General features: G+C 65.5%; 55 protein-coding genes (1 of these 55 only partly in view). 20 read left to right on the top strand and 35 right to left on the bottom strand.

Annotated elements, in window-relative coordinates; genetic code table 11:
- On the top strand, nt 1–34 hold the final stretch of the coding sequence (gene epsC, locus ACT53M_RS15225; RefSeq protein WP_476234404.1) for a serine O-acetyltransferase EpsC. The gene continues 656 nt to the left of window position 1, outside the view; only the last 34 of its 690 coding nucleotides appear in the window; its start codon lies beyond the left edge, outside the window; it ends in the stop codon at nt 32–34.
- Nucleotides 34–372: a DUF2794 domain-containing protein gene (locus ACT53M_RS15220; RefSeq protein WP_476229895.1), complete on the top strand. Its 339-nt coding sequence runs from the start codon at nt 34–36 to the stop codon at nt 370–372. Before epsC ends, ACT53M_RS15220 begins: the two co-directional genes overlap by 1 nt.
- A 144-nt stretch (nt 373–516) precedes the next feature.
- Here the strand turns inward: ACT53M_RS15220 and ACT53M_RS15215 are convergent, their stop codons facing one another.
- The 11 genes from ACT53M_RS15215 to ACT53M_RS15165 all read right to left on the bottom strand — a co-directional run bounded on the left by ACT53M_RS15215 (nt 517) and on the right by ACT53M_RS15165 (nt 10,866).
- Entirely contained in the window at nt 517–1,629 is a 1,113-nt protein-coding gene (locus ACT53M_RS15215; RefSeq protein ID WP_476234401.1) for a hypothetical protein, read from the bottom strand.
- A gap of 73 nt (nt 1,630–1,702) precedes the next feature.
- Entirely contained in the window at nt 1,703–2,593 is an 891-nt protein-coding gene (locus ACT53M_RS15210; RefSeq protein ID WP_476234399.1) for an SDR family NAD(P)-dependent oxidoreductase, read from the bottom strand.
- Between the two features lie 101 nt (nt 2,594–2,694).
- A complete protein-coding gene (locus tag ACT53M_RS15205) occupies nt 2,695–3,051 on the bottom strand; it encodes a hypothetical protein (RefSeq protein ID WP_476234397.1) in 357 nt (118 codons plus the stop codon).
- A gap of 166 nt (nt 3,052–3,217) precedes the next feature.
- Nucleotides 3,218–3,511 carry a hypothetical protein gene (locus tag ACT53M_RS15200; RefSeq protein ID WP_476234395.1) on the bottom strand — a complete coding sequence of 98 codons (294 nt, stop codon included), beginning with the start codon at nt 3,509–3,511 and terminating at the stop codon, nt 3,218–3,220.
- Between the two features lie 128 nt (nt 3,512–3,639).
- A complete protein-coding gene (phoB, locus tag ACT53M_RS15195; RefSeq protein WP_084581980.1) occupies nt 3,640–4,332 on the bottom strand; it encodes a phosphate regulon transcriptional regulator PhoB in 693 nt (230 codons plus the stop codon).
- A 9-nt stretch (nt 4,333–4,341) separates the two neighbouring features.
- On the bottom strand, nt 4,342–5,043 hold the full coding sequence (gene phoU, locus ACT53M_RS15190; RefSeq protein ID WP_476234393.1) for a phosphate signaling complex protein PhoU: 702 nt from the start codon (nt 5,041–5,043) through the stop codon (nt 4,342–4,344).
- Nucleotides 5,043–5,822, bottom strand: coding sequence for a phosphate ABC transporter ATP-binding protein PstB (pstB, locus tag ACT53M_RS15185; protein ID WP_476234391.1), 780 nt, complete (start codon nt 5,820–5,822; stop codon nt 5,043–5,045). Before pstB ends, phoU begins: the two co-directional genes overlap by 1 nt.
- Nucleotides 5,822–7,120 (bottom strand): phosphate ABC transporter permease PstA, encoded by a 1,299-nt coding sequence (pstA, locus tag ACT53M_RS15180; RefSeq protein ID WP_476234389.1) that lies wholly within the window; start codon nt 7,118–7,120, stop codon nt 5,822–5,824. The genes pstB and pstA overlap by 1 nt, the downstream gene beginning before the upstream one ends.
- Complete coding sequence (gene pstC / locus ACT53M_RS15175; protein ID WP_476234387.1) at nt 7,113–8,489, bottom strand: phosphate ABC transporter permease subunit PstC; 1,377 nt, start codon at nt 8,487–8,489, stop codon at nt 7,113–7,115. The genes pstA and pstC overlap by 8 nt, the downstream gene beginning before the upstream one ends.
- A gap of 51 nt (nt 8,490–8,540) precedes the next feature.
- Entirely contained in the window at nt 8,541–9,572 is a 1,032-nt protein-coding gene (locus tag ACT53M_RS15170; RefSeq protein ID WP_476234385.1) for a substrate-binding domain-containing protein, read from the bottom strand.
- 91 nt (nt 9,573–9,663) lie between these two features.
- On the bottom strand, nt 9,664–10,866 hold the full coding sequence (locus tag ACT53M_RS15165; protein WP_476234384.1) for an ATP-binding protein: 1,203 nt from the start codon (nt 10,864–10,866) through the stop codon (nt 9,664–9,666).
- Nucleotides 10,867–10,949: 83 nt separating this feature from the next.
- On the opposite strand from ACT53M_RS15165, the gene ACT53M_RS15160 reads away from it, so the two are divergent.
- The 4 genes from ACT53M_RS15160 to ACT53M_RS15145 are packed head-to-tail and all read left to right on the top strand — an operon-like array spanning nt 10,950 to nt 13,477.
- Nucleotides 10,950–11,336: a hypothetical protein gene (locus tag ACT53M_RS15160; protein ID WP_476234383.1), complete on the top strand. Its 387-nt coding sequence runs from the start codon at nt 10,950–10,952 to the stop codon at nt 11,334–11,336.
- Nucleotides 11,337–11,355: 19 nt separating this feature from the next.
- Nucleotides 11,356–11,634 (top strand): HPr-rel-A system PqqD family peptide chaperone, encoded by a 279-nt coding sequence (locus ACT53M_RS15155; protein ID WP_476234382.1) that lies wholly within the window; start codon nt 11,356–11,358, stop codon nt 11,632–11,634.
- Nucleotides 11,622–12,473: an HprK-related kinase A gene (locus ACT53M_RS15150; protein WP_476234381.1), complete on the top strand. Its 852-nt coding sequence runs from the start codon at nt 11,622–11,624 to the stop codon at nt 12,471–12,473. Before ACT53M_RS15155 ends, ACT53M_RS15150 begins: the two co-directional genes overlap by 13 nt.
- Complete coding sequence (locus ACT53M_RS15145; protein WP_476234379.1) at nt 12,470–13,477, top strand: nucleotidyltransferase domain-containing protein; 1,008 nt, start codon at nt 12,470–12,472, stop codon at nt 13,475–13,477. The genes ACT53M_RS15150 and ACT53M_RS15145 overlap by 4 nt, the downstream gene beginning before the upstream one ends.
- On the opposite strand, the gene ACT53M_RS15140 is transcribed toward ACT53M_RS15145, so the two are convergent.
- Complete coding sequence (locus tag ACT53M_RS15140; RefSeq protein ID WP_476234378.1) at nt 13,474–14,148, bottom strand: HAD-IA family hydrolase; 675 nt, start codon at nt 14,146–14,148, stop codon at nt 13,474–13,476. The genes ACT53M_RS15145 and ACT53M_RS15140 overlap by 4 nt on opposite strands.
- Nucleotides 14,149–14,227: 79 nt before the next feature.
- Between ACT53M_RS15140 and glmU the strand changes: the two genes are divergently transcribed.
- The 5 genes from glmU to ACT53M_RS15115 all read left to right on the top strand — a co-directional run bounded on the left by glmU (nt 14,228) and on the right by ACT53M_RS15115 (nt 20,111).
- Nucleotides 14,228–15,580 carry a bifunctional UDP-N-acetylglucosamine diphosphorylase/glucosamine-1-phosphate N-acetyltransferase GlmU gene (glmU, locus tag ACT53M_RS15135; RefSeq protein WP_476234376.1) on the top strand — a complete coding sequence of 451 codons (1,353 nt, stop codon included), beginning with the start codon at nt 14,228–14,230 and terminating at the stop codon, nt 15,578–15,580.
- A complete protein-coding gene (locus ACT53M_RS15130) occupies nt 15,577–15,888 on the top strand; it encodes a hypothetical protein (protein WP_476234375.1) in 312 nt (103 codons plus the stop codon). Before glmU ends, ACT53M_RS15130 begins: the two co-directional genes overlap by 4 nt.
- Nucleotides 15,889–16,106: 218 nt before the next feature.
- On the top strand, nt 16,107–17,930 hold the full coding sequence (glmS, locus tag ACT53M_RS15125; RefSeq protein WP_476234373.1) for a glutamine--fructose-6-phosphate transaminase (isomerizing): 1,824 nt from the start codon (nt 16,107–16,109) through the stop codon (nt 17,928–17,930).
- Nucleotides 17,931–18,165: 235 nt separating this feature from the next.
- Nucleotides 18,166–18,942 (top strand): DUF2334 domain-containing protein, encoded by a 777-nt coding sequence (locus ACT53M_RS15120; protein ID WP_476234371.1) that lies wholly within the window; start codon nt 18,166–18,168, stop codon nt 18,940–18,942.
- Nucleotides 18,942–20,111, top strand: a complete 1,170-nt coding sequence (locus ACT53M_RS15115) for a glycosyltransferase (protein WP_476234369.1) — start codon at nt 18,942–18,944, stop codon at nt 20,109–20,111. Before ACT53M_RS15120 ends, ACT53M_RS15115 begins: the two co-directional genes overlap by 1 nt.
- A gap of 6 nt (nt 20,112–20,117) precedes the next feature.
- On the opposite strand, the gene ACT53M_RS15110 is transcribed toward ACT53M_RS15115, so the two are convergent.
- Nucleotides 20,118–21,356, bottom strand: a complete 1,239-nt coding sequence (locus ACT53M_RS15110; RefSeq protein ID WP_476234367.1) for a histidine-type phosphatase — start codon at nt 21,354–21,356, stop codon at nt 20,118–20,120.
- 232 nt (nt 21,357–21,588) lie between these two features.
- Between ACT53M_RS15110 and ACT53M_RS15105 the strand changes: the two genes are divergently transcribed.
- Nucleotides 21,589–24,375 carry a TonB-dependent receptor gene (locus tag ACT53M_RS15105; protein ID WP_476234365.1) on the top strand — a complete coding sequence of 929 codons (2,787 nt, stop codon included), beginning with the start codon at nt 21,589–21,591 and terminating at the stop codon, nt 24,373–24,375.
- Between the two features lie 46 nt (nt 24,376–24,421).
- Here the strand turns inward: ACT53M_RS15105 and ACT53M_RS15100 are convergent, their stop codons facing one another.
- The 6 genes from ACT53M_RS15100 to ACT53M_RS15075 all read right to left on the bottom strand — a co-directional run bounded on the left by ACT53M_RS15100 (nt 24,422) and on the right by ACT53M_RS15075 (nt 31,845).
- On the bottom strand, nt 24,422–24,778 hold the full coding sequence (locus ACT53M_RS15100) for a response regulator (protein WP_476234364.1): 357 nt from the start codon (nt 24,776–24,778) through the stop codon (nt 24,422–24,424).
- Nucleotides 24,775–26,538 (bottom strand): PAS domain S-box protein, encoded by a 1,764-nt coding sequence (locus ACT53M_RS15095; RefSeq protein WP_476234363.1) that lies wholly within the window; start codon nt 26,536–26,538, stop codon nt 24,775–24,777. The genes ACT53M_RS15100 and ACT53M_RS15095 overlap by 4 nt, the downstream gene beginning before the upstream one ends.
- A gap of 324 nt (nt 26,539–26,862) precedes the next feature.
- Nucleotides 26,863–27,582: a 3'(2'),5'-bisphosphate nucleotidase CysQ gene (locus ACT53M_RS15090; RefSeq protein WP_476234362.1), complete on the bottom strand. Its 720-nt coding sequence runs from the start codon at nt 27,580–27,582 to the stop codon at nt 26,863–26,865.
- Entirely contained in the window at nt 27,579–29,492 is a 1,914-nt protein-coding gene (gene cysN / locus ACT53M_RS15085) for a sulfate adenylyltransferase subunit CysN (RefSeq protein ID WP_476234361.1), read from the bottom strand. Before cysN ends, ACT53M_RS15090 begins: the two co-directional genes overlap by 4 nt.
- Complete coding sequence (cysD, locus tag ACT53M_RS15080) at nt 29,492–30,427, bottom strand: sulfate adenylyltransferase subunit CysD (RefSeq protein WP_476234359.1); 936 nt, start codon at nt 30,425–30,427, stop codon at nt 29,492–29,494. Before cysD ends, cysN begins: the two co-directional genes overlap by 1 nt.
- Nucleotides 30,428–30,528: 101 nt before the next feature.
- Nucleotides 30,529–31,845 carry a UDP-glucose dehydrogenase family protein gene (locus ACT53M_RS15075; RefSeq protein ID WP_476234358.1) on the bottom strand — a complete coding sequence of 439 codons (1,317 nt, stop codon included), beginning with the start codon at nt 31,843–31,845 and terminating at the stop codon, nt 30,529–30,531.
- Between the two features lie 77 nt (nt 31,846–31,922).
- Between ACT53M_RS15075 and ACT53M_RS15070 the strand changes: the two genes are divergently transcribed.
- From ACT53M_RS15070 to ACT53M_RS15055, 4 genes are all read left to right on the top strand, one after another.
- On the top strand, nt 31,923–32,171 hold the full coding sequence (locus ACT53M_RS15070; protein WP_476234357.1) for a hypothetical protein: 249 nt from the start codon (nt 31,923–31,925) through the stop codon (nt 32,169–32,171).
- A gap of 276 nt (nt 32,172–32,447) precedes the next feature.
- Complete coding sequence (locus ACT53M_RS15065; protein WP_476234355.1) at nt 32,448–33,701, top strand: EAL domain-containing protein; 1,254 nt, start codon at nt 32,448–32,450, stop codon at nt 33,699–33,701.
- A complete protein-coding gene (locus ACT53M_RS15060; protein ID WP_476234354.1) occupies nt 33,701–36,145 on the top strand; it encodes an ATP-binding protein in 2,445 nt (814 codons plus the stop codon). The genes ACT53M_RS15065 and ACT53M_RS15060 overlap by 1 nt, the downstream gene beginning before the upstream one ends.
- A gap of 67 nt (nt 36,146–36,212) precedes the next feature.
- Nucleotides 36,213–36,599, top strand: coding sequence for a response regulator (locus ACT53M_RS15055; RefSeq protein WP_476229926.1), 387 nt, complete (start codon nt 36,213–36,215; stop codon nt 36,597–36,599).
- A 104-nt stretch (nt 36,600–36,703) separates the two neighbouring features.
- Here the strand turns inward: ACT53M_RS15055 and ACT53M_RS15050 are convergent, their stop codons facing one another.
- From ACT53M_RS15050 to ACT53M_RS15040, 3 genes are all read right to left on the bottom strand, one after another.
- Entirely contained in the window at nt 36,704–37,993 is a 1,290-nt protein-coding gene (locus tag ACT53M_RS15050; protein ID WP_476234352.1) for an MFS transporter, read from the bottom strand.
- A 226-nt stretch (nt 37,994–38,219) separates the two neighbouring features.
- Complete coding sequence (locus ACT53M_RS15045; protein ID WP_476234350.1) at nt 38,220–39,494, bottom strand: ATP-binding protein; 1,275 nt, start codon at nt 39,492–39,494, stop codon at nt 38,220–38,222.
- A gap of 9 nt (nt 39,495–39,503) precedes the next feature.
- A complete protein-coding gene (locus tag ACT53M_RS15040; RefSeq protein ID WP_476234349.1) occupies nt 39,504–40,238 on the bottom strand; it encodes a response regulator in 735 nt (244 codons plus the stop codon).
- Between the two features lie 216 nt (nt 40,239–40,454).
- Here ACT53M_RS15040 and rpsU point away from each other — a divergent pair, with 216 nt between their 5' ends.
- Together rpsU and ACT53M_RS15030 are read left to right on the top strand one after the other, a co-directional pair.
- Complete coding sequence (gene rpsU / locus ACT53M_RS15035) at nt 40,455–40,661, top strand: 30S ribosomal protein S21 (RefSeq protein WP_010545388.1); 207 nt, start codon at nt 40,455–40,457, stop codon at nt 40,659–40,661.
- A gap of 85 nt (nt 40,662–40,746) precedes the next feature.
- A complete protein-coding gene (locus ACT53M_RS15030; RefSeq protein WP_476234347.1) occupies nt 40,747–41,334 on the top strand; it encodes an FKBP-type peptidyl-prolyl cis-trans isomerase in 588 nt (195 codons plus the stop codon).
- A 68-nt stretch (nt 41,335–41,402) separates the two neighbouring features.
- On the opposite strand, the gene ACT53M_RS15025 is transcribed toward ACT53M_RS15030, so the two are convergent.
- The 3 genes from ACT53M_RS15025 to wecB form a co-directional block, all read right to left on the bottom strand.
- On the bottom strand, nt 41,403–42,176 hold the full coding sequence (locus ACT53M_RS15025) for a metallophosphoesterase family protein (protein ID WP_476234345.1): 774 nt from the start codon (nt 42,174–42,176) through the stop codon (nt 41,403–41,405).
- 49 nt (nt 42,177–42,225) lie between these two features.
- A complete protein-coding gene (gene wecC / locus ACT53M_RS15020) occupies nt 42,226–43,524 on the bottom strand; it encodes a UDP-N-acetyl-D-mannosamine dehydrogenase (RefSeq protein ID WP_476234515.1) in 1,299 nt (432 codons plus the stop codon).
- A 74-nt stretch (nt 43,525–43,598) separates the two neighbouring features.
- Nucleotides 43,599–44,744 (bottom strand): non-hydrolyzing UDP-N-acetylglucosamine 2-epimerase, encoded by a 1,146-nt coding sequence (gene wecB, locus ACT53M_RS15015; RefSeq protein ID WP_476234344.1) that lies wholly within the window; start codon nt 44,742–44,744, stop codon nt 43,599–43,601.
- 113 nt (nt 44,745–44,857) lie between these two features.
- Between wecB and galU the strand changes: the two genes are divergently transcribed.
- Together galU and ACT53M_RS15005 are read left to right on the top strand one after the other, a co-directional pair.
- Entirely contained in the window at nt 44,858–45,727 is an 870-nt protein-coding gene (galU, locus tag ACT53M_RS15010; protein WP_476234342.1) for a UTP--glucose-1-phosphate uridylyltransferase GalU, read from the top strand.
- 57 nt (nt 45,728–45,784) lie between these two features.
- A complete protein-coding gene (locus tag ACT53M_RS15005; RefSeq protein ID WP_476234341.1) occupies nt 45,785–46,639 on the top strand; it encodes an esterase/lipase family protein in 855 nt (284 codons plus the stop codon).
- On the opposite strand, the gene ACT53M_RS15000 is transcribed toward ACT53M_RS15005, so the two are convergent.
- The 10 genes from ACT53M_RS15000 to ACT53M_RS14955 form a co-directional block, all read right to left on the bottom strand.
- Nucleotides 46,543–47,889, bottom strand: a complete 1,347-nt coding sequence (locus ACT53M_RS15000) for a nucleotide sugar dehydrogenase (protein ID WP_476234339.1) — start codon at nt 47,887–47,889, stop codon at nt 46,543–46,545. The genes ACT53M_RS15005 and ACT53M_RS15000 overlap by 97 nt on opposite strands.
- 55 nt (nt 47,890–47,944) lie before the next feature.
- Complete coding sequence (locus ACT53M_RS14995) at nt 47,945–48,949, bottom strand: NAD-dependent epimerase/dehydratase family protein (protein ID WP_476234337.1); 1,005 nt, start codon at nt 48,947–48,949, stop codon at nt 47,945–47,947.
- 10 nt (nt 48,950–48,959) lie between these two features.
- Entirely contained in the window at nt 48,960–49,724 is a 765-nt protein-coding gene (locus ACT53M_RS14990) for a HesA/MoeB/ThiF family protein (protein WP_476234336.1), read from the bottom strand.
- A complete protein-coding gene (locus ACT53M_RS14985; RefSeq protein ID WP_476234335.1) occupies nt 49,721–50,122 on the bottom strand; it encodes a hypothetical protein in 402 nt (133 codons plus the stop codon). Before ACT53M_RS14985 ends, ACT53M_RS14990 begins: the two co-directional genes overlap by 4 nt.
- Nucleotides 50,119–50,565, bottom strand: a complete 447-nt coding sequence (gene dut, locus ACT53M_RS14980) for a dUTP diphosphatase (RefSeq protein ID WP_476234333.1) — start codon at nt 50,563–50,565, stop codon at nt 50,119–50,121. Before dut ends, ACT53M_RS14985 begins: the two co-directional genes overlap by 4 nt.
- Before the next feature lies 1 nt (nt 50,566).
- The gene (locus ACT53M_RS14975) at nt 50,567–51,388 is read right to left on the bottom strand and encodes an alpha/beta hydrolase (RefSeq protein WP_476234331.1); all 822 of its coding nucleotides are present in this window, start codon (nt 51,386–51,388) and stop codon (nt 50,567–50,569) included.
- Nucleotides 51,378–52,550, bottom strand: coding sequence for a bifunctional phosphopantothenoylcysteine decarboxylase/phosphopantothenate--cysteine ligase CoaBC (gene coaBC, locus ACT53M_RS14970; RefSeq protein WP_476234329.1), 1,173 nt, complete (start codon nt 52,548–52,550; stop codon nt 51,378–51,380). Before coaBC ends, ACT53M_RS14975 begins: the two co-directional genes overlap by 11 nt.
- A complete protein-coding gene (locus tag ACT53M_RS14965) occupies nt 52,547–53,713 on the bottom strand; it encodes a hypothetical protein (protein ID WP_476234328.1) in 1,167 nt (388 codons plus the stop codon). Before ACT53M_RS14965 ends, coaBC begins: the two co-directional genes overlap by 4 nt.
- Before the next feature lie 43 nt (nt 53,714–53,756).
- Entirely contained in the window at nt 53,757–55,289 is a 1,533-nt protein-coding gene (ubiB, locus tag ACT53M_RS14960) for a 2-polyprenylphenol 6-hydroxylase (protein WP_476234327.1), read from the bottom strand.
- A gap of 97 nt (nt 55,290–55,386) precedes the next feature.
- Nucleotides 55,387–56,118, bottom strand: coding sequence for a class I SAM-dependent methyltransferase (locus ACT53M_RS14955; protein WP_476234325.1), 732 nt, complete (start codon nt 56,116–56,118; stop codon nt 55,387–55,389).
- Between the last annotated feature and the right edge of the window lie 20 nt (nt 56,119–56,138).

Raw genomic sequence — 56,138 nt, 5'->3', positions numbered from 1 at the left:
TGAGGCCGGGGCGGAGCGGCGCGACCGGGCCTGATGGGAACCGTCACCCCGCTCCCCCTGCAGCAGCCCGGACAGGTCGGTTTCGAACGCCCCGAACTCACGCGGATCCTGGATCTCTATGGCCGGATGGTCGCGGCGGGGCACTGGCGCGACTATGCAATCCAGTTCGACAAGGATTTCGCGGTGTTCGCCGCCTTTCGCCGCGCTGCGGAGCGGCCCGAATATCGCATCGAAAAACGTCCGAGCCTGCGCAACCGGCAGGGCATGTGGGCGCTGGTCAACGAAAGCGGCGCAGTGCTGAAACGCGGGCACGAACTCGGCCCGGTATTGGCGCCGGTCGAGCGCCGGCTGATGAAGCTGGTCGAGGAGTGACCCCCTGAAATCCTCCCCCGCAAGGGGGAGGTGGCACCGAAGGTGACGGAGGGGGCGGGAATCATTGCGGCCCTTCTGGCATCCTCCCCCTCCGACCCGCTACGCGGCCCACCTCCCCCTTGCGGGGGAGGATCAGGAGGGAGGTTACGCCAGCGCGCCTTGCTGCGTCGGCGGGAGCCGGCGGCTGAGGTCGCCGAGCCGCGCGACGACCGCCCGCCGCATCGCGTGCCAGAAGGCGGAGAGCGTCAGCAGCGCCGATCCGATCACGAGCCCGGTCAGCGCGGCGCTCAGTTCGACCGCACCGCTCTGGTGGAACAGCGAGTACATCGCCCACAGCACATAGGCGAGGCTGGATACCAGCAGCGCCCGCCGGTCCACCGCCAGCGCGACCACCGCGAAGAACAGGTAGAGCGCGAACACCACCGCCGCCATCGGCGCGCCGATCTCGCCGTCGAACACGCCCAGCATGTGGAATACCGGGTGCCCGATCAGCGGCGCGGCAGCAAGGTGGAGCCAGAAAGCGACGTCCGAACGCCGGGTGCGACGTTCCAGGTCGCTCATGTCCCAGCGCATTGCGGCGATGAAGATGCCGATCCCGCCCAGCAGCAGGACGGGGTTGATCCAGTCCTTCGCGGTGGGGATCAGTGAGGACATCAGTCCTACGACGACGCCTACCACCGCCAGTGCGCCGGCGGCGACGGTGATCGGCACCATGAAGCGGCGCCAGTGCACCCATGCCGCAACGGCGGTCAGGCTGCCGGCCACCGCTGCTACTGCGCCGGCGAGCCGTTGCTGTTGCGCGTCGGTGGTGATGTGGAGCACTTCGCTCAGCCACGGAATATTGACGACGAACAGCCCGGCGATCGTCGCTCCCGCGCCGGCAACGAAGCCAAGCAGCAAGAGGATGGAGGGAAGGGCAAGCCGGCGTCGCGCGGTGAAATATTCTGCCAGCATCCAGCTGGTCGCAGCTGTCAGTGCACCGCCGCCGATCATGTTGGCACCGGCAACGCGGGCGTCGTTACCGCCGCCGATCAGCCATTCGGCCAGACTGCCGCCCAGCTTGGCTACCGCCACCAGAATCAGCGCTGCGGCGATCGCCACGAAGATGTCGTTGAAGCCGCTCAGAAGCCGAAAATGTTCTTCGTCCACCGCCGGCGTTGCCCGGCTGGCGGCTACATAATTGCGGAACGCCGTCGCTGCTTCCGGGGTAAGAGCCCCCGCCTCAACGGCGCCTGCCAGTTCGCTTTCGCTGTACATCGGCCATCCTCCTTCCAGGCGTGGAGGATGTCACAGGTGTATTGCTGATGCAATACGCTATTGCGGTAGCTGCTCAGCCCTGCAGCTTGCTCAGGATCAGCATCGTCTGTTCGGCCCCCGAGCCGGGCATGATCTCGCCGGTACGGTCGGTAATCTGGCTCCATTGCGCTGCCACTGCCTCGGGGGTCAGTTCGTCCAGCTTCGCGCCCTGGGTGAGCGTGACATAGGCCGCCTGCACCACCCCGCCGCCCGCGCCGACGATCATGTTGCTTGGCGCGTCTTCGGAGACAAGGAACAGCGCGGCGGGGGCGACATTCTCCGGCGCGAAGGCGGCGAATGCGGCTTCGGGGAAAATATCCTTGGTCATTCGGGTGCCGGCCACTGGCGCGATGGTATTGACGCGGATGCCATATTTCGCGCCTTCGAGGTGCAGCGTCTTGGTAAGCCCGGCCAGCCCCAACTTGGCCGCACCATAATTCGCCTGGCCGAAATTGCCGTAGAGGCCGGTCGAAGACGCGGTCATCAGGATGCGACCATAGCCCTGTTCGCGCATCGTTTCCCACACCGCTTTCGTGGCGTTGGCCGATCCGATCAGGTGCACGTCGACGACGAAGCGGAAGTCTGCCGGCTCCATCTTCGCGAAGCTCTTGTCGCGCAGCACGCCGGCGTTGTTGATCAGGATGTCGACCCGGCCCCAGCGCGTCGTGGCCGCTTCGACCATCGCAACCATCGCGTCATAGTCGGTCACACTGCCCGAATCCGCGAATGCCTCGCCGCCCAGCGCCTCGATTTCGGCGACTACTGCCAGCGCCGCATCCGAATGGCCGGTCCCGTCGCGGGCACCACCCAGATCGTTCACGACCACCTTTGCACCGCGCCGCGCCAGTTCGATCGCATAGCAGCGGCCGATGCCACCGCCGGCGCCGGTGACAATGGCGACGCGGTCGTCGAAGCGAATGGTCATGATTCAGGCTCTCCCGTGGTTTTGAGCCTGTTTATGGCCAGCCTCGGCCGGTGCCAACAAAAACGCCCCTCCCCGCGCATGCGGAGAGGGGGCGCGTTGGTTCAGCGACCGCCGCGCTGGCGGCAGTGATCCGTGACCTTGCGCGAGCAGGGCGGGTAGCTGCCCGGATCGGCCGGCGGCGGCGGTGCCGTGTTCGCCATCGGCGCGGCAGACGCGGCTGCAGGCGGCGGAGGAGGGGGAGGGGGAGGGGGAGCGGGCGGCGTCGCTTCCGGCGGTGGTGGCGGTGCGCCCGGTGCCATCGCTGCTGGCGCCGGCGGGGCGGGCGGCGTCTCGGGGCTGGCCTGTGGTGTGGTCTGGCCCGGCGTCGTCTGGGCCGGGGGCGTTTGCGGGGCCGGCATATCCTGCGCAACGGCGGTGCCGCCCAGCGCCAGCGCCGAGGCGAAAAGCATCCATTTCATGCGAGGCTCTCCTTGTTGATTGCCTCGCTCCGAACGCGCCGTTGCGCGGAATGTTGCATTTGCGCGAAAACGCAGATTCGCGGGGGCGGACGGGCAGAAGGGGCGTGGATCGCACCGACAGGGAGCTGGGGCCGGGAACCCGCTGCGCCCTTCTGCCGCGTCTCAGTCAGCCTCGCAGCTTAGAGCGTCCGCCGCGCTGCAGACAGCCATCGGTCTGGCCGCGCTTGCAGACGGGGTAATGGTCGCGCGGGGGCGGGGGCGGGAAGGCTTCGCTCGGCGTCAGCCGGCTCGGCACGAACACGACCTTCTGGCCGGGCTGCGGCGGCCCGTCGGGCCACATGGTGGCGGGGGCAAAGCCACCCTGCGGGGCCGGGGCGGGGGTGGTATTCTGGGTCGATTGGGCCTGGGCAAATGCCGGGCTGCTCAGGGTCAACGCGGCAGCAAGTATCGTCAGCTTCATCAGCCGTCTCCTGCATTGGTACGCGGGTGCGTGAACATGGCACCCGTTTCGCTAACGCATCGACTTCGATTTCGATCCCAAAAAAGTTGCGCCCGTGTGCAGGTTCCGCGTGCGGGCGCGAAAAAGCCTCAGTTGCCCGCGTCCAGCGCGTAGCCTGCCGAGCGAACCGTGCGAATGATGTCCGGGCGGTTGCCCTTGTTGATCGCCTTGCGCAGCCGGCGGATGTGGACGTCGACGGTGCGCGATTCGATGTCGCTGTCATGTCCCCACACGGCATCGAGCAGCCGCTCGCGGGAGAACACCCAGCCGGGATGCTCGAGGAAATGCTTGAGCAGGCGGAACTCGGTCGGCCCCAGCGCGATCACTTCGCCGCCACGGCGCACCTTGTGGCCCACCGTATCCATTTCGATGTCGGCATAGGTCAGCGCTTCTCCCGCCAGTGCCGGGCGTACGCGCCGCAGCACCGCGCCGACGCGCGCGACCAGTTCGCGCGGAGAGAAGGGCTTGGTGACATAATCGTCGGCGCCGGTTTCCAGTCCGCGGACGCGATCTTCCTCTTCGCCGCGCGCGGTGAGCATGATGATCGGCACATTAGCGGTTTCCGGCATGCGGCGCAGGCGGCGGCAAACCTCGATGCCGGAAAGCCCCTCGACCATCCAGTCGAGCAGGACGATGTCCGGCGTCGCTTCCTTGGCGAGCAGCAGCGCTTCCTCGCCGTCGGGGGTGTGTTTCACTTCATAATCTTCACGCTTGAAGTGCCAGGTGACGAGCTCTGCGATCGCGGCATCGTCTTCCACCAGCAGCATTTTGACCCGTGCCATATGTTCCCCCTAGCTCCCGTTGCCCTCGCCGCTTTCTATGTCGGCGATATAGTGCCCGGTCGCAGCAAAATAGACCATCTCGGCGACATTGGTGGCGTGGTCGCCGATCCTCTCCAGGTTTTTGGCCACGAACAGCAGATGTGCCACCTGGCTGATCGTGCGCGGGTTTTCGACCATGAAGGTCACCAGCGTACGGAAAATCGAATCGTAGAAATCGTCGAGCGCATTGTCGCTCGCATGGACTGCGGCAGCAGCCTGGGCGTCACGCGCAGAGAAAGCGTCCAGCGCATCATGCACCATGTCGGCGGCCACCTGGCCCATGGCCGGCAGGATCGAAATCGCCTCGATCCGCTCTTCGCCCTCGGCGTGGATCATCGGCACGCGCTTGGCGATGTTTTTGGCATAATCGCCGATGCGTTCGATGACGGCGGCGATCTTCAGCGCGGCGATCACTTCGCGCAGATCGTCCGCCATCGGCGCACGCAGCGCGATCACGCGGACGACCAGCTTTTCGAGCTCGGCCTCGATCGCGTCGATCTGCTTGTCCTTGTGGCGGACGGTGCGGGCAAGCGCGACATCGCCGCGCGACAGTGCCTTCATCGCATCGTAGATCGCCTGCTCGGCCAGTCCGCCCATCTGCGAGATCAGTGCACGCAGCTGGCCGATGTCCTGATCGAACGCCTTGACCGTATGTTCGTGGCCAGTGGCCATCAGCCGTACCTTCCGGTGATATAGTCCTTCGTGCGCTCCTCGCGGGGTGCCGTAAAGATATTGTCGGTTTCGCCATATTCGACCAGTTGGCCGAGATGAAAGAAGGCAGTGCGCTGCGAGACGCGCGCCGCCTGCTGCATGTTATGGGTAACGATCACGATTGCATATCGGCCGCGCAGTTCGTGGATAAGCTCCTCGATCTTGGCGGTGGCGATCGGGTCGAGCGCGCTGGCTGGCTCGTCCATCAGGATTACCTCGGGGTCGACGGCGATCGCGCGGGCAATGCAGAGCCGCTGCTGCTGGCCGCCGGATAGCGCGGTGCCGCTGTCGGACAGGCGATCCTTAACTTCGTCCCAAAGCCCGGCGCGCTTCAGCGAACGCTCGACGATCGCCGCCAGATCGGCCTTGGAGCTGGCGAGCCCGTGAATACGCGGGCCATAGGCGACATTCTCGAAGATCGACTTGGGGAAGGGGTTGGGCTTCTGAAACACCATGCCGACGCGAGCACGCAGCTGCACCACGTCCATGTCGGCGGAATAGATATCCTCGCCGTCCAGCGTGATCTCGCCCGTCACGCGCGCACTGGGAATGGTGTCGTTCATGCGGTTGAGCGTGCGCAGGAAGGTTGACTTGCCGCAGCCCGAAGGTCCGATGAAGGCCGTGACCTTGTCCATGTCGATATCGATCGACACGTCGCGCACGGCCTGGTTGTCGCCATAGAAGACGCTGACGCCGCGTGCCGACATCTTGTGGGTAGCGGAAGGGGAGGCGACGGTCATTACCAGCGAGTCTCGAACTTGTTGCGAAGATAGATGGCCAGCCCGTTCATGGCGAGCAGGACGACGAGCAGCACCAGAATGGCGGCGCTGGTCTTTTCGACAAAGCCGCGGCTCACTTCGTCCGACCACAGGAAGATCTGCACCGGCAGCACCGTGGCCGGATCGGTGAAGCTGCCCGGTGGCGTGACGATGAAGGCGCGCATGCCGATCAGCAGCAGCGGTGCGGTTTCGCCCAGCGCGCGGGCCATGCCGATGATGGTGCCGGTCAGGATGCCGGGCAGCGCCAGCGGCAGCACATGGTGGAACACCACCTGGATCGGGCTCGCGCCGATGCCCAGTGCTGCATCGCGGATCGAGGGCGGCACGGCCTTGATCGCGTTGCGGCTGGCGATAACGATCACTGGCATGATCATCAGCGCGAGCGTGACACCGCCGACCACGGGCGCCGAACGCGGCAGCATCGGGCCGAACACGCGGCTGCCGATTTCCCAGGTGCCGAGGAATACGGCGAGGCCCAGCAGGCCGAAGATGATCGAGGGAACCGCCGCCAGATTGTTGATCGACACTTCGATCAGGTCGGTCCAGCGGTTCTTCGGCGCATATTCTTCCAGATAAATTGCCGACAGCACGCCCACCGGAAACGCGATCAGGAAGGTGATCGCCATCGTCATCAGCGAGCCCTTCAGCGCGCCCCAGATGCCGACAGCGGCCGGATCGGTCGAATCCGATTCGGTGAGGAAGCCCCAGTTGAAGCCGCGCCCGATAGCGTCCGCCTTTTGCAGCCGCGCGACGCCCGCTTCCATTTCGGGGGTGCCGTCGCGTTCCAGCGCCTGGTCGAAGCCGGCGGAAGCGGGAAGATGGAAAACGGCGCGGTGCTCGAGCAGCGACGGGTCGCGCTTCACTGCGTCGCGCACCACCACCCAGGCGCTGTCGGCAAGGAAGGTGTCGCCGCCCGGGCCGAAAGCGGCGGTGGCGGCAACGCCCACGGCATCCTCCAGCCCCGCCCCCGCCAGGGCGAGATCGGCAGCGGGGCCGTTGAGCCGGCTGCGCTCCACTTTCACGCCGGCTGCATGCAGATCGATCGGCAGCGCCAGTTCGGTGCGGGTGAAGCCGCGCCAGCCGCCACCCACCATCGTGAGCAACAGGAAGCCGAGAAACGCCGCCGACAGCAGCACCGCACCTGCCCCCAGCAGGCGGAACCGGCGCTCGGCAGCATAGCGGCGGCGGATGCGCTTCTGCATCGCCGGCGATTTCCAGTCGGTCGGCTGGCGTTCGGCCGATGCGGCGGGCTTATTCATAGGCTTCGCGATATCGTTTCACGACGCGGAGCGCGACGATGTTGAGGAGCAGCGTGATGACGAACAGCGTGAGGCCCAGCGCGAAGGCGGCCAGCGTCTTCGGGCTGTCGAATTCGGCCTCGCCGGTCAGCAGGTCGACGATCTGCTTGGTAACCGTTGTCGCGCTCTGAAAGGGATTGAGCGTGATCGTCGCAGCGCCCGAAGCGGCCATCACCACGATCATCGTCTCGCCGATCGCGCGGCTGACCGCCAGCAGCACGCCAGCCACCACGCCGGGAAGCGCGGCGGGGATCAGCACGCGCGAGATGGTTTCGCTGGTCGTGGCGCCCATCGCCAGGCTGCCGTCGCGCATCGCGGTGGGAACGGCGGCGATCGAATCATCGGCCATCGAGGAGACGAACGGAATGATCATCACGCCCATGACAAGTCCGGCCGCCAGCGCGCTTTCCGACGATGCAAAGGGATTGCCGAGCATCACCGCGAGCTGGCGCACCGCCGGCGCGACGGTAAGCGCGGCGAAATAGCCATAGACCACGGTCGGTACGCCGGCGAGGATTTCGAGGATCGGCTTCATCCAGCGGCGGGTGTTGGGCGCGGCATATTGCGTCAGATAGACGGCGCTCATCAGCCCGAACGGAATTGCCACCAGCATCGCGATCACGGCGCCGATGAAGAAAGTGCCCCAGAAAAGCGGCACCGCGCCGAGTGAGGCGCCGGGATCCTTGGGGTCGATGACCTGCGGGCTCCAGTGCGTGCCGAACAGGAAATCGAGCGGGGGTACGACCGAGAAGAATCGCATCGATTCCCACATCAGCGACAGGAAGATGCCGATGGTGGTGAGGATAGCGATCAGCGAGGCCACCAGCAGGCCGAGCATCAGCGTGCGTTCGACCTTGGATCGGGCGCGGAACTCGGCACCGATTCGCGACATCGCAAAGGCGCCGCCGGCCAGCGACAGCAGGATAGCGGCGGCGGTGCCGATCCAGCCATAGCGGGAACGCTCGGCGCGGACGACCGGTGCCAGTCGCTGCGCGAGCGGATCGACATCGCCGGCCAAGGGATCGTCCGCCACCTGCCGTGCCTGGGCGATCACAGCGTCGCGTTCGAAGGCGAAGCTGGAAAGCTGGGCGGCGGCGGGGTCGCTCAATACAGCCTGGCGGACCAGGCTGGGGCTGAGCGCCGCCCATACCGCGAGGAATACCAGCGGCGGCACCAGCGTCCACATCATCACATACCAGCCGTGCTGGGCCGGCAGCGAATGCAGCCGCTTGCGTCCGCCGCGTTCGAACCGCACCGCCCGCGCCCGCGCAGTCAGCCAGCCGATCAGTCCCAGGCCGGCGACTAGAAATAAAAGCGCGTAGACGTTCACCAGGAAACCACTTCGACATAATGCCCGGTCAACACCGGCGCGACAGGCAGATCAGTGCAACTCGGTCGGGTCAAGCGCAAGCTCCAGTTCGATCGCTTCGGCCATGCGGGTGCGCAGCTTTTCCGGCGCAGCGATAAGGCCGCGCTTCACCAGCGGACCATCCGGCCCCCACATGGTCGTGTAAAGCTGCAGGAAGTCCTTCATTCCTGGCACAGCCTTCATGTGGCGCTTCTTGACGTACAGATACAGCGGACGCGCGCCCGGATAATGGCCGTTGGCGATCGTCTCATAGGTCGGGGCTACCCCTTCGACCGGCACGCCGTGCAGCCGGTTTTCGTTTTCCTGCAGATAGGAATAGCCGAAAATGCCGAGCGCATTGGGGTTCTGGGCCAGGCCCTGGACGATCAGATTGTCGTTTTCACCCTTGTCGACATAGGGGCCGTCGTCGCGGATGCGGCGGCATGCATTTTCGAACTGGGCGGGATCGGCCGATGCCTTCAGCTTCGCAGCATCGGGGAAGGCATCCATGCAGCCGGGCTGCAGCATCAGTTCGACAAAGGCATCGCGGGTGCCGCTGGTCGCAGGCGGGCCCATCACCAGGATCGGAATCGCCGGCAGCTCGGGGTTCACGTCCTTCCAGGTCTTTGCCGTGTTCTTCTTGCCCATCGGGTTGGCGGCGAGCGCGAGGTAGATGTCCTTCTTGCTCAGCTTCAGCTTCGGCCCGCTGTTCGATTCGGCCAGCGCCACACCGTCCAGACCGATGATGATCTCCAGGATCTCGCCGACCTTGTTCTGCTGGCATCGGTCATATTCGTTGCGCGTCATGCGGCGCGAGGCATCGGCAATGTCGGGAAACTGCGCGCCGACGCCTTCGCAGAACTGGCGGATGCCCGGGCCGCTGCCGATCGATTCGACCACCGGCGCCTTGCGCCCGCTCTTGGCGTTGACGAACGCTTCTGCAACGGCCGTGGAAAAGGGATATACGGTCGACGAACCGACGATGCGGATTTCCCGCGTCGAACTGCCGTCGCACGACGAAAGCGCAAACACACCGAACGCGATGAGAGCAAGACGACCCAGCATCGTCACCTCCTGTGGTATCGGGAAAATCCGCAAAGAAACCGGCGTGCCCCATTGCCGGCAGCTTCGCCCATCCGGCAATCGCGTTACGCCATTATGACACGCGCTGAATTGGCAGTCTCACGGTGACGGTGGTGCCCTTGCCCAGGGCGCTGCGGATGTCGAGGCGGCCGCGGTGGCGTTCGACGACATGCTTTACGATCGCGAGCCCGAGGCCGGTGCCCCCCAGCGAGCGGCTGCGCCCTGAATCGACTCGATAGAAGCGCTCGGTCAGTCGCGGGATGTGTTCGGCGGCGATGCCTTCGCCTTCGTCGGAAACGCTCAGCAACACCATCGTATCGCTGTCGCTGCGCAGCGAAACCGTGACCGGCGTCCCGTGGCGGCCATATTTCATGGCGTTGCCGATCACATTGTGGAGCAGCTGGCTCAGCTGGGTACGGTCGCCGCGCACCGGTTCCACGACTTCGATCTCGGTCACCAGATCGGCGGCACGCGGGCTGCCGGACAATTCCTCGCACACCTGGTGGATCAGATCGGCGAGCGCGACCGATTCGGCCGGTGCACGATATTTCTCCGCTTCGATCCGGCTTAGCGAGATCAGGTCGTTGATCAGACGCTCCATCCGGCGCGCCTCGTCGTGCATGATCTTCAGGAAGCGCTGGCGGATTCCGGGATCGTCGCCTGCCTCGTCGGCCAGCGTTTCGACATAGCCGAGCAGCGAGGCGAGCGGCGTGCGCAGTTCGTGGCTGGCATTGGCGACGAAATCGACCCGCATACGGTCGGCGGCATAGCTGCCGGTGCGATCGACCAGATGGACGACGCGCTCGCCGGTCCCCAGCGTGCGCACGCGCATTTCCCAGCGCTGCTCGCGCGTGCCCAAGCCGACCAGGTGAATCGGCGCGGTCGGCAACTGGTCGCCGGGTTCCAGCAGCCGTTCGGCGGCGGCGGGGTGGCGGATCGCCAGCCGCACATCCTCGCCCAATATGTGCTGGCCCAGCAGCGTGCGCGACGCTGCATTGGCGGCGATCACGCGATTGGACGCCGTCACCAGCACCGGCTCGGCAATCGCTTCGATCACTTCGCCGATCGCCGGCTGGCGCGCATCGGGTGTGGGATCGGCTGGAGGCGGGGGCGGGGCGGGACTGTCGCCCATCGTTGCGATCAGGACGGCCGCGATGCCGCCTACTACTACAACCAGCGCGCTCTGCGCATCGCCATTCAGCAACAACCCCGCCAGCGCGGCGAGTGCCACCACGGCCATGGCAATCAGGGTGCGGAAGCTGAACGCCGACAACATGCGGCCCTAATAGGGACGGGGGCGTCCCAATACGAGCCCAGATTTACGATTGCGAAACAAGGTCTGGCGCAGGAAAAGCGGGCATGGCCGATGAACCGTCCGGATCGAACCCTACCCGCCGGGCCCTGATGCTGGGCGCCGTCGGCGCGACGGCGATCGTTTCGATCCGCCCGGCGCTGGCGCAGACCAGCGCGTCGGTGATGCATTGCGAAATTCCGGTGCCCGATCCCGGCCGTGCCGGCAGCTATATCGCCGATGACGGCAGGCTGGTGCCCGCCGGCACCAAGGGGGCCTATGCTCCGCCGGGCGTTTCGTTCAAGGCGCAGGATGTGAAGACGGCGCTGGCCGGCGGAATACTTCCAGGCACCTCGCCCGAGGCGAGCCGCGCCTACACCAACTATATCCGCCGCCTGCAGGCCGGGACCAGCGGCTTTACCTGCTTCGCCTCGCTGCAGATGCCGCGCGGCTGAGGCGGGCCGCGCTCCTGCCATGATCCGCTATCGCGCCGCCGATCCGGCGACTCTGCGGGTCGTGCCGCTCGACGCGCTGACGCTGCTGTACCACCGCGCCTCAGGCATCACCCATATCGTCGACGCGCCGGTGCCGGAAATATTGCGCGCGCTTGGGGAGACTCCGCTCGACCTGCCGACGCTGCTTGCGCGGCTTTCCGCGCAATATGACCTCGCCGATGCTGATCCTGCGGCACTGGCGGTGCGGCTGGACGAACTGGTGCAGGCGGGATTGGTGGAGCGGCTATGCGCCATGTGACCACGCTCCGCATCGGGACGCTCGGCTTTCGTATCCGTAGCGACTGGCGCGCGCCGGTCGTGGCGCTGGAGTCGCTCTATCGCGACTATCCGCGCCCGGATGCGGGCATTGTCGATTTCAATGTGCATCTGTTCGCTGTGCGTCCCTGGCGGCGGTTGCTGCGCCCGTCGGTTCATATCGGCGGTGATTTCGTGATACCCGATGCGGCACCGCTGCCGCTCGCACAGGGGCTGCTCGCGGCGGAAATGGGGATGAACCTGCAGGTCGCGCTGGGGCTACGACGCTATCTGCTGCTCCATGCCTCTGCCGTCGAGCGGGACGGGCGGGCGGTGCTGATGACCGGCATTTCGGGCGCGGGCAAATCGACGCTGGCGGCGCTGCTGATGGCGCGCGGCTGGCGGCTGATGGGCGACGAATTCGCGATGGTCGATCTGGACAGCGGCGCGGTGCTGGGCTTCCCGCGGCTCGTCAGCCTGAAGAACGAGGCTATCGGCGTGGTGGAGGCGGCGCTGCCGCACGCGCGGTTCGGACCGGTGCTGGCGGGGACGCCCAAGGGGACGATCCGCCATCTCGTCCCCGATGCGCGCGCGATTGCCGCCATGGCCGAACCCGCCGTGCCGGCGCTGATCCTGTTCCCGCGCTTCGGCTTTGCGGCAGCCGAGCGGCCGGTGCTGCCCAGCGAAGCGTTCGTGCGGCTGACCCAGGCCTCGACCAACTATGTCGCGCTGGGTGAACGCGGCTTCGACGCGCTGGCGCGGCTGGTGCAGAGCGTGCCGGCGTGCGCGATCGATTATCCCGACGCGGATAGCGCCATCGCGATGGTGGAGGCGCTGGCATGAACCCCGCGCTGCTGCTCGCTACCGTGCTGCGCGACCCCGGCCGGGCGGAGGGACTGGAGGCGGCGCAGTGGAATGCCCTGTTCGCCGTGGCACGCGCCGAGCAGCTTATGGGTACGCTCGCGCACCGCCTGTCGGGCCTGCCCATGCCGGCGCCCGCCGCACGGCTGGTGGCGGATGCCATCGTATCGGCGGAGCAGGGGCGGACGGCGGCGTTGTGGGAAGCGGAAATGGCACGCCGCGCGCTTGCGGCTACGGGGATGCCCGTCGTGCTGCTCAAGGGTACGGCCTATGCTGCGGCAGGCCTGTCACCCAGCGTGGGGCGGGCGATCGGCGATCTGGACATACTAGTGCCGCGCGATCGGATCGAGGAGGCCGAGGCCGCACTGCTGGCCGCTGGCTGGGAATGGGTGAAGCCCGATCCCTATGACGATGCCTATTATCGGCGGTGGATGCACGAACTGCCGCCGCTCATCCACCGCGAGCGCGACCGGATGATCGACGTGCATCACACCATCCTGCCGCTGACCGCCCGGATCCGCCCGGATGCCAAGGCGCTGCTGGACGATGCGGTGCCGCTGGGGAACGGGCTGGCGATCCTCTCGCCGCACGACATGCTGTGCCACGCCGCCGCGCACATGTTTGCCGATGGCGATCTGGCAGGGGGCATGCGGAACCTGTGGGACATCCACTGCCTGCTGACCGAATTCGGCACCGAGGGGCTGGAGTCGCGGGCGGCACGGCACGGCCTGGGCCCGGCCGTCGCTCGGGCGGCGCGGCAGGCGGCAAGGCTCTATGGCACCGCCATTCCGGAAAGCTGGCAGGTTTGGGACAGCGCAGATCCCTTGTTTCTGCGCTGCTTCGCGGCGCGTGATGCGTGGGGACGGCCGACGCGGCGGCTGACGCGGCTGGGCTTCTACATCCGCTCGCACTGGCTGCGCATGCCGCCCGCGATGCTGGCGTCGCATCTGTGGACCAAATGGCGCAAGGGCCACCGGCCGGGTTAGGAGCTCAGTCTTCGAAGCGCGGGCACCAGCGCCGAATAGTCTCCGATCACGGCGTCGGCTCCCAGCGCCCTCGCCGGTTCGCTGGCAAATCCGAAGTCCACGGCAACGCAGGGCAGCCCCGCCGCCCGCGCGGCCTCCACGTCGAACCGCGTGTCACCGACAAAGGCCGCCGGGCCGCCGCCCAGCCGCTCCACCATCGCCTGCAGCGGCGCCGGTGACGGCTTGGCCTTGCCCGGCCCCAGCGTATCGCCGCCGATCACCAGCGAGAATCGATCCGTCAGCCCCAGTTCGGCGACCAGCTTCACCGCGAGCGACTCGTTCTTGTTGGTGACCACGGCACAGCGCACGCCCAGCCCCGCAAGCGCGCCCAGCGCTGCCATCACTCCCGGATAGACCCGGCTGTCTTCGGCGACATGATCGTCATACCAGGCGATCAGCATCGGATAGAGCCGTTCGACCTCCGCTTCGGTACCGCCGCCTGTCATCGCCAGTCCCTGCGCGAGCAGATGCCGCGTGCCCAGCCCCGTAAGCGGCTTCACCGCCTCCAGCGGCAGGGGGACGCGGCCGATCGACGCCAGCACATGGTTGAGCGCCCGGGCGATGTCGCCCAGCGAATCGACCAGCGTGCCGTCCAGATCGAAGCCGACGATCGCAAAGGGAAAATCCTGCATGTCGCTCGCCAGACAGCATCGGTCTGGAAATGGCAATCGTCCCGTGGCAGGGGGCCGGGCGGATTAAGGGAGGCGCCTTGTGACTGCACCGATTGCCGCGATCATTCTTGCTGCCGGCAAGGGCACGCGGATGAAATCCGATACCCACAAGGTTCTCCACCCCATCGCCGGGCGGCCGATGCTGCTCCACCTGATCGACAGCGTGAAGGCGCTGGGTGCCGCCCGCGAAGTGGTGGTGGTGGGCGCCGGCCGCGAGCAGGTCGAGGCAGCAATCGCCCCGCATGGTGCGCAGACCGCGCATCAGGCCGAGCAGCTTGGCACTGGCCATGCGGTGCTGCAGGCACAGGACGCGCTGGCCGGCTTCGATGGCGATGTCGTCATCCTCTATGGCGATGTGCCGCTGGTGACTGCAGCGACGATGCAGCGGATGCTTGAGCGGCTGCACGGCACCGACAATCCCGCCGTCGTGGTGCTCGGCTTCCGCCCGGCTGACCCCGGCGCCTATGGCCGCGTGATCGCTGATCCTAGCGGGCGAATCGTCAAGATGGTCGAGTTCAAGGACGCGACCGCCGAAGAGCGCGCCGAGACGCTGTGCAATTCCGGGCTGATGGCAGTGCGCGCGCGCGACCTGTTCGCCTTGCTGGGCCGCGTCACCAACGACAATGCGGCGGGCGAATATTATCTGCCCGACATCGTGATGCTGGCGGCCCGCGACGGCCGGCCCTCGGCCGTGATTGAAACCGACGCTACCGAAGTTACCGGCGTCAACAGTCGTGGCGAGCTGGCCGCGCTCGAAGCGGAATGGCAGCAGGTACGCCGCGCCAGGGCGATGGCGGATGGCGCCACGCTGATCGCGCCGGAAACGGTGTGGTTCGCACATGACACGCAGATCGGCCGCGACGTCACGATCGAGCCGAACGTCGTGTTCGGCCCCGGCGTGACGGTGGACGACGGCGTGGTGATCCGCGCGTTCAGCCATATCGAGGGTGCCCGGATCGAGGCGGGCGCCAGTGTCGGTCCGTTCGCGCGGCTGCGCCCCGGCGCGGTGCTGGGCGCGGGATCGCATGTCGGCAATTTCGTCGAGCTGAAGAATGCGGTGCTGGGCGAAGGCGCCAAGGCCAACCACCTGACTTATCTGGGTGACGCCAGCGTGGGCGCGGGTGCCAATATCGGCGCGGGTACTATTACCTGCAATTACAATGGCTTCCTGAAGCAGAAGACCGAGATCGGGGCAGGCGCCTTCATCGGATCGAACAGCGCGCTGGTGGCGCCGGTCACGATCGGCGACGGCGCGATCATCGGCGCCGGCTCGGTAATCACCCGCGATGTCGAGGGCGATGCGCTGGCCGTCACGCGCCCCGAGACATTGACGAAACCGGGCTGGGCCACGACCTTTCGTGCCAAGATGAAGGCACGAAAGGCCGCCAAATGACCGATCGTTACACCGACAAGCCGTTCCTCAAGCTGCTCGATTGCTATGTGCTCGATTCGATCGGCCATCTCGACGCCGCCAGCGATGCGGCGCTTACCGCGATCGAGCCGCAGCTTGCGGTAACGTTCGGCGTCGCTGCGCCGTGGCGCGCGATCGTGGCGGAAAAGATGCAGTTTCCGGATGGCGTTGCCGGCGCCATCCGCGAAGTGTGGGAAAAGGGCGCGGTCCGCTTTCGCGAGGCGCAGGGGCATGAACCGGATCCCGGCGAATTCACGCGCGTATTCGTCGACACCAACTTTCCGCATTGATGCGTGATCGTTGCGCCGCGCGCCAAATTTTTTGCGCTATACCCTAAACTTCATAAACTTTAGTGGCGTGCACATGGGTCGGTTGCGGTGCGGTCCGGGGCTAAAGTTGGTGGCAATGAATGCGCTTCGCCAGTGCGATCGTTCAGCCTGGCGACAGCGGTGGCGCCCTAGCGGCAGCCGCTTGCCTGAGCTAGGGCGCGTGCAGGAGGGCTGATGCCATGTGCGGAATCGTTGGAATCGTCGGTAAGGAAGACGTCGCGGAACGCCTGTTCGAGGGGCTCAAGCGGCTGGAATATCGCGGCTATGACTCCGCAGGCATCGCCACTGATGTTGACGGCCGGATCGAGCGCCGCCGCGCTTCGGGCAAGCTGGTAAATCTCGGCAAGGAACTTGCCACCAACCCGCTGCCCGGCACCACCGGCATCGCTCATACGCGTTGGGCGACGCATGGGGGGCCCACCACCAACAATGCGCACCCGCACGCCACCGGTGAAGTGGCCCTGGTCCACAACGGCATTATCGAGAACTTCAAGGCGCTGCGCGAAGAACTGACGGCGCGCGGCCGCAAGTTTGAAAGCGAAACCGACACCGAAGTCGTCGCCCACCTGGTCAGCGAGAAGGTAGAGGCCGGCATGGCGCCAGCCGATGCCGTGCGCGAGGTGCTACCCCGGCTGCACGGCGCCTTCGCGCTCGCCATCCTGTTTCGCCAGCATCCGGACCTGCTGGTCGGCGCGCGGCTCGGCTCGCCGCTGGTAGTCGGCTATGGCGACGGCGAGACTTATCTGGGCTCCGACGCGCTGGCGCTGGCACCGCTTACGCAGCGCATCGCCTATCTGGAGGAAGGCGACTGGGTCGTCATCACGAAGGACGGCGCACAGATCTTCGACCGGGAAAATAATCCGGTCGAGCGGCCGGTCACGATTTCAGGCGTCACCGGCGAGCTGATCTCCAAGGGCAACCACCGGCATTACATGCTGAAGGAGATTTACGAGCAGCCGATCGTCGTTGCCCAGACGCTGCGGTCCTACCTCCAGCGCATGGAGGAAAAGGTCACGCTGCCGATCCCCGATTTCGACCTGTCCACTATCAAGCGCGTCACCATCGTCGCCTGTGGCACCAGCTTCTATGCTGGCATGGTCGCCAAATACTGGTTCGAGCAGTTCGCGCGCGTGCCGGTCGACCTCGATGTCGCGTCCGAATTCCGGTATCGCGCGCCGGTGATGGAAGAAGGCGGGCTGATGATCGTCATCAGCCAGTCGGGTGAAACTGCCGACACGCTCGCCGCGCTGCGTCATGCGCGCAGCGAGGGGCAGAAGATCGCCGCAGTGGTGAACGTGCCGACCAGCTCGATGGCGCGCGAGGCGGACCTGCTGCTGCCCACCCATGCCGGCCCGGAAATCGGCGTCGCGTCTACCAAGGCCTTTACCTGCCAGTTGGCGGTGCTGGCCGCGCTGGCGGCGAACCTGGCCCGCGCCAAGGGCAAGCTGGACGAGCAGGAGGAGCGCCGCATCGTCCGCCATCTGGCCGAAGCTCCCGCCTCGCTCAACGCCGCGCTGGCCTATGACGAATCGATCCAGGCGATGGCGGGCGTCATCGCCAGCGCGCGTGACGTGCTTTATCTGGGGCGCGGCACCGATTATCCGCTGGCGCTGGAAGGCGCGCTGAAGCTGAAGGAAATCAGCTATATTCACGCCGAAGGCTATGCTGCCGGTGAGATGAAGCATGGGCCGATCGCCCTGATCGACGATGCCGTGCCGGTAATCGTGATCGCGCCGTCTGGGCCGCTTTTCGACAAGACTGTCAGCAACATGCAGGAAGTGCAGGCGCGCGGCGGCAAGGTGGTGCTGATTTCCGACTATGACGGCATCCAGGCTGCGGGCGAGGGATGCATGGCGACCATCACCATGCCCAAGGTCCACCCGCTGATCGCCCCGCTCGTCTATGCGGTGCCGGTGCAGTTGCTGGCCTATCACGTCGCCGTCGCCAAGGGGACGGATGTCGACCAGCCGCGCAACCTGGCGAAGTCGGTTACGGTGGAGTGACGTAAGCGCGGCGCTTGTTGCATGCGACCCCTCCCGCTTGCGGGAGGGGTCGGGGGAGGAAGGGCAGGTAAGTCCAACTGGCCCCCGCTGCCGAAATATGGCCTTCTCCCCTTCAGAGGGTTTTTGCGGCGTTTAATCGTTGTAAAACAAAGTGTTAGAAAAAGTCGAAATTCGGCCTGCTTGCCGCCCCGTTCCGGCGGTCTATATCGCTCGCACCTGCAGCAAAGAACCACCGATGTCCGCACCTGATCGCCTCCACGGCCCCCAAGGCCCCAGCCTGCTCGCATCGATCCACGATGTCGGGCCGCGTTCGGAGGCTGCGGTCGATCGGCTCGCCGACCTGTTCCTGAAGCATATCGGCACCCCGCGCTATGCGATGCTGGTCGTGCCTGACCATTGGGGCGAGGCACCGCTGGTGCCCGGCAGCCCCTTTGCTACCCGGCTGCGCGCCTGGGCGGATTCGGGCATCGAGATGTTCCTGCACGGCTGGTTCCACCGCGACGTGGCCGACCATGCCTCTGCTGCCGCGCGCTTCAAGGCGAAGCATATGACGGCGGGCGAGGGTGAGTTTCTCGGCCTCGATTACGCCACTGCCCGCGACCGGATGGAGCGCGGCAAGGCGCTGGTCGAGGACATTATCGGGCGCCCGGTGACGGGCTTTATCGCCCCGGCCTGGCTCTATGGCGAAGGCGCGCGTGCGGCGGCGCGCGATTGCGGCTTTACGCTCGCCGAAGACCATTTCCGCGTCTGGTCGCCCCAGCGCAATGACGCCATTCTGGCCAAGGGGCCGGTGATCACCTGGGCCAGTCGCAGCAAGAGCCGGATCGCTTCGTCGCTTGCGGTGGCCGCGCTGGCGCGGGCGCTGCTGCCGCGCCGCCCCGCCATGCGTTTGGGGGTACATCCGGGTGACGTGACGGTACCGGCACTGATCACCAGTATTGACAAGACGCTTGCTTCGCTGTCCCGTGGCGGCCGGTTCGGGCAATATCGCGAGCTGCTGGAGACGCATTGATGCGCATCCTTGACGTCTGCGCTTTCTACAGCCCCTATGGCGGCGGCGTAAAAACCTATGTCCGGCGCAAGATGGCGACCGGGCCGGCAATGGGTCATGAGATCATCATCCTTGCGCCGGGCGAGCGCGAAGAGATCCTCGAACAGCGCGATGGTGCCATTCTGGCGACGATTCCGGCGCCGTTGCTCCCGCTCGACCGGCGCTATCGCTATTTCGACGACGAGCCGTTGCTCCACGCCGCGCTCGACAAGTGGAAACCGGATTTCGTCGAAGCGTCTTCGCCTTGGCGCAGTGCCTCGATGGTGGCCCGCTGGCAGGGCGCGGCGCCGCGTTCGCTGGTGATGCATGCCGATCCGCTGGCGGCCTATGCCTATCGCTGGTTCGGCACGATCGCCAACCGCGAGACGATCGACAAGGGCTTCTCGTCCTTCTGGCAGCATTTGCGGCGGCTCGACGAGGGCTTCGATCTGGTGGTTACGGCGGGCCGCGACCTGGCCGATCGGCTGGCCGAGGGTGGGCTGCAAAAGGCCGTGACGATCCCGATGGGTGTCGAGCCCGGCTATTTCTCGCCTTCGCTGCGCGACGAGGCCTTGCGCGCCGAATTGCTGGCAAGCTGCGGGCTGGGGCCGGAAGCGACATTGCTTATCGGGGTCGGCCGGCTGGCGGCGGAGAAGCGCTGGCCGATGGTGATCGAAGCGGCCGAGGCCGCCGGCGTCCAGCATCCGGTCGGGCTGATCCTGATCGGCGCCGGCACGGCCAAATCGCGCGTGCTCTCGGCAATGGGGCGCAACCCGCATGCCCAGCTCTTCGCGCCGACCAGTGACCGGCAGCAACTCGCGCGCGTGCTCGCCAGTGCTGACGCACTGGTGCATGGCTGCGAGGCAGAGACCTTCTGCATGGTCGCTGCCGAGGCGCGCGCCAGCGGCCTGCCGCTGATCGTCCCGGATCGCGGCGGGGCGGCCGACCAGTTCGTATCCGGTCAGGGGGCGCTCTATCGCGCCGCCGATGCAGCCGATTTGCGCGACGCACTGGTGCGCTTCGTCGAAACCACGCCGGTGTTTCATCGCCTGCGCGCGACGGCGGATGCGGAGGGCACCCGCACGATGGACACGCATTTCGAAGAGCTGTTCGCCGCCTATCGCAGCACGCAGCTCGCCTACGCGGCCTGAGCCGGCTTAGCCGGGCTGACGCGCCGGCGCGGTTGCGTTTTCCAGCCGGGCGATAAAGCGCGGCAGCGGGCACAGGTGCATCCGTCCCTCGCTGCACCCCGGAATCGCCAGCGGCATCCACACCGCCGCGCCATTGCCCGCACGAATGCCGGCTGCGCTCTGGCTACGATACCAGAGCCGCACGGCCTTGCCGCCACCTGCCTGCCGCACCAGCGCCAATGCCAGCCCGCCACCGGGCGAGGGATCACCTGCGGCAAAGCCCGGTGCCTGCACCTTCACGCCCAGCACGGCCGCCAGCGCGGCAACATTGGTGTCGTGGCCAACCAGCACGTCCAGCGCCGGGGCGGACGGGGCCGTGAAATCGGCAAGGATGCGGTCGACCGTCGGCGCGGTCTGGAAAGCGGCCATATAGGGCGGACGGCTGTAGATATCGAACAGTGCGGCGTGGACGGTGCCCAGCCGGACGAGCGTGGCGGGATCGGCGCGGCCCCAGCCCACCTGCGCGGCCGGCATGCCCTCCAGATATTGCAGCATCAGTACCTGCGCGGTGCCCGATGCATCGCGGATCGGGCCGCTGACATCGATGCCGCGCCCCTCGCGGCTGACCTGCACAAAGGCGGGGCGCTCCGGGCTGCAAGGCCCGGCAGGGCAGGCGAGTACGCGCTCCAGCAGCGCCAGTGCGGCGCGGTGGCGTGCCACCTGCGCTGTAGCGCTGCCGAGATAATGGTTGATCGATTCCACCGCCCGGGCGGCCTCAAAGCCCTTGGGGACGGCGTTCAGCGGCTCGAACAGCGGGTCGGTCTCGCTGGGCGGGCGATGGCCGATCGCCAGCGTGCAGTTGGGGGCGAGCCCTTCCGCATAGGACTGGCCGGTGGCAACCGTCCGATCAGCGGTGTTCGTCCATATCCGCACCGTCTCGATGCCGTGACATCCTTGTGCCGGCAGGACGCCCATATTCGCGAGCCAGCGGCGGTCGGAGCGGCCCAGTGCAACCACGGCCTTCGCGCCGTGCGGCGTCACTTGCTCGGCGGGAGCACTCCAGCGCGGCCAAGGCTGCGCGGCGCGCGTGCCCGCCGGCACTTCGCTGTCGAGCGGCGCCCGCACGCCATGCCGCATCAGGAGGACCATGCGTTCAATGCGGGCGGCGGCGGCGCGCGCGGCCTCCGCCGGTGCAGGGACGCCCAACAAGGCCAGGAGGGGCGCGAGGAACAGGATCGAACGGGCGGGCAGCGAGCGCTTCGGCATGGAGGACGGGTAGTCCCAAGCCGTGACGGTGTCGTGACGAATGATACCAAAAAAATGCCAATTCTTTATATTTGGTCTATACCATTGAATTGTATTGGAAATTGCTGCGACGCAGCAAAGTTGCCACAACGATGTTACTGAACTGTCACAGGCTGGTCGTCGCGGCGCAGCATCTTGGGACTAACGGCTCCGGCGAACCTTACAAAAGGCAAGCGATTCCAAAGGGGTCATCATGCAGAACAATGTGATCGGGCGCGTTGCGCGCCTGTTGCTCGGCTGTGGTACGGCTGCGCTGGTAACGGGAAATGCTTGGGCGGCTGAAGGCCCGAACACGCGCGATGGCGCGACGGCGACGTCGTCGGTAACGGTACCGGAAGCGGACCAGGACTCGCAGTCGGAAGTCGTGATTCAGGGTCGCCGCGTCGCGATCACCAAGGCGCAGACCGATCAGGTGCAGAACAAATCGCTGGTCACGATTGTTTCGGGTGAAGAACTGCGCGCCCAGCCCCAGCAGAACCTCGCTGATCTGCTCACGCGCCTGCCGGGTTTGAGCGCCTCGGTCGACCAGACCTACAACGCGGCCGCGACCGGCGAATCGCAATATGTGACGATCCGCGGCCTCGACACCACCTACAACGCCTATCAGTTCGATGGCGTCCGGCTGGCCCAGACCGACGAGAATACGCGCGCGATTTCGATGAACGTCCTGTCGCCCTTCTCGCTGTCGCAGGTGCGCGTCGACAAGGCGCCGACCGCTTCGCAAGACGGTGATGCGCTGGCCGGCGTGATCGATTTCCGTCCCGCCACCGCTTTCGATCTGCCCGAACATCATGTCCAGATCCGCTTGCAGGGCCAGGTCGCCGGCCGCGCCGCCGCACGCGATCAGGATCCCTGGGGCGGTGCCGCGCAGATCGAAACTGCGCAGCGCTTCGGCAATCTGGGCGTCTATGCCTCGGCCTACTACGGCAAGAAGAATGTCTACAGCGAATCCGTCGCGCTGCATAAGGACTATCTGCTCTACAACAACAATATCGGCGGCAAGCTGCGCGACAATCTGAACAACCTGATGCCGCGCGGCGTTGAGTGGAACGTCTTCCAGAACAATATCGAGCGGTTCGGCGGCACGCTGAACCTCGACTGGAAGAGCGATAATCTCGATCTCTATTCGCACACCACCTATGGCGAATATCGCCTGAAGAGCTGGATGGACCAGGTGGCGGTCCGTCAGGTCAGCCTCTCATCGGGCCAGGTCAATCCAAACCCCGGCAACGGTAATTACGACGCCAACGGCTATGTTGCCATCTACGGCACCGGCGCCAGCAATTACTTCCGCACCGAGCACAGCAACCAGCAGATGATCGTGTCGAAGCTGGGCGGCGAGGCCCGGCTGGGCGAGCGCATGACGCTCGACTTCTACGGCGCCTATTCGCGCGGCAAGACGACCTATCCGTTCCGCCTGCAGGCCAAGTATCAGACCCCGGCCTATATCGGCCCGAACAGCACCGGCGTCGCCACCTTCCGCCTCGTCACCCAGGCACCGAACCCCATCAATCCGCAGGTCGTGCTCGACAGCGGCGCTGCGGCGGCGTTCAACAATCTGGCGAACTACAGCGAAGTCTATTCGATCGTGCAGTTCGAGCATGCCACCGAATCCAAGGGTGAGGGTGGCTTCGACGCGACCTACAAGCTCGCCGATCGCGGCCTGACCTCGATCCGGGCCGGGGCGAAGTATGAATCGTCGGACCGCGATTCGAACAGCATCGACGAATCGCTCGAATATGACTTCTCGGGCAACGCGATCCCGACGCTGAGCCAGGCGCCGACCACGCGCATCAACGGCTTCATGCGCAATGGGGTGCAGGTGCCGATCGTGATTCCCGATCACAACTTCATCGAAGGTCAGGCGCGGCAATTGTCGCTCAGCCAGCTCGCTACGGTCGATCCCACCGTGCAGCAGCGCAACCTGCTCCAGGGCACCGAACAGCGCGCCAGCGGCTATCTGCTAGCCAATCTGGACTTCGGCAAGCTGACGGTCATCCCGGGGGTGCGCTTCGAGCATAACCGTTTCCGCGCAACCTATTGGGCGCAGGACGGCAACACCGGCGGTTTCGCAAACAGCAGCAAGTCCTATGACGAATGGCTGCCCAGCCTGATCGCCTCCTATCGTCCCGACGAGCTGACCGTCTACCGCTTCTCGGTGCGCAAGAGCTACACCCGGCCGCCCTTCGGTCTGCTGCTCGGGCCGACGCAGAAGACCTATGATACGCAGACGGTCAACGGCGTTCCTGTCCGCACGCTCACGTCGATCACCGTCGCCAATCCCAATCTGCAGGCAACGCAGGCGTGGAACGTCGACACCTCGTTCGAAAAGAAGGGGGCCGGCAGCGACCTGTTCTCGGTGGCGCTCTACTACAAGCGCCTGACCAATGTGATGTTCTCGACGTCGACCGACACGACCATCCTGCCGGCCGATCAGGGGCTGGTCGGGCCTGACGGCGTGACGATCAACATGCTCGACACCAGCGGCAAGGGTGAGGTCTATGGTGCCGAAGCCTTTGCCCGCTACAGCCCCAAGGGCCTGCCGGGCATGCTCGACGGTCTGGGTGTGCAGGGCAGCGTGACCGCGCAGCATGCCGAGGCGACCATCAAGGTCACCAGCACGCAGCGCGCCACCCGCCGGATGCCGAACGCGCCGGAACTGATGTTCAATGCCGGTCTGTTCTACAATCATGGCGGCATCGCCGGGGCACTGGACTATTCGTACACCGGCAAGCGGCTGATCGACGTGCGCGATCCGCAGCCGGATACTTATCTCCAGCCCTCGTCGAACATGAATGCGTCGGTAAACTACACCTTCCACAACGGTCTGACGGCCGGCGTGTCGGTGCAGAATGTACTGAACAGCCACGCCTATTGGGCGACTTATGGCTCGGGCAAGGGTCTGCTCTCGGTCGACCGTTCGGGCGGCTATATCGAAGTGGGCCGCACCTACATGCTCAATCTTTCCTACAGCTTCTGATCGAAGCGCCCCGGCGCGGCGGGTTCGCCCGCCCGCCGGGGTCATTCTATCCCAGCAGCCGGTTGAGCACGCCCGCCACATCATCAGGGCGATAGGGTTTCCGCAACAGCGGTATATCATCGGCAAAGCCTTCGGGCGGCGAACCATAGCCGCTGGCAAAGGCAAAGGGCACGCCGCGTCGGCGAAGTGCCTCGGCAATCGGTGTGCTTCGTTCGCCGGACAAATTTATATCGAGGATCGCCGCGTCCAGCGCCGCTTCGTCGGCCAGCGCCAGCCCCTCCGCCAGCCGCGCGGCGGGCCCTACCGGGCAGAAGCCGAGCATGTCCAGAATGTCTTCGAGGCACATCGCCACGACTGGCTCGTCCTCGACGATCAGCACCCGCATGGCGGCGCTGTCGCTCATTCTGCCGTCTCGGGCAGTGGCGCGTCGATGGTGCAGACAATACCCTCCGACCGGAAATCGATCGACACGGTGCCGGCCAGTTCCGCGGCCAGCCCGCGCTCGATCATGCGTGTGCCGAAACCGCGCCGGCTGGGCGGCTCCACCCCCGGGCCGCCCTTTTCACTCCACACCATCCGGAACCGACGACGACCCTGTTGTTCCTCGGTATTCCAGCGAATGGTGACATGCCCTTGCGGAGTCGAAAGGCTACCATGTTTGACCGCGTTGGTGGTGAGTTCGTGCACGGCCAGCGCCAGCGAGATCGCTGTCTTCGGCTCCAGCGTCAGGTCCGGGCCCTCGAGCACGAACCGCCCCGCGTCGCCACCGTGCGGCGCCACCGCATCGGCTAGGATCTGCCGCATCGACACTGCGCCCCAATGCTGGCGGGTGAGCAAATTATGCGCCTCTGACAGGGCGGCCAGCCGCCCTTCAAACGCTTCGCGGGCACGCGCGGGGTCGCCGTCGCCCTTGAAGCTTTGCTGCGCGATGCCCTGCACGATCGCCAGCGTGTTCTTCACGCGGTGGTTCAACTCGTCGATCAGCAGCCGCAAATGCGCTTCATGGCGCTTCGCCTCGGTCACGTCGCGGCCGATCGCGTGCAAACCCGTCGGAATGCCGACCGCATCGGTGGCCAGGCGCGCGTTGATTTCCCATATCTGGCGGCCACCGCTGCGCGCACGGACGTTCAGCGTGAGCCGCGTCGTGCCGCCGCCGATCAACTTCTGCGCCAGCGCCGATCGGCTGAGGGCAATATCCTGATCGTCCAGAAAATCGGCGATCGCGCGCCCCACCACTTCGTCCTCGTGATAGCCGAGGGCGGCAAGCACCGCCGGATTTACGGCGGTGATCACCTGATCGAGCGTGGTGGTCACAAGAAAATCATTCGCCTCTTCGAATATCGTCCGGAAACGCGCTTCGCTCGCGCGAAGTTCCGCTTCAGCGTTCTTGCGATCGGTAATGTCGAAGGACACGCCGACGAACCGACTGGGCCGCTCGTCGGCATAATCGATCCGGCTGCCATGGCTCTGGAGCCAGCGTTCCCGGCCATCGCTCTGGCGGACGATGCGATATTCGATTGTGTAATGGGTGCCGTCGCGGAAGCAGCGGCGCGCATGCGCCTCGGCCATGGCGCGGTCTTGCGGGTGGATGCGTGTCAGCCAGTCATCGAAACTGCCGGTGCCGTCGGCAGTGCGGGCCATGCCGAGCAGATCGAAGCGATTGGGAGACCACAGACCCCGCATCGTTTGCAGGTTGAGTTCCCACGTCGCCATCCCTGCGGTTTCGGTGGCGAGGCGCAGCGTCTCCTCGCTACGCCGCAGCGCTTCTTCTGAGCGCTTGGCGTCGCTCACGTCATGGGCAACACCGATAAAGCCGATATGCCGCCCTTCGGCGTCCCAACGGGGTGCGGACGTGGAATGCAGCCAGCGCCACTCGCCTGCAGCATTGCGATAGCGTCCTTCAAGCTGGAAGGGTTGCAGGCTGGCTTCGCCCGCTATGGATTGCGCCAGCACCCGCGGAGCATCGGCGGGGTGGATGATGGTGCGCCAGTCGAAGGCCAGCGCGTCGGCATAGGGCAGGCCAAGAAACGCGCAATAGGCGCGGTTCACGAAGCTGCGCTGCCGGTCCAGCCGCGTGACCCACACGGCGACCGGCGCGCTGTCGGCGATCAGGTGGAACTCGTCCGTATGCGCCGGGGGCGGTTCGGTCGCGGGGGGCTGCATGATCATTGCAACGGGCGGGGGCAGGCCGTCATGGCCGCCGGTCTAAATGTAACGTTCGGAGACGCAACCGAAAACCCGCCGAAATGAGGAACTGGGCCATCATCTGGCAATGCATTCCCGGGGATGCAGGCGGAAGCCGTCTGGGGATCTGGCAACAGCGCCGACCTGCTCCCCGGGAGGGTCGCAAGCACCGCCTGACAAGGAAGGTGCATGCTAACGCATATACTCGCCGGCGCGTTTCGGGGGGCGATTGCGCCGACAACACTGTTGCTAAGCGATTCCGGGCGCGCTGTTTATTCCGGGCATGCCCGATACGCATTGATCCTAGGGTGCGCAGACCGCCACCGCCGCCAGCACCGGCTCCGCCCATTCGCGGCGGCAGATCAACAGATCGGGGATGCTGGTTTCGGCCTGGTTGTAGACGATGGGGGTGCCGTCGATGCGCGACACATGGAGCCCGGCGGCGAGCGCAACCGCCGCCGGAGCGCAATTGTCCCATTGGTGCTGGCCACCCGAGTGGAGATAGATTTCCGCCTCGCCGCGCACCACCGCCATCGCCTTCGCGCCCGCGGAGCCCATGCCAAGATGGACCGCGCCCAGTCGCGCACCGACATCGGCGCACAGCCGGCTGGCGCGCGTCCGGCTGACCAGCATCCGCGGCGGTTGCTGTGCGGGCGATAGCGGCGGCGGCGCATCGCTGCTGAGCGTCACGCCCAGCCGAGGCAGGGCGACCGCGCCCACGGCAGGGGCGCCGTTGATGGCGAGAGCGACATGTACGGCCCAGTCCTCCCGGCGCTCGGCAAATTCGCGCGTGCCGTCCAGCGGATCGACGATCCAGACGCGGCGCCGGTGGAGCCGTGCGAGATCATCGGCCGATTCTTCCGAAAGGATTGCGTCCTCCGGTCGCGCGGCGCGCAGTCGATCGAGGATCAGCGCATTCGCCTCGCGGTCGCCGCGCGCGCCGCCGGCGCAATCCGCCTGGATCGCCAGCAGCAGCGCGCCGGCTTCGTCGGCAATGGCATGGGCGAGCTCGGCGTCGTTCACAGAACCGGGCTCCACACGCCCATGATCGCCTCGACGATCTGCTCGGCGGCTTGCTCGGGCGTGGTGCGGGTGGTGTCGATATGGATTTCGGGATTCACGGGCGGCTCATAGGGGCTGGAAATGCCGGTGAAGTTGGCGATCTGCCCGCTGCGTGCCTTTTTGTAGAGCCCCTTCACATCCCGCGCCTCGGCCATTTCCAGCGGCGTGTCGATGAAGATTTCGAAGAATTCGCCTTCGGCCATCAGCGATCGTACCATCGCCCGCTCCGCCCGGAAGGGGGAAATGAAGGCGGTGAGCACGATCAGTCCGGCATCGGTCATCAGCTTCGCGACCTCGCCGATGCGGCGGATATTCTCCACCCGGTCCTGATCGGTAAAGCCCAGATCGCGGTTGAGCCCGTGGCGGACATTGTCGCCGTCGAGCAGGAAGCTGTGCTTGCCCAGCGCGTACAGCCGCTTCTCGACCAGATTGGCGATGGTCGATTTGCCCGATCCGGACAGACCGGTGAACCAGAGCAGGCGCGGCTGCTGGCCCTTTTGCTGGGCGTGCGCCTCGCGGGTGATTTCGATCGCCTGCCAGTGGACATTCTGCGCCCGGCGCAGCGCGAACTGCAGCATTCCGGCGCCCACCGTCGCGTTGGTCAGCTTGTCGATCAGGATGAATCCGCCCAGATCATGACTTTCGGCATAGGGCTCGAAGACGATCGGCCGGTCAGTGGCGACCTCCGCAATGCCAATATCGTTGAGCGCAAGGGTCTTGGCAGAGGCGCGTGCCAGCGTGTTCACGTCGATGGCGCATTCTGGCGCACGCACGACTGCGCTGACCGTCTGGGTGCCCAGCTTCATCCAATAGGCGCGGCCGGGCAGCAACTCGGTCTGGTCCATCCAGACGAGCGTCGCCTTGAACTGGTCGGCGACCTGGGGTGGGGCGTCGGCTGCGGCGATAATGTCGCCGCGCGAGCAATCCACTTCGTCGGTGAGCGTGAGCGTGACTGATTCCCCAGCGCTCACCGCCGCGCGGTCGCCGCCCATCGCGACAATGCGGGCGATCTGGGTAGTGCGACCCGATGGCAGGATACGCACCGCATCGCCGGGGCGCACGGTGCCGCTGGCGATCAGCCCGGCAAAGCCGCGGAAATCGAGGTTCGGCCGGTTGACCCATTGCACCGGCATACGGAACGGCTTGGCGCGGTTTGCCTCTGCATCGACCACGACGGTTTCGAGATGGTCGAGCAGCATCGGCCCGGAGAACCACGGCATGGCTCCGCTGCGGGTGGTCACATTATCGCCCTTGAAGCCCGACATCGGGATCGGGGTAAAAGCCGCGATGCCGATCGAGCGGGCGAATTCGCCATAGTCGGCGACGATGGTGTCGAACACCGCCTGGTCATAGCCGACCAGGTCCATCTTGTTCACCGCGAGCACCAGATGCCGGATGCCGAGCAGATGCGCGAGATAGCTGTGCCGCCTGGTCTGGGTGAGCACGCCTTTGCGCGCATCGATGAGGATTACGGCCAGATCGGCGGTCGAGGCGCCAGTGACCATGTTGCGGGTATATTGTTCGTGGCCGGGCGTGTCCGCGACAATGAACTTGCGCTTCTCGGTCGCGAAGAAGCGGTAGGCGACGTCGATGGTGATGCCCTGTTCGCGCTCCGCGGCAAGGCCGTCGACCAGCAGCGCGAAGTCGATCGCCTCGCCCTGGGTGCCGACGCGCTTCGAATCGGATTCGAGTGCCGAGAGCTGATCCTCGAAAATCTGCTTCGAATCATAGAGCAGCCGGCCGATCAGCGTGGACTTGCCGTCATCGACCGATCCACAGGTCAGAAAACGCAGCAACGACTTGTGTTCGTGCTGGGCGAGATAGGCGGAAATGTCGGAGGCGATCAGCGCATCGGGGCGATAGGCCGTCATCAGAAATACCCCTCCTGCTTCTTCTTCTCCATGCTCGCGGCCTGGTCGTGGTCGATCGCGCGGCCTTGGCGTTCGCTGGTGGTGGTCAGCAGCATTTCCTGGATCACTGCGTCGAGCGTGTCGGCGTGGCTCTCGACCGCGGCGGTGAGCGGGTAACAGCCGAGTGTGCGGAAGCGGATCGAGCGCAATTCGGGCACTTCGCCTGGGTGCAAGCGGAAGCGACCGTCGTCGACCATCAGCAGCATGCCGTCGCGCTGCACTGTCGGGCGGGGCGCGGCGAAGTAGAGCGGGACGATCTCAATCGCCTCGGCGCGGATATATTGCCAGATATCGAGCTCGGTCCAGTTGGAGAGCGGGAAGACGCGGATGCTCTCCCCCTTGGCCTTGCGGGCATTGTAAAGCCGCCACAGCTCGGGCCGCTGGTTCTTCGGATCCCACCGATGCGAGGCCGTGCGGAAGCTGAAGATGCGTTCCTTGGCGCGGCTCTTCTCTTCGTCGCGCCGGGCGCCACCGAACGCCGCGTCGAATCCATGGGCCTCGAGCGCCTGCTTCAGCCCTTCGGTCTTCCAAAGATCAGTGTGAAGCCCGCCATGGTCGAACGGATTGATACCGCGTGCTTTGGCTTCCGGGTTCTGGTGGACGAGCAACTCCATGCCCGCGGCCCGCGCGGCGCGGTCGCGGAGTTCGTACATCGCCCGGAACTTCCAGGTCGTATCGACGTGGAGCAGCGGGAAGGGCGGGGGCGCCGGGTAGAAGGCCTTGCGCGCCAGGTGGAGCATCACCGCCGAATCCTTGCCGACGGAATAGAGCATCACTGGCCGTTCGGCCTCGGCGACGACTTCACGCAGGATGTGAATGCTTTCGCCCTCGAGACGCTGCAGGTGCGTCAGCGGAGAAAGGGACGTTGCGGGTTCCATGGTGCTCATGTGCAGCATGAAGCTGCCTCTAAAAAGCGCAACCCGCTTGCGCGATCTAGTTATTGTTTAGGGCCGAATACCTGCCCCGGCCAGTGATGAACCGGGGCAGGGAAGTGTCATCAGGCGCGGTTCGGCTTGCCGACACCCGTGCCCTGCAGACCAGCGCGTTCGACTTCGGCAGGGGGGTAGATGTTGCGCAGGTCGACCAGCACCGGGGACCTCAGGCTGGCCTTGATCCGGTTCAGATCGAGCGCGCGGAAGGCATCCCATTCCGTCACGATCACCAGCGCATCGGCGCCGTCGGCTGCGGCATAGGGATTGGCGACGAATTCGACATCGGTAAGCAGCTTGCTCGCCTGTTCGACGCCTTCGGGGTCATAGGCCTTCACCGTCGCGCCTGCGTCCTGCAGCGCGGCGATGATCGACAGGCTGGGCGCATCGCGCATGTCGTCGGTATTCGGCTTGAAGGTCAGGCCGAGGATGCCGACGGTCTTGCCGCGCACGTCGCCGCCCATCGCCTTGATGACCTTCCGGCCCATCGCGCGCTTGCGTGCGTCGTTGACCTGCACCGTCGCCTCGACGATGCGCAGCGGCGTTTCGTTATCGGCTGCGGTCTTGAGCAGCGCCAGCGTGTCCTTGGGGAAGCACGAGCCGCCATAGCCGGGGCCGGCATGCAGGAACTTCGAGCCGATGCGATTGTCCAGCCCGATGCCGCGCGACACTTCCTGTACGTCCGCGCCCACCTGTTCGCACAGGTCAGCAATTTCGTTGATGAAGGTTATCTTCACCGCGAGGAACGCATTGGCGGCATATTTGATCAGCTCGGACGTGCGGCGACCGGTAAACAGAATCGGCGCCGACTGATTGAGCGACAGCGGGCGATAGATTTCGCGCATCACCTGGCGCGCGAACTCATCCTCCGTGCCTACGACCACACGGTCGGGGCGCTTGAAGTCCTCGATCGCCGCACCTTCGCGCAGGAATTCGGGGTTGGAGACGACCTTGGCGTCGCTGTCGGGTGCGACTTCGGCGATGATCCGTTCGACTTCGTCGCCGGTGCCGACCGGTACGGTCGACTTGGTGACGATCACGCTAGGCTTGGTCAGGTTTTCGGCAATTTCGCGCGCGGCAGCGAAGACATAGGAGAGGTCCGCATGGCCGTCGCCGCGGCGGCTGGGGGTGCCGACTGCAATGAACACTGCATCGGCATCTTTCACGCCTTCGGAAAGGTTGGTGGTGAAGGAGAGGCGACCTGCCTTAACGTTGCTGGCGACGAGATCGGCAAGGCCTGGCTCGTAGATGGGCATCACATTCTGGTGGAGGAGCTCGATCTTGCGTGCGTCCTTGTCGACGCAGACGACCTCATGGCCGAAGTCGGAGAAGCAAGCGCCCGAAACCAGGCCGACATAGCCCGTGCCAATCATCGCAATACGCACGATTTTTCCCTCTCGCTCAGGAATGCGGATGGTTAGGAAATCGCGCTCTTAACGTAACTTGGCCGCACAGCAAGCCATTGCAGCAGATCGCCTGGCGCGTTTGGGCAACGGCAAAGCGCGAAAGAGGCTGGGTGTCGATGGAAGAAGGTCATCCGGGCCGGTCAGCATGCTGCCATTTCGGCGGCATCTCACTGCCGGCCCGGATTGAAGCGATCGGATTACATCGGGCGGATGTTCTGGCCCGTGGCGCCGTCGCGGAAGAAAAGGTTGAACGCGAACATTGTTGGTCTCCCATCGAGCGCATTGCTGCGCGATCGTTTCGTTAATGTAAATTTAACCATCGGGCAATCCGGATTCCTGCGCAATGGCCATGGGTTGCGAGAGACGGCGAAGAGTTGTTTACCATTTATTCAAGGTCGCCGGGTATCGACGGAGCAATGTCGGCACGGACCTCGCCCTCAGCGCGCTCGCGGAGCGCTGCGCATGGCCCTGTCGCGCACCGGGGGGTGCCTGGGGAAGGTACGTCGCAGGCGCGCGGGGGGAACCTGTCGGCGCATTTCCCGAACCAATCGGCGGTTTTGCCCCAAGATTCTGAAAAGAATGTGGAAAAGCCGGCTTTGTGGCAGGCGCTGTTCCACTGCGAAATCGCCAATTTCGTGCTTCTTCGGCGCTATCTGGGGCGGCCGCGCGCCGATGCGCTGGGGGGCGATATCGGCCGCGCAATCCTTGGTTGCTGTCCGGACGCCCGCATCGTTTTCGCGGGGCGAAATCTTATCGAAATCGCGTTCGACCGACCGACCGCAGAAGCGATTACGGCGGACGCGGAACGGATCGAATCGCTATTTGCCGAGCCGATCGACCTCGACGGTGAGCCACATCGCATTCTGCTCCGAATCGGAGGGGCGGTGGTTCCGGCCGGTGCTTGCGAGGATGTGCGCCTTACCGAGTCGGCCGAGTCGGCGCTCGACCTTGCGCGAGTCGATCATCATATCGTCGTGCTCGATCTCTCGCGCGAGGATCTGGCATTCGACCGCTTGTCGCTGATGCGGGAACTGCCTGGCGCCATCGCCAATGGCGAGATGTTCCTGCAATATCAGCCCAAGGTGCATGTCCGGCGGCAACAGGTTGCAAGCGCCGAGGCGCTGGTCCGTTGGCGCCACCCGGAGCGGGGGCTGATCCTGCCAGGGGACTTCATCTCGATCGCCGAACAGGCGGGCGAGATAGCGGCGCTTACGCTCTGGACGCTGCGGCAGGTGATTGCCGATCAGCGCCGCTTGGCAGATGCCGGCTATGATCTGCTGATTTTCGTCAATATCTCTGGACAGTTGCTGGCGGACAAGGACTTTATGGCCGCCGCCTGTGCGATCCTTGCTGCCCATCCGGAAGCCAGGCTAGGGTTCGAAATCACTGAAACGGCAGTGATCCGCGATCCCGAAAGTGCGATTCGCCATTTGCAGCGCTTCGCCGATAACGGCGTCGCCCTGGCGATCGACGATTATGGCGCCGGGCTATCCTCGCTTGCCTATCTCAAGCAGCTCCCCGCCAAGGAGCTCAAGATCGACAAGATGTTCGTGACCCAGCTTACCTCCAGCAATCGCGATCCCCTGATCGTGCGCTCGACGATCGATCTGGCGCACGCGTTGGAAATGGAAGTGACTGCCGAGGGCGTCGAGACGCCGTCGGCGCTTGCGCTGCTCACCGTGATGGGTTGCGACATGGTGCAGGGCTATCTGATCTCGCGCCCGATCGCGCTGGATGCTTTCATTGCCTATCTCGATCAGCAGGCGCATCTGGCCGCGACCGGCGCAGGCCGCTCTTCCTTTGTGAGGCCCGAGAGCTTTTGGAAGCGCGCGTGATGCGGCGCTTCATCGGCTGCTGCGTCTTGGCGTTGGTGGTGTTCTTGCTGCCAGCCGTTGCCGATGCGCAAAAACTGGCTGCGCCTGCTGCGTCCTTATTTCTCGAAGGGAAATCCCTTCTTGTTGATGAGCCAAGCAAGGCGCTGCCATACGCGCATAAAATACGCGAATTGGCTGGAAAAACGTCTGATCCTGTCCAGAGGGCTCTCGCGCTTGGGGCTTCGGACTGGCTTGTTGCCGAAATTAATCTCAGAACGGGCGAAGATAAGGCTGGTAGGGATTCTCTATTCCGCGCCCTAGATGATATCAAAAACGTCCGAGGTGACGTGAATATCAAAGGGTATATGCTTATTTCTTTGGGTTCCTTGTACTCTGTTGGCAACAAGGCTGCTGAAGCGCTGTCGAGTTTTCAAGAGGCGTATAATATATTTAGGGCCATAGGTGAGGGTAGGGGGCAGGCTTTGTCGTTGAAAAATATTGCAGATCTTTATCTCTCTGCAAACGACAATGAACGTGCTCAAAGATATTATGCTCAAGCGTCAAAGGTGTATACTGAAGATAAAATGTTAACATTGTCCTTGCGTAATAGTAGGGGCAATGTCCTAATGAAGATGGAGAAATATTCCGCGGCAGACTCTGATTATCAATCCGCGTTCGCCATAGCCAGCTCGATGGGGCGTCCAATTCTTATGGCCGTCGTACTGAATAACATGGCGCGTAATCAGGTTGAGGCCCGGTGGTTCTCGCGTGCTGAGCAGACTTTGAAGCGCGGTATCGCGCTGACATCCTCCCAGGATGCGCTGGAACTCCGCCGCATGTTCTATGCCACCGCAGCACGGTTGGCGATGGATCAGGGCGACCTCGGACGTGCATCCGAGTTGATCGACAAGGCCTTTCGCGGCGTGGATATTCGTCAAACATCGGACGAATACCGCACCTTTCACCTATACGCCTACCAAATCTACCGCGCCTTGGGCGATTACCGCCGCGCGCTTGCGCATCTGGAGGCGCTGAAGCGCCTCAGTGACGAGAGCGCCAAGGTTGCCACCACCAACAGCGCAGCGCTGATGGCGGCGCGGTTCGACTATGCCAATCAGGAACTGACGATCCAGAAGCTCACCACCGAGCAGTTGCGCAAGGCAGCCGAGTTCCAGCGCACGCTGTTCCTGGCGATCGGCGGCGCCACGCTGGTGCTGATCGCGGTGCTCAGCTTTGGCCTCGTCACCATCCGGCGCAGCCGCAATCAGGTGCGCGATGCGAACGTGGTGCTCAACCAGACCAATGCCGCGCTCGAAAAGGCATTGCAGGCCAAGACCGAGTTTCTGGCGACAACCAGCCACGAGATTCGTACGCCGCTGAACGGCATATTGGGGATGACACAGGTGATGCTCGCCGATCCGCAGCTGGGTGCCGATTTGCGCGACCGCATCGGCGTCGTCCATGGTGCCGGCGTCACCATGCGCGCGCTGGTCGACGATATTCTCGATGTCGCCAAGATGGAGACCGGCAATATGACGGTCGAGCTGGCGCCGATGGATCTGCCCGCCACGCTGACACAGGTAACGCGCATCTGGCAGGAGCAGGCGCAGGGCAAGGGGCTCGACTTCCAGCTCGATATTGTCGACGCGCCGGGCTGGATCGTCAGCGACGCCGGGCGATTGCGGCAGGTGGTGTTCAATCTGCTTTCGAACGCCATCAAATTTACCTCGGAAGGTCGCGTGGGGCTCGCCGCGCGCCGCGCCGGCACTGCTGAGGCGCCGCGGCTGGAACTGGTCGTCCACGACAGCGGCATCGGCATCCCGCCGGAAAAGTTCGAGGAAATTTTCGAGTCCTTCCGACAGGCCGATTCCAGCACGACCCGTCAGTTTGGCGGCACAGGGTTGGGCCTGACCATTTGCCGCAACCTCGCCCGTGCGCTGGGTGGCGATATTCGTGTCGCCAGCACGCCCGGCAAAGGATCTGCCTTCACCGTCGATCTGCCGTTGGTCGCCGCCGAACCGGTGGTTAACGCAGTGGTAAGCCCGGTTGGCGGTGGCGGCATGCTGGTGCTGGATCGCAACCCGATCACGCGCAGCATGATGCGCACGCTGTTCGAATCGCATGTCAAAGTACTGCAGTTTGCGGCCGATATTGATGAGGCTGTGAAGATACTCGAAACGGGGGGTGTGGACCGCCTGTTGATCGACGAGGCCGCGCTGAAGGCAGGTGGCGGTGACCCCTTGGAAAAATTGCGGAAACTATGCGCTGTCGAACCACGCATGGTGAGCGCCGTACTGTGGCAGTCACCAGATGTTGAGACGCAGTCTCGACTTCTGGACGCAGGGATCGGGCAGGTGATACACAAGCCTGTGTCAGGCGCGGCGCTGGTGGAGGCGATATTGCCACGAAGTTCAGAAAAATCGGGGGCACCCCCGGCGGATTCGCTTGTCTCGCGAGCGGCCTAGGGCGATAGCACACCTCGATGAAAAAGGTCGCACCCCTTTCACCAGTCCGCTGTAAAGGCGGCATTCGATGAATGTTCTCTTCATCGAAGATGATCCAATGAACCGGCGTGTCGTGAAAGACATGCTGGACGTTGCCGGCGCAACCATGGCGGAGGCGAGTTGGGCGGAGGAGGGGCTGGCCCGGCTGGACGCTGAGACATTCGACGTCGTGCTGGTCGACCTGCGCATGCCAGGCACCGACGGGTTTGAGACGATCCGCCGTATTCGGGCACGGGAGGACGACAAGGCCCAGTTGCCGGTTATCGTCGTTACCGCCGATACCGCCGTTGATCTGCGCGAGCGCTGCCTGGAAGTCGGCGCGGACGACGTGCTGTTCAAGCCGGTGGCGATGGACGCGCTGTTCGATTCGATCGGCCGTGTGCTGGCCATTCGTGGCGGCGGGATGATCGTCTAGAGCGTTTTCACCAGGGGCGAAAACGCTCAAGATATTTTGTTGCCGCATTTTCCGAGTCGTTGACCGTACACGGTCAACTTGAAAATGCTCTGGGCCAGGCCCGGTCAGTCTTCGGCGATGCGGCTGTGGCGGGCCGTATCGCGCATCGCCAGATAGGTGACGAGCGACAGGCCGATCATGGCGGTGACATACCAGTAGAAGCCGCGCTCCCAGCCAGCATCCTTGAACCACAGCGCGACATATTCGGCCGTGCCGCCGAACAGCGCATTGGCGATGGCATAGGGAAGGGCGACGCCCAGCGTCCGGATATGCGCGGGGAACAGCTCTGCCTTCACCACCGCGTTTATGGCGGTGTAGCCCGTGACGATCGCCAGCGCGCCGAACATCATCCAGAAGGCGAGCAGCGGATCGCGCACCGTCTCCAGTGTGCGGAAGATCGGATAGGTGAGCGTAACGCCGGCGATGCCGAACGCGACCATCAGCGGCTTGCGGCCGATGCGATCGGAGAGCGCGCCGGCCACCGGCTGCAACAACATGAAGCCGAACAGCGCCGCAGCGTTGATCTGGGAGGCTATCGGGCGGCTGAAGCCGGCGGTGTTGACCAGGAACTTCTGCAGGTAGATCGAATAGGCGTAGAAAGCGAGCGTGCCGCCCGCCGTGAGCAGCATCACCACGGCTGCCTCGCGCGGATGGTCGAGCAGCAGCGCGCGGAAGCTGCTTTTGCGTCCGCTGGCCCGGGCGGCGGCGAAGCTGTCGGTCTCTGCCAGCCCCCGGCGCAGCCAGAACAGCAGCACGGCCAGACCGCCGCCGATCGCGAACGGGATTCGCCATCCCCAGCTGTCGAGCGCGGCCTCGCTCAACCCGGCTTGCAGCACCAGCAGCACCAGCAGCGCGACGAGCTGGCCGGCGATCAGCGTCACATATTGGAAGCTGGAGTAGAAGCCGCGATGCCGCCGCCCGGCCATTTCGGAGAGGTACGTCGCGCTGGCGCCATATTCGCCGCCGACCGACAGGCCCTGCATCAGCCGTGCAAGGACGAGCAATATCGGTGCCGCCACCCCGATCGTCTCATAGCCTGGCGTGAGGGCGATCAGCAGCGATCCTGCGCACATCAGCGTCACCGACAGCGTCAGTCCTGCCTTGCGGCCGTGGCGATCGCCGTAGACGCCCATCAGCCATCCCCCGATCGGGCGCATCAGGAAACCGACGGCGAAGACGGCGGCGCTGTTCAGCAACTGCGTCGTGCGGTCACCGGCGGGGAAGAAGTGCGGCGCGAAATACAGAGTGAAGGCCGAATAGGCGTACCAATCGTACCATTCGACCAGATTGCCTGCAGATCCGCCGATAATCGAGCGCAGCCGGGCTGGGGGAGCGTGGTGGGCGGATCGATCCATCCGCCTTGTATATGCAGAGCTCCGCCCGCCGGGAAGTGACGTGCAGGGGGATGATCGCCACCTCGGCGAGCGGAGCCGATCGCGCCGGAGACCTACCGAGCGATAGCGTGAAGAAGCGGGTGGAGGCTGCGCGTCGATGGATCGTTGCGGCGTTGCATCGGGCCCTCCTGCGTTGTTGCGCTGGTTCTGAAGTGTCCGCGATGCAGCGAAATTTCGCTATGTTGCGTCAGCTCACAATCGGTAGCCGCACGCGTACCCGCCCGCCGCCGCCGTTCCGGCGCAACAGGGCAATATCGCCTTCATGGAAATCGACGATGCCGCGCACGATTGCGAGGCCCAGGCCCATGCCGCCCGTCGCCCGGTTGCGCGACGTTTCGCCGCGGACAAAGGGCGCGAACAGGCGTTCGCTGGTCGATGGGTCGAAGCCGGGGCCGTCATCGTCGACATCGATCACGACGAAGGGCCATTTGACGTCCCAGCTTAGCCGGGCTCGCTCGCCATAGCGCACCGCATTGCCGATCAGGTTGGAGAACAGCGCGCGGATCGCCGCCGAGTCCGCGCGCAGCACCACGCGGGGGCCGGCCACTACCGACACAGGGGTGCCGGTGGTCGCCATATCGTCGGCCAGACTCTCGATGGCGCTGCCCAGATCGAGCATCACCGGGTTCATCGGGGTGCGGTCGTCGCGGGTAAAGCGCAGCGTGGCGCTGAGCATCGCCCGCATCTCGTCAATGTCCGCGCCGGCGCGGTCGCGCGCCGCATCGGGCAATTGCTCGATCCAGAAGGCGAGGCGGGAAAGCGGCGTACCGATATCGTGCGCCATCGCCGCCAGCATCGCGGTGCGGTTTTCCGCCTGTTGCAGGATGCGGGTCTGCATCGCCGCCATCGCGCCGGCCAGCTCGCGCACTTCACGCGGCCCCTCGATGGCGATGGCCACCGGTGCGCCCAGCCGCGCGCGCTTGGCGGCGTCTGCCAGCCGCCGCATCGGGCGCGAAATGCGTCTGGCGAAGGCCCATGCGCCCAAAGACAGAATGCAGAGTGTGGCGAGCATCGCGCTGAGCGTTGCCATATGCCAGCGCGAAAGCGCGGGCGGTGGCGGGCTGGACACCACCGTCCAGCCAGTGCCCGAGCGCATCGCGATGGTGAAGCCGCCCAATATGTCCTGTTCGGGATCGTCGACCGGCCATTGGTAATAGCCGCGCACCTGACTGGCCGGCACCGGCACCATGGCCGCTATAGCAGCGTCGCGTTCGGGGGCGGGATGTTCGCCGCTGCGGCCGATCCGCGCGTTCAGGTCGCGATGCGTTATGACGATGTGGCCATGTGCTGCAGCGGGCTCGCGGCCGGTGCGCAAGGCCTCGGCAATTCGTTCGATGGCGATCTGGGCAGATCCGGGGGGCGGCCCCCGGAAGGTGACGACGAACTGGACCAGCGTGACGATCAGCGCCGTTGCGATCACCAATACCACCATGGGCACGACGATCGAGCGGGGGCGAGTCATCGAACGGCGTTACCGGGTCACTTCGGCGATGAACATATAGCCTTCGTTGCGGATCGTCCGGATCAGTTCGTCGCTGCCGGGGCGCGCCAGTTTCTTGCGCAGCCGGCTCATCTGCACGTCGATCGCGCGGTCGAAATGTTCGGCATTGCTGCCCCGCGAGTAATCGAGCAGCGCATCGCGAGTCAGCACCCGCCGGGGCCGCTCCACCAACGCCAGCAGCAGCCGGAATTCGCCGTCGGACAGGTTGATCAGCACGCCTTCTGGATCGAAGAGCTGGCGCCCGATCGGGTCGAGCCGCCAGCGGGCGAACCGCAGAAAGCCCCGTTCGGGCTCGCGCGGCATGGCGGGGCTGCCGCTGACGCGGCGCAGGACCGAGCGAACGCGCGCGAGCAGCTCACGCGGATTCGCCGGCTTGGCGATGTAATCGTCGGCGCCCAGCTCCAGCCCGACGATCCGGTCTACATCCTCGCTGATTACCGAATGGAGAATCACCGCCGGCCCGTCATTGCGGTCCATGGTGCGCAGGATCGAAAGACCGTCCTCGCCGGGCATCATCACGTCGAGCACGACCAGCGCATAGCTTTGCGAATCGAGCGCCGCGCGCATCGTCGTCGCATCTTCGGCCGTGTCGACGACATAGCCGTGCTGGGACAGGAATGCCGCAGTCAGCTCGCGGATACCGGCATCGTCATCGACGATAAGGAGGCGGGTTTCGAGGTCCAAAGCGTAGGCTAGCTGATTCATCTTCGCAGAATTGCCCGACGAATCTATCGCCAGCATGTCGCCACTGCAATCCGGTGCAATCTGTCCGGTGTTGCCGAGGTGTCACAGTCTGCGCACGTCAGGTCCAAGCTTTTCCTTGAATTTTGCCATGGCCGCTGATAGGTGGCCCCCACGACGCCGCAACCTTGGTTCCGGCGAACCCCTTTCTATTGAGATCGATCGGAGCTGTACGGCCTTATGCAAATCATCGTTCGCGACAACAATGTCGACCAGGCGCTGCGCGCGCTCAAGAAGAAGCTGCAGCGTGAGGGCGTCTATCGCGAGATGAAGCTGCGCCGTCATTACGAGAAGCCCAGCGAAAAGCGTGCGCGTGAGCGCGCTGCTGCTGTGCGTCGCGCCCGCAAGCTGGAGCGCAAGCGCATGGAGCGCGACAGCGCCCGGTAATACCGGCCACCGGGCCGATTCGGCCCGGCGTTGCACCATCTTTCGTCGTGACCGGGCAGCTTGATGCCCGCCAGGGAGCCATGCCATGTCCGTGACCGCCGTTCCGCTCCAGCCCGTCAAGGGTAGCTACAAGGTCTGGATCTGGCTGGGCGTTCTGTTCGCCGTGGCTGTCGCCGTCGCGCTGGCCTGGACCGGCACGCGCGCGCCGGCGGTGGCCCATTATTCGGACGACCAGTTCCTTGCTTGGAACAAGAATCAGGCGGGCGTGCATACGACCGCCTCGGGTCTTCAGTACAAGGTGATCGAAGCCGGCGAAGGCCCCGCCGCTTCGGATGGCGATGGCGCAAAGCTGGAAATTCGCGGCGTGCTGCGCGACGGCAAGGAATTCCAGCCGCATGCATCGATTCCGATGCAGGTCGGGCAGCCGATGATCCCCGGCTTCACCGAAGGCGTGAAGCTGATGAAGAAGGGCAGCCATTACCGCTTCTGGCTGCCGCCGGCGCTGGGCTATGGCGCCGCGCCGAGCGCCGACAATGAGCTGGCGGGCAAGGTTCTTGTTTTCGACGTGAAGATGCAGGAACTGATCCCCAGTGCTGTGCTGCGCCAGATGATGATGCAGCGTGGTGGTGGAATGCCGCAGGGCGGTGCGCCGGAAGGACAGCCGGTCCAGTAATCCCGCACCTGATCGCCAATCGAAAAAAAAGCCCGCGCCGTCTGGTGCGGGCTTTTCGCTGTCCGGGGCTATTCTGCGGGCGTGGAAAGGAAGCGCCGCTCTGCACCGTCGATGCAGAGCGCGGTAAGGACGCCGCTGGCATAGGCGCCGGTATCGATGCCGATGCGATTCGGCCGCACATCGGGTTCGATGACGACGGTGTGGCCGTGCACCACCAGCGCCCCGAAATCGGCATTGCTCGACAGGAACTCCTGCCGGATCCAGCGCATGTCCGACGGCACCTGCTCTGCCAGCGCCAAGCCGGGTCGCACCCCTGCATGGACGAACCAGTAATCGCCGATCGCGAAGCTGTCGGTCATGTTGCGCAGAAACAGCTGCTGCTCGAGGGGAATTGCTGCGGCCAGCATCGCGATGCCGCCCTCTGGTCCCGCCTCGATCAGCGCGAACGGGTCGATGCCGTAGCTTTCCGCCATTTCCTGCCCGCCGAACCGCATCCAGTTCGGAATTTCCTCGCCCTCGCCGTCGAGGATGCGCAGCAGCATTTCTTCGTGGTTGCCTGCGAGGAACACGGGGTTGGGCAGCGTGTCGCGGATCGCCAGCAGCCGGTCGATGACGCCGCGCGAATCGGGGCCGCGGTCGATCAGGTCGCCCAGGAAGATGATATGGTCGTGCTGGCGGGGCAGGGCGCTGCGTTCGGCCGCGATCAGCTCCAGCAGATGGTCGAGCAGGTCGAGCCGGCCGTGCACGTCGCCGACGGCGAAGACGCGGGTGCCTTCGGCTACGCGGAACGTCCGGGGAGGTGCGCCGGCGAAGCGCTGCAAGATCGATCGAACCAGGCCCATGGCCGTCCCCGTTACTCCTGCCCCGGGCCGCCGCAAAGGGCTCGGCGGCTCAACCCGCAAGCCGGACCGGCTCGCTGCGCGCCGGTACCGGCGGCTGGTCCGGCCAGATGCCCCGCGTATCATAGACCAGCTTGCCGGTGCGTTCGTCGAGCGGCACGGATTTGAAAATATCGTGGTCGACCAGCACGATGAAGATCGGGCAGGTTTCGATGGCGGTATCGATGTCGACCAGCCGCGCCCCGGTTGCGGCGAGCGCGGCGGGCAGCGCCTGCGCATAGGGTTCGACGATGCGGACGCGCTCGCCGTGCCGCCGGGCGATAGCCTCCGCCACCTTGAGGGCGGGGCTTTCGCGGAAGTCATCGATATTCGCCTTGAACGCCAGTCCCAGGCACGCGATCGGCGCGTGCGGCAGACGTTCGATCAGCGTTTCGGCGCGGGCAACGCTATACGCGATCTTGCCGTCATTGACTTCGCGGGCGGTGCGGATCAGCGGCGTGTTGGCCGGGTCCGAATGGACGAGAAACCAGGGGTCGACCGCGATGCAATGGCCGCCGACACCGGGGCCCGGCGACAGAATGTTGACGCGCGGATGGCGGTTCGCGAGGCGGATCACTTCCCACACATCGACGCCCATGCCCTCGGCCACGATCGAGAGTTCGTTGGCGAAGGCGATGTTGACGTCGCGAAAGGCGTTTTCGGTCAGCTTGGTCATTTCCGCAGCGCGGGCCGAGGTGGTGACGCAGGCACCGCGCACGAAACGACGATAGAAATGCAGCGCCTTGCGGGCGCAGCGCGGGGTGATGCCGCCGATGACCCGGTCATTCTCGATCAGCTCGACCAGAATACGTCCCGGCAGCACGCGCTCGGGGCAATAGGCAATCGCGACATCGGCGCTTCCGGTGCAGTGCCCCGGCACCTTCAGATCGGGGCGCAATTGCGCGAGCAAAGCTGCCACCTGTTCGGTGGTCCCGACCGGCGAAGTCGATTCGAGGATGACGACATCGCCCGCCTTGAGCACCGCCGCGATCGTCGTCGCAGCCTTCAGGACATAGCCGATGTCAGGGGCATGGTTGGCACCGAAGGGGGTTGGCACGGCGATGACGAACACGTCGGCTGGCTCGATCTGCAGCGCGGCGCGCAGGTTACCGCGCGCCACCACGCCGGAGACCAGCCCGTCGAGATCGATCTCCTCGATATGTACGCGGCCCGAATTGACGGTTTCCACAACCTGCGGATCGACATCGATGCCGAGCACCTGCGCGCCGGTGCGGGCGATGACCGCCGCGGTGGGCAACCCGATATAGCCCAGCCCCAGCACCGCGATCTTCGGTTCCGCCGTTACAGTCACCATGGGTTCCCCGCCTTGCCAATCCGGCGGCAACCTTGCCCGGCAAGGGTTAAGATATCGGTAGAAGGCCGGAATCAGCCCTGTGCGAGGCCAAAGTCACGAGCGATGATGTTGACGATGCGAGCGGCGGCGTGGCCGTCGCCAAAGGGGTTATGGGCGCGTGCCATCGCACCATATGCCTGGGCGTCGTCGAGCAGACCGGTTACGCCTGCGACGATGCGGTCGGTGTCGGTGCCTACCAGCCGGGCGGTGCCGGCTGCGACGCCTTCGGGCCGCTCGGTCGTCTCGCGCATCACCAGCACCGGCTTGCCCAGCGCAGGGGCTTCTTCCTGCACGCCGCCCGAATCGCTGAGCACGATGTCCGCCATGCCGAGCGCGCGAATGAAATGCGGGTAATCGAGCGGTTCGATGCGGGCGATGTTTCCGGCATCGCCGAGTACCCGGTCCATCACCGACACGACATTGGGGTTGGGATGGACTGGGAAGAGCACCGCAACATCGGGCCGCACGGCGATCTGCCGGATGGCGTGGGCGATGGCCTCCATGCCGCCACCGAAATTCTCGCGACGGTGGGTGGTGACGAGCACGATCCGCTTGCCGGCAAAGCGCGCGGCGATCGGGTCCAGCCCGGCGGCAAGCACCGGCTCTGCATCGATGCGCGCGCGCGTGGCCAGCAGCGCGTCGATCACCGTGTTGCCGGTGACGTGGATGGTACCCGGCGCGATGTTCTCGGCCCTGAGTGCGGTCGCCGCGGTTTCCGTGGGGGCGAAATGCTGGTCGGCAATTGGCGCAACGATGCGGCGATTCACTTCCTCGGGCCAGGGCTGGTAGATGTCGCCCGACCGCAGCCCTGCCTCGACATGGCTGACCGGCACCTTGCGATAATAGGCGGCGAGTGCCCCCACCATGGCGGTGGCGGTGTCACCCTGCACGATCACGCGGTCGGGCCGCGTTTCGTCCAGCGCACGCCCCAGCCCCGTGAGCAGGCGCGCCGTGAGCTCGTCGAGCGTCTGACCCGGCGTCATGAGGTCCAAGTCGAGGTCCGGCCGGAGACTGGCGATGGCGAGTACCTGATCGAGCAGCCCGCGATGCTGGGCGGTGACGCAGGTTTGCACGTCGAAGCCGGGGTTGGCGGCAAGCGCCTGCACGACCGGAAACAGCTTTATCGCTTCCGGACGGGTACCGAAAATCACCAGAATGCGTTTGCGTACCTGCGTCATCGGGGGCGGGGATAGAGCGACAGTCGTCACCATCCCGTTACGGCTGCCGCAAGAATTGCTACATTGCTGCAGCGCGGCTATGCCAAAGGCGAGTATACAGGGGAAAAGTGCGTATGACGATCAAGCCGTTGCGAAAGGCCGTTTTTCCTGTGGGTGGCCTGGGAACCCGGTTCCTGCCTGCGACCAAGGCAATGCCCAAGGAAATGCTGCCGATCGTTGACCGTCCGCTGATTCAATATGCGGTGGACGAGGCGCTGGAAGCGGGGATCGAGCAGATGATCTTCGTCACCGGGCGCGGCAAGACGGCGATCGAAGACCATTTCGACATTGCCTATGAGCTCGAGAACACAATGATCGGGCGCGGCAAATCGCTCGAAATTCTCGATGCCACGCGGCTGAAGCCGGGCGCTGTCGCCTATGTCCGCCAGCAGGAGCCGATGGGTCTGGGCCATGCCGTTTGGTGCGCCCGCGACATCGTAGGTGACGAGCCGTTCGCAGTGCTGCTTGCCGACGACTTCATGGTGGGGCAGCCGGGCTGCCTGAAGCAGATGGTCGAGGCCTATAACAAGACCGGCGGCAACCTGATCTGCGCCGAGATCGTACCCGACGATCAGACACACCGCTACGGCATCATCACCCCGGGCGCACAGGATGGCGCCCTTACGGAAGTGAAGGGGCTGGTGGAAAAGCCCAAGCCCGGTACCGCGCCGTCGAACCTGTCGGTAATCGGCCGCTACATTCTGCAGCCGGAAGTGATGCGCGTGCTGGAAAGCCAGGAAACGGGCGCCGGCGGTGAAATCCAGCTGACCGATGCCATGGCGCGGATGATCGGCACCCAGCCGTTCCACGGCGTCACCTTCGCCGGCAAGCGCTATGATTGCGGCGACAAGGCCGGTTTCATCCAGGCGAATCTGGCGATTGCACTCGTGCGCCCGGACATCGCGCCTGCGGTGCGCGAATTCATGGCGACCGTGCAGCTCTGATCCGGTTGCCGCGCGCGGCGGCGAAACAAAATCACAGGTACGGGGGTTCGGTCTGGCATGAAGCCGATCGAACCCGTTTCGCCCGCCGCGCCGGCTGCCTCCCGCCATCTGCTGCTCGAATGTGCCCAGTTCGTCCGCGAATTGAGCCTTTTCGCGCGCAGCATGGTGGGTGCCCCCCGGTTGCTGCGTCCTGTGCGGCGGGGCCGCTGGCGGGGGCCGCGCGTGCTGGTGCTGCCGGGCTTGCTTGCCAATGATGCGTCGATGCGGCCCCTGCGACTGGCGTTGCGGTCGCGCGGCTATCAACCCTATCGCTGGTGCCTGGGGCGCAATCTGGGCGTCACGACCGATCTGCTCGACCGGCTCGATGCGCGCGTGCGGCGGTTGCAGCGCCACGACGGGCGGCCGCTGATCCTGATCGGCTGGAGCCTGGGCGGGCTGATCGCGCGCGAATATGCCAAGCGGGCGCCGCATCGCGTTGCAGCCGTGGTTACGATGGGCAGCCCCTTTTCGGGTGAGATCGGCAATATGCTGATTGCCCGGCTCTATCACTGGGTGGCAGGCCACCCGGTATCGGCAATTCCGATCCCTTGTGCGCTGGCAGAAAAGCCGCCGGTGCCTACGGCTGCAATCTGGTCACGCTGTGACGGCGTGATCCCGGCTGCGGCAGCGCGCGGCGCCAACGGCGAGGCTGATTTCGGGATCGAAGTGGCGTGCCCGCATCTGGGCTATCCCGCCGACACCGCCGTGCACGCTGCGGTGATCGCCGCGATCGCCCGGTGTCGCGCGGTCGCGGCACTGGGTTTGCGGCCGGAGAATCAGGCGCGGACGATATTCACGCCGGTCACGCCAGCGCGGCCACAGGCATTGCGGGTATCGACCACCAGCCGCGCCGAACGGGCCAGCGCGGCATAGTCGAACGCATCATGGTCAGTGGCGATCAGCACCGCGTCATAGCCTGCCAGTGCTGCCTCCTCCCACGCCACGCCATAGCGGTGATTGAGCGTGGGATGTTCGCGCGTGGCGTCGATCTGGGCGATATGCGGATCGAAGAAATCGGCCGCAGCGCCGCGTGCCTCGATCAATTCCATCAGGCGTAACGCCGGGCTCTCGCGCAGATCGTCGACATTCTTCTTGTACGCCACGCCCAGCACCAGAATGCGTGCCCCGCGCAGCCCGCGACCGAAACGCGCGTCGAGCGTATCGGCCAGCACCCGCACGACATGGCGGGGCATATCGGCATTGATCTGCCCCGCCAGCTCGATGAAGCGCGTATGCTGCTCGAATTCGCGGGCCTTCCAGGTCAGGTAAAAGGGGTCGATGGGAATGCAATGGCCGCCCAGACCCGGCCCCGGATAGAAGGGCATGAAGCCGAACGGTTTGGTTTTCGCCGCCTCGATCACTTCCCAGACATCGATGTCCATGGCGGTGAAGATCAGCTTCAGTTCGTTGACGAGCGCGATGTTGACGGCGCGGAACACGTTTTCGGTGATCTTCACCGCCTCGGCCGTAGCCGCCGAAGAAACCTGCACGGTTGCTGGCACGACGTGACGGTATAGCGCCAGCGCCAGCCCTGCCGACACCGGATCATCGGCGCCCACCACCTTCGGTATCCGGGTGGTGGACCATTCCGCGTTTCCCGGATCCTCGCGCTCGGGCGAATATGCCAGGAAGAAGTCCTTGCCGGCCACCAGTCCGCCGGATTCCAGGATCGGCTGCATCACTTCGCGGGTGGTGCCGGGATAGCTGGTCGATTCGAGGATCACCAGCTGGCCGCGCCGCAAGGTGCGGGCGATCGCTTCGGTTGTGGCCTCGACATATTGCAGATCGGGCTCGAGATGGCGCGTCACCGGCGTCGGCACGCAGATCAGCACGACATCCACCTCGCCCAGCCGCGAAAGGTCCGATGTCGCATCCAGCTTGGCCTTTTTGACCAGCGGCAGCGTGCGTTCGGCCGGCATATGCTTGATGTAGCTGGTGCCCTCCTTCAGTGCCTCGACCTTGGCCGGGTCCATATCGAAGCCCAGCACCTTGCAGTTCGCCTCGGCAAAGGCGACCGCGAGCGGCAGGCCGACATAGCCCATGCCGACCACGCCGACTTTCACGCGCCTGGTTTCGATCTTCGCCTGCAGCTTCATGCCATGGGCCGGCCATTCGATGCTCATCCGATCCCCCGCTCGCACCTCTGGTGTTGGGGAAGCCTATGAACGCAAAGGGGTTTCAGCTTTGATAATGGGCAAGATACCAGCGCACGAACTCGGCGACGCCCTGCTCCGGAGCGGTTGCGGGTGTATAGCCGGTCAGCCGGCGCAGCAGATCCGAGGACGCTTCGGTTGCAGGCACGTCGCCCGGCTGCATCGGTAGGAAATTCTTGATGGCGGTGCGCCCCAGCGCCCGTTCAGCGGCGGCGATATAATCCATCAGCTCCACGGGGCGCCCGGCGCCGATATTGACAATGCGGAAGGGCGCCACCGGCGACAGGCTGTCGCCTTCCACCGGCACGTCGCCCGGCACGGCATCGATCAGCCGGACGATCGATTCGGCCAGATCCTCGACATAGGTGAAGTCGCGGACCATCGCGCCATTATTGTACACGTCGATCGGCTCGCCCGCGAGAATCGCGTGGGTAAACTTGAACAGCGCCATGTCGGGCCGCCCCCAGGGCCCATAGACGGTGAAGAAGCGGAAGAACGTCATCGGCGTGCGGAACAGATGGGCATAGCTGTGGCCCATCAATTCGGTCGCACCCTTGGTTGCCGCGTAGAGGCTCATCGGCGTCGCGGTGCGCTGCGTCTCGCCGAACGGCATGTCGGTATTGGCGCCATAGACCGAACTGGTCGAAGCGGCGAGCAGGTGGCGCACCGGATGGTGCCGCGCCAGTTCCAGCAGGTTGAACGTGCCGACGACATTGGTGCCGATATAGCTGGCGGGATGATCGATGCTGTACCGCACCCCTGCCTGCGCGGCGAGGTGGATGACGATGTCGGGGCGGAATTCGGTCCAGACCGCCGCCAGCGCATCGCGATCCTCGATCGACACCCGCGCGACCCGGAAATGCGGATGATTGGCGAGCACGGCGTTGCGCGCTTCCTTCAGCCCCACGTCGTAATAATCGGAGAAGTTGTCGACCCCCTGCACCGTCGCCCCGGCCTGAAGCAGCCGGCTGGCGGTGTGGAAACCGATGAAGCCGGCCGAACCGGTGATGAGCACGCGCGGAGCAGTCATGCCGCGCCCCTTAGCCGAGTCGCGCGCCGCCGCAAGCGGGGCAGCCCGGATCCTTGGGCAGGCGCAGCGTCCGGAACCGCAGCGCCAGCGCATCGACCAGCAGCAGCTTGCCGGCGCTATCCTCGCCAAAGGGCGTGATGGCGCGAATCGTCTCGAGCGCGGCAAGGCTGCCGAGCACGCCGGTAATGGCGCCCAGCACGCCTTGCTCGGAACAGCTTACCCCTTCGCGTCCGGGGTCGTGGCCGACGAAGCAGCGATAACAGGGCTTGTCCGCTTCCCAGCCGCAGAACGTGGCAAGCTGGCCTTCAAATTCGGCGACTGCGGCGGACACGAGCGGCATGCGCAGGTGCAAGGCCGCGTCGGCGACCGCGAGGCGCGTGGCGAAATTGTCGGTGCCGTCCAGCACCACGTCGTGGCCCGCCAGAAGCGCTGCTGCATTGTCCGCCTGAATTCGGTCGGACACGGTGACGATTTCGACATGCGGGTTGATCGCGCGCAGCCGCGCGCCGGCAGCCTCTACCTTGGCCGTGCCGATTTCGTCGGTGCCGAAGAGAATCTGGCGCTGGAGGTTCGAGCGCTCGACACGGTCGTCGTCGACGATGGTGAGGCGACCCACGCCCGCTGCGGCGAGATACTGCAAGGCCGGCGCGCCGATACCGCCGGCCCCCACGACCAGCACCTTTGCCGCCTTCAATCGTGCCTGACCCGCGCCGCCGATCTCGCGCAGGATGATATGGCGGGCGTAACGATCCAGTTCCGCGTCGGACAGCGTCATTTCGGCCAGGTGAAGGTGATGGTCGTGCGATACCATTGGTCCGCGCTGGCCGTGCGCGGCAACAAATTGGCGCGGGCAAAGCCGGCGACCAGTGCCGAGGCATATTGCTCGACCGTCGCGCACTGGATCGCGCGGGGCACGGTGGTGCGGATATTGTCCTGCACATCGACCAGCACGGCGACGTCCACCGCGAGCGACTGGCCCGGGCCCACGGCGATCGGGCATTTGCGGCTGGTCGCTTCATTGGCGACAAAGGCCAGCATCTCCGGCGTGATGACCGGCGGCGCGCGATAGGGCAGCGGCGGCAGTGCGTTCCAGTCGATGGTCCAGGTCTGCGTCGCCTGCGGCCCATCCCCCGGCCCGCCAAGCATCATCGCCAAGGCCAGCGCGACGCTCATACGCCCGTCGATCCAAACCCTCCGGCACCGCGCCTGGTGGCGTCGAGCGCGTCGATCTCTTCCAGCGTGGCATGCTGGACCGGCGCAGGAACGAGCTGTGCGATCCTGTCTCCGCGCGCGATGGGGAAGGGCGCGTCGCCGAGATTGGCGAGGATCACTTTCACTTCACCGCGATAGTCGCTGTCGATTGTGCCCGGCGTGTTCAGGCAGGTGATGCCATGCTTCAGTGCAAGGCCCGAGCGCGGGCGCACCTGCACTTCATAGCCGGCGGGAATCGCCATGGCGAAGCCGGTGGCGACAGCATGGCGCTGGCCGGGCGCGAGCGTCAGCGCCTCGGCGGCAACCACGTCCATGCCGGCCGCGCCTTCGGTGGCATAGCGGGGCAGGGGCAGTCCCTCGCCATGGGGCAGGCGTTGCAGGGCGATGCGGATCGGCGGGAGCATGTCAGCCTTTCATCGGTAGCGCAGCGGCCAGCCTGACGGTGGCGGCGAGCACTTCGGGATCGTTGAGCAGGTCGTGGCCGCGACCGGGCACGATGCGGAAATCGGTGGCGATGCCGCGCAGCGCAAGTGCTTCGGCATAGGCGCGCGATAGCGATGCCGGCGTCACCTTGTCGTCGGCGCCGACCAGCACGGCCGCACGCAGGCGCGGCAGCAGGCCACCCGCCGTCTTCAGCGGATCTAGGCTGGCGACGGGCAAGTCCCATCCCTGGCGCGCCTGTTGCTTCTGCATCGCCGCCCGCCATTCGGGCAGCGCGCAGGGGCAGCCGGCGAGCACCATGCCGTCGACCAGATCAGGGCGGATGCCGGCCAGGTCCGCGGCCATTGCCGCGCCGCCGGATTCGCCGACCAGGATCACCCGTGCATGCGGGTAACGGCGCCGAAGCTTGGCGAGCGCGTCTGCCACCGCGCCCAATCGCTCGGACGTGTAGTTATCGCCCGTATCGGCCCCGCGTTCGCCGGGAGAGCGATTGCCGGCGGCGTCGGCATAGCCGGGGCGAAGCAGTGCGACCGCGACGCTGCCGGGCACGGCATGCGACACGCTCTCGGCGAAACGATAATGGTCGCTGCGCGCGGCCGGATCGCCGTCGCCGTTGAGCACGACTACCAGCGTGCGCAGGCCGCCGCGCGGCGCCGTGCCATAGGTGACGGCGTGCAGCGGCAGGGGCGCATGGGCGCTGGCAAGCGACGGCGCAGCGGCGCGGTCGGCAGCGCAGCCCGCAAGCAGGGCCAGCGCGGCGAGCAGGGCGGGCGATTTACAGCGCATCGGCAATCCGTTCGGCAAGGCGGCGGGCGACTTCCTCTTTCGGCAGCCGATCCCAGTGTTCGACGCCTTCTGCCGTGACGAGATGGATGGCGTTGGCTTCACCCCCCATCACATCGCCCGAAACATCGTTGGCGACAATCCAGTCGGCGTTCTTGCGAGTCCTTTTCGCGACGGCATGATCGACGACCTGTTCGGTTTCGGCGGCAAATCCCACCAGCAGAGACGGGCGGTTCGCGCTTCGGCCCAGCGTGGCGAGAATGTCGGGATTTTCGGCCAGCGCCAGTGTCGGCAACTGCTCGCCCTTCTTGATCTTCTGCGGCCGGGTTTCGACGTGCCAGTCGGCGACGGCGGCGACCATCACGGCGGCGTCGGCGGGAAGGGCGGCATCGACCGCCGCTGCCATTTCGCGTGCGGTTTCCACGTCGATGCGCGTCACGCCGGCGGGCGTGGGCAGCGTTACCGGTCCGGCCACCAGTGTCACGCGCGCGCCAAGCCGTGCCAGCGCGCCGGCAATGGCAAAGCCCTGTTTGCCCGACGAGCGATTGGCGATGTAGCGGACCGGGTCGATCGGCTCGTGCGTCGGGCCTGCGGTGACGAGGATGTGGCGGCCGGTGAGCCGCTGCGGCAGGGGCGCGAGCGCCTGCTCGATTGCGGCGAGGATCGCCTCCGGCTCTGGCAGGCGGCCGGGGCCATATTCCCCGCACGCCATCGCCCCTTCGTCGGGTTCCAGCACCGTAATGCCGTCGGCGCGAAGCTGCGCCACGTTGCGGCGCGTGGCGGGGTGCTGCCACATCCGCACGTTCATCGCCGGCGCGGCAAGCACCGGCTTGTCAGTGGCAAGCAGCAAGGTGGTGGCGAGGTCATTCGCCAGCCCGCCCGCCATGCGCGCCAGCAGGTCGGCCGTGGCGGGCGCAACCACCACCAGATCGGCCTCGCGGCTCAGCTGGATATGGCCCATCTCGGATTCGTTCTTCAGATCCCACAGCGTCGTGTGGACCTGGTTCTCGGACAGGGCTGCCAGCGTCATCGGCGTCACGAAATGCTCGCCGCCTTCGGTCAGCACGCAGGTGACGCCAATGCCAGCCTTGCGGCACAGCCGCACCAGCTCGCAGGCCTTGTAGGCGGCGATGCCGCCGCCGACGATGAGAAGGATGCGTTTCACTGCACCACCGTTGTAATCGTGATGCGCCGCCTGTCGAGCGCGCGGACCCACAGGTCGCGCAGCGCATCGGGCACGAACAGCAGCCCGACCAGCGACACCGGCGCCACCATCAGCACCCAGTAGAAATTATCGACCCGGGCGAACAGCGCGATTGCGGCGCCATAGCCGAGGAGCAGCGCGAGCATCCGCAACCCCAGGCCGTCGTTCCAGCTCGCCCAGCCGATCACCGCGAGACCGCCCAGCACGGATGCGGCCCAAAGCGGAAGCGCCTGCAGCGCGGTTGCGGATACCAGCGCGCGAATGAAAAAGCCGACGCCGTTCAAGCCGGTCCAGCCCGGCGAACTCGGGTCCAGCGGCCCGGTCACGGCGGCAACAGCCCAGGCGTGGCAGGCGAGCGCCACGGCGAACAGGGCGAGTGCCATCAACCACCCCAGCGCCTCACGTCGCGCGCCTTCGGCCCAGGCGAAGGCCGCCATGATTATCACGTACAGTGCGGCGGTCTCGCGGACCAGCATTGCAGCCAGCCCCAGCGCCACGGCAGTCGTCCAACGATCGGGCTGCCGCAGCGCCAGCGACAGCGCAACGAGCAACCCCGCCCACAACTCATGAAAACCGGCGAGACCCGGCTGGAAATAAGCGACCAGCGATGCCGCCAGCAGCAGCGCAAGCGCGATGCGCGGCAACAGGCGCGGTACGGCGGGGCCCAGTCGCATTGCCCAGGCAAGTGCCGTCGTCAGCGCCAGCAACATCAGCAGCGCGTCCACACCCCAGAGGGGAAGCGCCGCCTGCACCTCGGCCAACACCGGCATGCGCATCGTCAGGAACGGGCGCAGCGGATAGGCACCGGCACGCATCGTCTGCGCCGCTGCAGCATAATAGCCTTCGCCGCCCTTCACTGCCGACACGATCTGCCCATAGAGATCGAGATCGGTCATGCGCTGGGCGGCATTGCCAGCGCCGGCGGGTGCATCGCCGGTCGGCAGCGGCGCGGCCAGTGCAGTAAGGCAGGCGCCCAGCACCAGCAGGATCGCCAGCAGCACGAGCCGCGCACGGTTGCGCGACAGCAGCGCGAAGCGACTGGTCTGGCCGGTCCAGAACCCCGTTCGCGACGCACCCGCAGCCGGGCGCTGCGACCGGCGGGACAGGGAAGGGCTCAGGCGCATTACTGCCGTCTAGCGCGGACTCGGCGCCACGTCACGCAATGCCTCACAGCAGGAAAAAGGTCGCCGCAGCCCCGGCCAGTGCCGCCAGGATCGCGACCGCTCCGTACCGCCAGCCGCCGCCGACGCGCACCACCTGGATTTCGCGCAAGGGCGGCTCGGGTGGCGCGCCGCCGGGCGAGGGAAAACGGCGCTCGATATTGCGGACCAGCTCGGGCAGCCGGGCAAGCGTGCGCAGATCCTCGATCAGCCGGTCGGCGACCTTCGCTTCCGGCCCCAGTTCGGTGCGGAGCCATTCGCGTACGAACGGCGCAGACACGTCCCACAGGTTGATGTCGGGATCGAGCGTACGCGCGACGCCTTCCACCATCACCATGGTCTTTTGCAGCAGCAGCAGGTGCGGCTGCGTCATCATGTCGAAATCGCGAGTGATCGAGAAAAGGCCGTCGAGCATTCCGCCCATCGACATTTCCTTGACCGGCAGACCGCGCATCGGTTCGCCTACCGCGCGCAGCGCCGTCGCGAATTCCGCGACATTGTGATGCGGCGGCACATAGCCTGCCTCGAAATGGATTTCGGCGACACGCCGGTAATTGCCGGTGATCAGACCGTACAGAATCTCCGCCAGCCATACCCGCGCGCGCCGGTCGATCCGGCCCATGATGCCAAAATCGATCGCGGCGATGCGGCCGTCTGCCAGCGCGAACAGATTGCCCTGGTGCATGTCGGCATGGAAGAAGCCCTCGGCGATCGCCTGGCGCAGAAAGGCCTTGATCAGCTTCGACGCCAGCGCAGAGGTGTCGTGCCCGGCACGCAGCAGCGCCTCGCGGTCGCTCAGCTTGATGCCATCGATCCATTCGAGCGTCAGCACTTTGCCGGTGGTACGCTGCCAGTCGATTGCCGGCACCATGAAGTCCGGCTCTGCCGTCATCCCCTCGGTGAGTTCGGAGGCGGAGGCAGCTTCGCGGCGGAAGTCCAGTTCCCGCGCGGTCCAGCGCTTGAAGCTTTCGATGACGAGGCGAGGGCGCAAGCGCCGCGCCTCGCCGCCAAAGGCCTCGAGCTGCGCGGCGGCCCATTCATAGGTGTCGATCGCGCGGGCGAACTCGGTCTCGATTCCGGGGCGGAGCACTTTCACCGCGACGCGGCGGCCATCGGTGGTAATTGCACGGTGGACCTGCGCGATCGAAGCCGCGCCGATCGGCGTTTCCTCGATCTCGGCGAACATCGCGGGCAGCGGACGGCCATGGCTCGACTCGATCCGCTGACGGATGACATCGAAGGGCACGGGCGGCAGCGCATCCTGCAGGCGGAGCAGATCGTTCGCCGCTTCCTCGCCGACCAGATCGGGGCGGGTGGCGAGCGTTTGCCCCAGCTTGATCGCAGCCGGGCCGATCGCCTGAAACGCATCGGCATAGGCCGGTACGGCCGGCACCCGCGCGCCGAACCGGGCAATGCGGGCCAGGCGCCGCACCGGACGCGGGGTGTTGGCATCCTGCTCGATACCGCGCAGGGCGCCGTGGCGAGCGAGGATGCGGCCCCATTTCAGCAGGCGCCAGAGATGGATGGCAGGTGCAGTCATGCGGCTTCACTCCCCTCCCGTAAGCGGGAGGGAGACGAAAGTGGCGCCGGCGGCGATCCCCCTCCCCATGCCGGGGAGGATCGAACGGGAACCCCCATCAAATCTTCCAGCCGCTATGGATCGCGACAAGCCCGCCGAGCAGCGGCTCGACGTGCGTCCGCACAAAACCTGCTTCGGCGATCATCCGCTCGAAGCTGGGCATGTCGGGGAAGCGGCGGATCGATTCGATCAGATAGCGATAGCTGTCCTCGTCGCGGGCGAAGAGCTTGCCCAGCTTGGGCACCAGATGGTGCGAATAGGCGTCATACACTTCGCCGAAGCCAGGCCACTGGGTGGTCGAGAATTCGAGCACGAAGAACCGCCCGCCGCGCTTCAGCACGCGGTGCGCCTCACGCAGCGCCTTGGGGATGTCGGTCACGTTGCGGATGCCGAACGCGATCGTATAGGCATCGAAAAAGCGATCGGGGAATTGCAGTTCCTCGGCATTGGCCTGGGTCCAGACCAGCCCGTCGATCCCGCGCTCGGCCGCGCGCTCCACGCCCACCGCGAGCATTTCGGCATTGATGTCGGCCACGGTGATCGCCGCGCCGGACTTCGCCATGCGAAAGGCGATGTCGCCGGTGCCGCCTGCCATATCGAGGATATGTTCATCGGCGCGCGGCTTCACGCGGCGGACGAAGCGGTCCTTCCACAGCCGGTGCATCCCGCCCGACATGGCGTCGTTCATCAGATCATATTTGCTGGCGACGTTCGAGAACACCTCGCCGACGCGGCGGGTCTTTTCCTCGGGGGCGACATCTTCGTAACCGAAGGAGACGGTATCGGGCATGGGGGTGCCTTAGCGGGGTG

Source organism: Sphingomonas sp. DMC6, from assembly GCF_056314225.1.
The sequence above is the reverse complement of the archived record's forward strand: the minus strand, read 5'-3'. Positions and strand labels throughout refer to the sequence as shown.

Excerpts from the sequence above, each read along its gene's own strand:
- ACT53M_RS15220 (WP_476229895.1), top strand. The coding sequence starts at position 34 with ATGGGAACCGTCACCCCGCTCCCCCTGCAGCAGCCCGGACAGGTCGGT.
- ACT53M_RS15215 (WP_476234401.1), bottom strand. The coding sequence starts at position 1,629 with ATGTACAGCGAAAGCGAACTGGCAGGCGCCGTTGAGGCGGGGGCTCTT.
- ACT53M_RS15210 (WP_476234399.1), bottom strand. The coding sequence starts at position 2,593 with ATGACCATTCGCTTCGACGACCGCGTCGCCATTGTCACCGGCGCCGGC.
- ACT53M_RS15205 (WP_476234397.1), bottom strand. The coding sequence starts at position 3,051 with ATGAAATGGATGCTTTTCGCCTCGGCGCTGGCGCTGGGCGGCACCGCC.
- ACT53M_RS15200 (WP_476234395.1), bottom strand. The coding sequence starts at position 3,511 with ATGAAGCTGACGATACTTGCTGCCGCGTTGACCCTGAGCAGCCCGGCA.
- phoB (WP_084581980.1), bottom strand. The coding sequence starts at position 4,332 with ATGGCACGGGTCAAAATGCTGCTGGTGGAAGACGATGCCGCGATCGCA.
- phoU (WP_476234393.1), bottom strand. The coding sequence starts at position 5,043 with ATGGCCACTGGCCACGAACATACGGTCAAGGCGTTCGATCAGGACATC.
- pstB (WP_476234391.1), bottom strand. The coding sequence starts at position 5,822 with ATGACCGTCGCCTCCCCTTCCGCTACCCACAAGATGTCGGCACGCGGC.
- pstA (WP_476234389.1), bottom strand. The coding sequence starts at position 7,120 with ATGAATAAGCCCGCCGCATCGGCCGAACGCCAGCCGACCGACTGGAAA.
- ACT53M_RS15170 (WP_476234385.1), bottom strand. The coding sequence starts at position 9,572 with ATGCTGGGTCGTCTTGCTCTCATCGCGTTCGGTGTGTTTGCGCTTTCG.
- ACT53M_RS15165 (WP_476234384.1), bottom strand. The coding sequence starts at position 10,866 with ATGTTGTCGGCGTTCAGCTTCCGCACCCTGATTGCCATGGCCGTGGTG.
- ACT53M_RS15160 (WP_476234383.1), top strand. The coding sequence starts at position 10,950 with ATGGCCGATGAACCGTCCGGATCGAACCCTACCCGCCGGGCCCTGATG.
- ACT53M_RS15155 (WP_476234382.1), top strand. The coding sequence starts at position 11,356 with ATGATCCGCTATCGCGCCGCCGATCCGGCGACTCTGCGGGTCGTGCCG.
- ACT53M_RS15150 (WP_476234381.1), top strand. The coding sequence starts at position 11,622 with ATGCGCCATGTGACCACGCTCCGCATCGGGACGCTCGGCTTTCGTATC.
- ACT53M_RS15145 (WP_476234379.1), top strand. The coding sequence starts at position 12,470 with ATGAACCCCGCGCTGCTGCTCGCTACCGTGCTGCGCGACCCCGGCCGG.
- ACT53M_RS15140 (WP_476234378.1), bottom strand. The coding sequence starts at position 14,148 with ATGCAGGATTTTCCCTTTGCGATCGTCGGCTTCGATCTGGACGGCACG.
- ACT53M_RS15130 (WP_476234375.1), top strand. The coding sequence starts at position 15,577 with ATGACCGATCGTTACACCGACAAGCCGTTCCTCAAGCTGCTCGATTGC.
- glmS (WP_476234373.1), top strand. The coding sequence starts at position 16,107 with ATGTGCGGAATCGTTGGAATCGTCGGTAAGGAAGACGTCGCGGAACGC.
- ACT53M_RS15120 (WP_476234371.1), top strand. The coding sequence starts at position 18,166 with ATGTCCGCACCTGATCGCCTCCACGGCCCCCAAGGCCCCAGCCTGCTC.
- ACT53M_RS15115 (WP_476234369.1), top strand. The coding sequence starts at position 18,942 with ATGCGCATCCTTGACGTCTGCGCTTTCTACAGCCCCTATGGCGGCGGC.
- ACT53M_RS15110 (WP_476234367.1), bottom strand. The coding sequence starts at position 21,356 with ATGCCGAAGCGCTCGCTGCCCGCCCGTTCGATCCTGTTCCTCGCGCCC.
- ACT53M_RS15105 (WP_476234365.1), top strand. The coding sequence starts at position 21,589 with ATGCAGAACAATGTGATCGGGCGCGTTGCGCGCCTGTTGCTCGGCTGT.
- ACT53M_RS15100 (WP_476234364.1), bottom strand. The coding sequence starts at position 24,778 with ATGAGCGACAGCGCCGCCATGCGGGTGCTGATCGTCGAGGACGAGCCA.
- ACT53M_RS15095 (WP_476234363.1), bottom strand. The coding sequence starts at position 26,538 with ATGCAGCCCCCCGCGACCGAACCGCCCCCGGCGCATACGGACGAGTTC.
- cysN (WP_476234361.1), bottom strand. The coding sequence starts at position 29,492 with ATGACGGCCTATCGCCCCGATGCGCTGATCGCCTCCGACATTTCCGCC.
- cysD (WP_476234359.1), bottom strand. The coding sequence starts at position 30,427 with ATGCTGCACATGAGCACCATGGAACCCGCAACGTCCCTTTCTCCGCTG.
- ACT53M_RS15060 (WP_476234354.1), top strand. The coding sequence starts at position 33,701 with ATGCGGCGCTTCATCGGCTGCTGCGTCTTGGCGTTGGTGGTGTTCTTG.
- ACT53M_RS15055 (WP_476229926.1), top strand. The coding sequence starts at position 36,213 with ATGAATGTTCTCTTCATCGAAGATGATCCAATGAACCGGCGTGTCGTG.
- ACT53M_RS15050 (WP_476234352.1), bottom strand. The coding sequence starts at position 37,993 with ATGGATCGATCCGCCCACCACGCTCCCCCAGCCCGGCTGCGCTCGATT.
- ACT53M_RS15045 (WP_476234350.1), bottom strand. The coding sequence starts at position 39,494 with ATGACTCGCCCCCGCTCGATCGTCGTGCCCATGGTGGTATTGGTGATC.
- ACT53M_RS15040 (WP_476234349.1), bottom strand. The coding sequence starts at position 40,238 with ATGAATCAGCTAGCCTACGCTTTGGACCTCGAAACCCGCCTCCTTATC.
- rpsU (WP_010545388.1), top strand. The coding sequence starts at position 40,455 with ATGCAAATCATCGTTCGCGACAACAATGTCGACCAGGCGCTGCGCGCG.
- ACT53M_RS15030 (WP_476234347.1), top strand. The coding sequence starts at position 40,747 with ATGTCCGTGACCGCCGTTCCGCTCCAGCCCGTCAAGGGTAGCTACAAG.
- ACT53M_RS15025 (WP_476234345.1), bottom strand. The coding sequence starts at position 42,176 with ATGGGCCTGGTTCGATCGATCTTGCAGCGCTTCGCCGGCGCACCTCCC.
- wecB (WP_476234344.1), bottom strand. The coding sequence starts at position 44,744 with ATGACGCAGGTACGCAAACGCATTCTGGTGATTTTCGGTACCCGTCCG.
- galU (WP_476234342.1), top strand. The coding sequence starts at position 44,858 with ATGACGATCAAGCCGTTGCGAAAGGCCGTTTTTCCTGTGGGTGGCCTG.
- ACT53M_RS15005 (WP_476234341.1), top strand. The coding sequence starts at position 45,785 with ATGAAGCCGATCGAACCCGTTTCGCCCGCCGCGCCGGCTGCCTCCCGC.
- ACT53M_RS15000 (WP_476234339.1), bottom strand. The coding sequence starts at position 47,889 with ATGAGCATCGAATGGCCGGCCCATGGCATGAAGCTGCAGGCGAAGATC.
- ACT53M_RS14995 (WP_476234337.1), bottom strand. The coding sequence starts at position 48,949 with ATGACTGCTCCGCGCGTGCTCATCACCGGTTCGGCCGGCTTCATCGGT.
- ACT53M_RS14990 (WP_476234336.1), bottom strand. The coding sequence starts at position 49,724 with ATGACGCTGTCCGACGCGGAACTGGATCGTTACGCCCGCCATATCATC.
- ACT53M_RS14985 (WP_476234335.1), bottom strand. The coding sequence starts at position 50,122 with ATGAGCGTCGCGCTGGCCTTGGCGATGATGCTTGGCGGGCCGGGGGAT.
- dut (WP_476234333.1), bottom strand. The coding sequence starts at position 50,565 with ATGCTCCCGCCGATCCGCATCGCCCTGCAACGCCTGCCCCATGGCGAG.
- ACT53M_RS14975 (WP_476234331.1), bottom strand. The coding sequence starts at position 51,388 with ATGCGCTGTAAATCGCCCGCCCTGCTCGCCGCGCTGGCCCTGCTTGCG.
- ACT53M_RS14965 (WP_476234328.1), bottom strand. The coding sequence starts at position 53,713 with ATGCGCCTGAGCCCTTCCCTGTCCCGCCGGTCGCAGCGCCCGGCTGCG.
- ubiB (WP_476234327.1), bottom strand. The coding sequence starts at position 55,289 with ATGACTGCACCTGCCATCCATCTCTGGCGCCTGCTGAAATGGGGCCGC.
- ACT53M_RS14955 (WP_476234325.1), bottom strand. The coding sequence starts at position 56,118 with ATGCCCGATACCGTCTCCTTCGGTTACGAAGATGTCGCCCCCGAGGAA.